This is a genomic window from Variovorax sp. GW460-12-1-14-LB1 (assembly GCF_059423605.1).
The window spans coordinates 35,955-92,750 of sequence record NZ_JBWKYF010000013.1 but is presented as its reverse complement, the minus strand read 5'-3'; the positions used below and the strand labels follow the sequence as shown (position 1 = coordinate 92,750).

51 protein-coding genes and 1 pseudogene (1 of these 52 cut by a window edge) are annotated in these 56,796 nt (G+C 65.9%); 15 read left to right on the top strand and 37 right to left on the bottom strand.

The window, feature by feature from the left end:
* The 11 genes in view from secY to rplN are tightly spaced (at most 35 nt apart) and all read right to left on the bottom strand, a layout consistent with a single transcriptional unit that may run on beyond the window.
* Window positions 1-1,157, bottom strand: partial view of a preprotein translocase subunit SecY gene (gene secY / locus AC07Y4_RS09555; protein ID WP_056576979.1) — the 5' portion only. The gene continues 157 nt to the left of window position 1, outside the view; 1,157 of the gene's 1,314 nt are visible here — the first part of the coding sequence; the start codon lies at window positions 1,155-1,157; its stop codon lies off the left edge, out of view.
* A 27-nt stretch (window positions 1,158-1,184) separates the two neighbouring features.
* Window positions 1,185-1,616, bottom strand: a complete 432-nt coding sequence (rplO, locus tag AC07Y4_RS09550) for a 50S ribosomal protein L15 (protein WP_487847558.1) — start codon at window positions 1,614-1,616, stop codon at window positions 1,185-1,187.
* Between the two features lie 11 nt (window positions 1,617-1,627).
* Entirely contained in the window at window positions 1,628-1,810 is a 183-nt protein-coding gene (gene rpmD / locus AC07Y4_RS09545; protein ID WP_019653974.1) for a 50S ribosomal protein L30, read from the bottom strand.
* 35 nt (window positions 1,811-1,845) lie between these two features.
* Window positions 1,846-2,364, bottom strand: a complete 519-nt coding sequence (gene rpsE / locus AC07Y4_RS09540; protein ID WP_056576983.1) for a 30S ribosomal protein S5 — start codon at window positions 2,362-2,364, stop codon at window positions 1,846-1,848.
* A gap of 18 nt (window positions 2,365-2,382) precedes the next feature.
* Entirely contained in the window at window positions 2,383-2,748 is a 366-nt protein-coding gene (rplR, locus tag AC07Y4_RS09535; RefSeq protein WP_056577252.1) for a 50S ribosomal protein L18, read from the bottom strand.
* Window positions 2,749-2,762: 14 nt separating this feature from the next.
* Entirely contained in the window at window positions 2,763-3,296 is a 534-nt protein-coding gene (gene rplF, locus AC07Y4_RS09530) for a 50S ribosomal protein L6 (RefSeq protein ID WP_062474819.1), read from the bottom strand.
* A 24-nt stretch (window positions 3,297-3,320) separates the two neighbouring features.
* On the bottom strand, window positions 3,321-3,716 hold the full coding sequence (gene rpsH / locus AC07Y4_RS09525; RefSeq protein ID WP_062474816.1) for a 30S ribosomal protein S8: 396 nt from the start codon (window positions 3,714-3,716) through the stop codon (window positions 3,321-3,323).
* A 20-nt stretch (window positions 3,717-3,736) separates the two neighbouring features.
* Window positions 3,737-4,042, bottom strand: a complete 306-nt coding sequence (gene rpsN / locus AC07Y4_RS09520) for a 30S ribosomal protein S14 (protein ID WP_056576989.1) — start codon at window positions 4,040-4,042, stop codon at window positions 3,737-3,739.
* An 8-nt stretch (window positions 4,043-4,050) separates the two neighbouring features.
* Window positions 4,051-4,590, bottom strand: coding sequence for a 50S ribosomal protein L5 (gene rplE, locus AC07Y4_RS09515; RefSeq protein WP_056576993.1), 540 nt, complete (start codon window positions 4,588-4,590; stop codon window positions 4,051-4,053).
* An 11-nt stretch (window positions 4,591-4,601) separates the two neighbouring features.
* On the bottom strand, window positions 4,602-4,934 hold the full coding sequence (gene rplX, locus AC07Y4_RS09510) for a 50S ribosomal protein L24 (RefSeq protein WP_062474813.1): 333 nt from the start codon (window positions 4,932-4,934) through the stop codon (window positions 4,602-4,604).
* 12 nt (window positions 4,935-4,946) lie between these two features.
* Entirely contained in the window at window positions 4,947-5,315 is a 369-nt protein-coding gene (gene rplN, locus AC07Y4_RS09505) for a 50S ribosomal protein L14 (protein ID WP_009124801.1), read from the bottom strand.
* Between the two features lie 215 nt (window positions 5,316-5,530).
* On the opposite strand from rplN, the gene AC07Y4_RS09500 reads away from it, so the two are divergent.
* The gene (locus AC07Y4_RS09500) at window positions 5,531-6,709 is read left to right on the top strand and encodes an esterase-like activity of phytase family protein (protein WP_495274428.1); all 1,179 of its coding nucleotides are present in this window, start codon (window positions 5,531-5,533) and stop codon (window positions 6,707-6,709) included.
* Entirely contained in the window at window positions 6,706-7,563 is an 858-nt protein-coding gene (gene proC / locus AC07Y4_RS09495; RefSeq protein ID WP_487847560.1) for a pyrroline-5-carboxylate reductase, read from the top strand. Before AC07Y4_RS09500 ends, proC begins: the two co-directional genes overlap by 4 nt.
* Before the next feature lie 15 nt (window positions 7,564-7,578).
* Here the strand turns inward: proC and ubiA are convergent, their stop codons facing one another.
* The 20 genes from ubiA to AC07Y4_RS09395 form a co-directional block, all read right to left on the bottom strand.
* Window positions 7,579-8,442, bottom strand: a complete 864-nt coding sequence (gene ubiA, locus AC07Y4_RS09490; protein ID WP_487847561.1) for a 4-hydroxybenzoate octaprenyltransferase — start codon at window positions 8,440-8,442, stop codon at window positions 7,579-7,581.
* A gap of 86 nt (window positions 8,443-8,528) precedes the next feature.
* Window positions 8,529-9,113: a Dps family protein gene (locus AC07Y4_RS09485; RefSeq protein ID WP_139700624.1), complete on the bottom strand. Its 585-nt coding sequence runs from the start codon at window positions 9,111-9,113 to the stop codon at window positions 8,529-8,531.
* A gap of 136 nt (window positions 9,114-9,249) precedes the next feature.
* Window positions 9,250-10,215 (bottom strand): LysR substrate-binding domain-containing protein, encoded by a 966-nt coding sequence (locus AC07Y4_RS09480; protein WP_062474802.1) that lies wholly within the window; start codon window positions 10,213-10,215, stop codon window positions 9,250-9,252.
* 73 nt (window positions 10,216-10,288) lie between these two features.
* Entirely contained in the window at window positions 10,289-11,032 is a 744-nt protein-coding gene (locus AC07Y4_RS09475) for a hypothetical protein (RefSeq protein WP_487847562.1), read from the bottom strand.
* 4 nt (window positions 11,033-11,036) lie between these two features.
* Window positions 11,037-12,173 carry a hypothetical protein gene (locus tag AC07Y4_RS09470; protein WP_099793822.1) on the bottom strand — a complete coding sequence of 379 codons (1,137 nt, stop codon included), beginning with the start codon at window positions 12,171-12,173 and terminating at the stop codon, window positions 11,037-11,039.
* A complete protein-coding gene (locus AC07Y4_RS09465) occupies window positions 12,170-15,052 on the bottom strand; it encodes a type VI secretion system Vgr family protein (protein WP_487847563.1) in 2,883 nt (960 codons plus the stop codon). Before AC07Y4_RS09465 ends, AC07Y4_RS09470 begins: the two co-directional genes overlap by 4 nt.
* 153 nt (window positions 15,053-15,205) lie before the next feature.
* Window positions 15,206-15,724: a hypothetical protein gene (locus AC07Y4_RS09460; protein ID WP_487847564.1), complete on the bottom strand. Its 519-nt coding sequence runs from the start codon at window positions 15,722-15,724 to the stop codon at window positions 15,206-15,208.
* Window positions 15,721-16,635, bottom strand: a complete 915-nt coding sequence (locus AC07Y4_RS09455; protein ID WP_487847565.1) for a DUF6708 domain-containing protein — start codon at window positions 16,633-16,635, stop codon at window positions 15,721-15,723. The genes AC07Y4_RS09460 and AC07Y4_RS09455 overlap by 4 nt, the downstream gene beginning before the upstream one ends.
* A gap of 95 nt (window positions 16,636-16,730) precedes the next feature.
* Entirely contained in the window at window positions 16,731-17,609 is an 879-nt protein-coding gene (locus AC07Y4_RS09450) for a DUF6708 domain-containing protein (RefSeq protein ID WP_447748052.1), read from the bottom strand.
* Between the two features lies 1 nt (window position 17,610).
* Complete coding sequence (locus AC07Y4_RS09445; RefSeq protein WP_487847566.1) at window positions 17,611-21,036, bottom strand: T6SS effector BTH_I2691 family protein; 3,426 nt, start codon at window positions 21,034-21,036, stop codon at window positions 17,611-17,613.
* A complete protein-coding gene (locus AC07Y4_RS09440) occupies window positions 21,029-21,973 on the bottom strand; it encodes a DUF4123 domain-containing protein (RefSeq protein WP_369630572.1) in 945 nt (314 codons plus the stop codon). Before AC07Y4_RS09440 ends, AC07Y4_RS09445 begins: the two co-directional genes overlap by 8 nt.
* 12 nt (window positions 21,974-21,985) lie before the next feature.
* Window positions 21,986-24,817, bottom strand: coding sequence for a type VI secretion system Vgr family protein (locus tag AC07Y4_RS09435; RefSeq protein ID WP_487847567.1), 2,832 nt, complete (start codon window positions 24,815-24,817; stop codon window positions 21,986-21,988).
* 38 nt (window positions 24,818-24,855) lie between these two features.
* Complete coding sequence (gene tssH / locus AC07Y4_RS09430) at window positions 24,856-27,579, bottom strand: type VI secretion system ATPase TssH (protein WP_487847568.1); 2,724 nt, start codon at window positions 27,577-27,579, stop codon at window positions 24,856-24,858.
* 40 nt (window positions 27,580-27,619) lie between these two features.
* Window positions 27,620-28,741 (bottom strand): type VI secretion system baseplate subunit TssG, encoded by a 1,122-nt coding sequence (gene tssG, locus AC07Y4_RS09425; RefSeq protein WP_062474776.1) that lies wholly within the window; start codon window positions 28,739-28,741, stop codon window positions 27,620-27,622.
* Entirely contained in the window at window positions 28,705-30,555 is a 1,851-nt protein-coding gene (gene tssF, locus AC07Y4_RS09420) for a type VI secretion system baseplate subunit TssF (RefSeq protein ID WP_487847569.1), read from the bottom strand. The genes tssG and tssF overlap by 37 nt, the downstream gene beginning before the upstream one ends.
* Window positions 30,556-30,581: 26 nt before the next feature.
* Window positions 30,582-31,073: a type VI secretion system baseplate subunit TssE gene (gene tssE / locus AC07Y4_RS09415; RefSeq protein WP_495274427.1), complete on the bottom strand. Its 492-nt coding sequence runs from the start codon at window positions 31,071-31,073 to the stop codon at window positions 30,582-30,584.
* A gap of 109 nt (window positions 31,074-31,182) precedes the next feature.
* A complete protein-coding gene (locus AC07Y4_RS09410) occupies window positions 31,183-31,695 on the bottom strand; it encodes an Hcp family type VI secretion system effector (RefSeq protein WP_062474768.1) in 513 nt (170 codons plus the stop codon).
* Window positions 31,696-31,779: 84 nt separating this feature from the next.
* Complete coding sequence (gene tssC / locus AC07Y4_RS09405) at window positions 31,780-33,282, bottom strand: type VI secretion system contractile sheath large subunit (RefSeq protein ID WP_369630576.1); 1,503 nt, start codon at window positions 33,280-33,282, stop codon at window positions 31,780-31,782.
* A gap of 2 nt (window positions 33,283-33,284) precedes the next feature.
* Window positions 33,285-33,800 carry a type VI secretion system contractile sheath small subunit gene (tssB, locus tag AC07Y4_RS09400; RefSeq protein WP_070062960.1) on the bottom strand — a complete coding sequence of 172 codons (516 nt, stop codon included), beginning with the start codon at window positions 33,798-33,800 and terminating at the stop codon, window positions 33,285-33,287.
* 120 nt (window positions 33,801-33,920) lie between these two features.
* Window positions 33,921-34,589, bottom strand: coding sequence for a tetratricopeptide repeat protein (locus AC07Y4_RS09395; RefSeq protein ID WP_307695158.1), 669 nt, complete (start codon window positions 34,587-34,589; stop codon window positions 33,921-33,923).
* Window positions 34,590-34,806: 217 nt separating this feature from the next.
* Between AC07Y4_RS09395 and tssJ the strand changes: the two genes are divergently transcribed.
* From tssJ to tssA, 4 genes are all read left to right on the top strand, one after another.
* Complete coding sequence (gene tssJ / locus AC07Y4_RS09390; protein ID WP_487847570.1) at window positions 34,807-35,427, top strand: type VI secretion system lipoprotein TssJ; 621 nt, start codon at window positions 34,807-34,809, stop codon at window positions 35,425-35,427.
* Window positions 35,428-35,506: 79 nt separating this feature from the next.
* On the top strand, window positions 35,507-36,853 hold the full coding sequence (tssK, locus tag AC07Y4_RS09385) for a type VI secretion system baseplate subunit TssK (protein ID WP_062481129.1): 1,347 nt from the start codon (window positions 35,507-35,509) through the stop codon (window positions 36,851-36,853).
* A 16-nt stretch (window positions 36,854-36,869) separates the two neighbouring features.
* Window positions 36,870-37,667, top strand: a complete 798-nt coding sequence (icmH, locus tag AC07Y4_RS09380; RefSeq protein ID WP_062481127.1) for a type IVB secretion system protein IcmH/DotU — start codon at window positions 36,870-36,872, stop codon at window positions 37,665-37,667.
* Window positions 37,664-38,824: a type VI secretion system protein TssA gene (tssA, locus tag AC07Y4_RS09375; RefSeq protein ID WP_487847571.1), complete on the top strand. Its 1,161-nt coding sequence runs from the start codon at window positions 37,664-37,666 to the stop codon at window positions 38,822-38,824. Before icmH ends, tssA begins: the two co-directional genes overlap by 4 nt.
* Window positions 38,825-38,867: 43 nt before the next feature.
* On the opposite strand, the gene AC07Y4_RS09370 is transcribed toward tssA, so the two are convergent.
* The 6 genes from AC07Y4_RS09370 to AC07Y4_RS09345 all read right to left on the bottom strand — a co-directional run bounded on the left by AC07Y4_RS09370 (window position 38,868) and on the right by AC07Y4_RS09345 (window position 47,363).
* Entirely contained in the window at window positions 38,868-39,713 is an 846-nt protein-coding gene (locus AC07Y4_RS09370; protein ID WP_487847572.1) for an OmpA family protein, read from the bottom strand.
* 7 nt (window positions 39,714-39,720) lie between these two features.
* Entirely contained in the window at window positions 39,721-40,704 is a 984-nt protein-coding gene (tagF, locus tag AC07Y4_RS09365) for a type VI secretion system-associated protein TagF (protein WP_487847573.1), read from the bottom strand.
* The gene (gene tssM, locus AC07Y4_RS09360; protein WP_487847574.1) at window positions 40,701-44,567 is read right to left on the bottom strand and encodes a type VI secretion system membrane subunit TssM; all 3,867 of its coding nucleotides are present in this window, start codon (window positions 44,565-44,567) and stop codon (window positions 40,701-40,703) included. The genes tagF and tssM overlap by 4 nt, the downstream gene beginning before the upstream one ends.
* Window positions 44,568-44,591: 24 nt before the next feature.
* On the bottom strand, window positions 44,592-46,064 hold the full coding sequence (locus tag AC07Y4_RS09355) for a hypothetical protein (protein ID WP_487847575.1): 1,473 nt from the start codon (window positions 46,062-46,064) through the stop codon (window positions 44,592-44,594).
* 102 nt (window positions 46,065-46,166) lie between these two features.
* Window positions 46,167-46,460, bottom strand: coding sequence for a PAAR domain-containing protein (locus AC07Y4_RS09350; protein WP_062481115.1), 294 nt, complete (start codon window positions 46,458-46,460; stop codon window positions 46,167-46,169).
* Between the two features lie 60 nt (window positions 46,461-46,520).
* Window positions 46,521-47,363: a M15 family metallopeptidase gene (locus AC07Y4_RS09345; protein ID WP_487847576.1), complete on the bottom strand. Its 843-nt coding sequence runs from the start codon at window positions 47,361-47,363 to the stop codon at window positions 46,521-46,523.
* A 160-nt stretch (window positions 47,364-47,523) separates the two neighbouring features.
* Between AC07Y4_RS09345 and AC07Y4_RS09340 the strand changes: the two genes are divergently transcribed.
* The 9 genes and pseudogenes from AC07Y4_RS09340 to AC07Y4_RS09300 form a co-directional block, all read left to right on the top strand.
* Window positions 47,524-48,354 (top strand): NADH-quinone oxidoreductase subunit E, encoded by an 831-nt coding sequence (locus AC07Y4_RS09340; RefSeq protein WP_487847577.1) that lies wholly within the window; start codon window positions 47,524-47,526, stop codon window positions 48,352-48,354.
* A 25-nt stretch (window positions 48,355-48,379) separates the two neighbouring features.
* On the top strand, window positions 48,380-51,394 hold the full coding sequence (locus AC07Y4_RS09335; RefSeq protein ID WP_487847578.1) for a type VI secretion system Vgr family protein: 3,015 nt from the start codon (window positions 48,380-48,382) through the stop codon (window positions 51,392-51,394).
* An 8-nt stretch (window positions 51,395-51,402) separates the two neighbouring features.
* Window positions 51,403-52,320, top strand: coding sequence for a DUF4123 domain-containing protein (locus AC07Y4_RS09330; protein ID WP_487847579.1), 918 nt, complete (start codon window positions 51,403-51,405; stop codon window positions 52,318-52,320).
* Window positions 52,317-52,790, top strand: coding sequence for a DUF3304 domain-containing protein (locus tag AC07Y4_RS09325; protein ID WP_159279248.1), 474 nt, complete (start codon window positions 52,317-52,319; stop codon window positions 52,788-52,790). Before AC07Y4_RS09330 ends, AC07Y4_RS09325 begins: the two co-directional genes overlap by 4 nt.
* A gap of 44 nt (window positions 52,791-52,834) precedes the next feature.
* Complete coding sequence (locus tag AC07Y4_RS09320; protein ID WP_159279247.1) at window positions 52,835-53,317, top strand: DUF3304 domain-containing protein; 483 nt, start codon at window positions 52,835-52,837, stop codon at window positions 53,315-53,317.
* A gap of 68 nt (window positions 53,318-53,385) precedes the next feature.
* Entirely contained in the window at window positions 53,386-53,871 is a 486-nt protein-coding gene (locus AC07Y4_RS09315) for a DUF3304 domain-containing protein (protein WP_159279246.1), read from the top strand.
* A 45-nt stretch (window positions 53,872-53,916) separates the two neighbouring features.
* Window positions 53,917-56,028 (top strand): T6SS phospholipase effector Tle1-like catalytic domain-containing protein, encoded by a 2,112-nt coding sequence (locus AC07Y4_RS09310; protein ID WP_487847580.1) that lies wholly within the window; start codon window positions 53,917-53,919, stop codon window positions 56,026-56,028.
* 92 nt (window positions 56,029-56,120) lie between these two features.
* Window positions 56,121-56,408 (top strand): hypothetical protein, encoded by a 288-nt coding sequence (locus AC07Y4_RS09305; RefSeq protein WP_487847581.1) that lies wholly within the window; start codon window positions 56,121-56,123, stop codon window positions 56,406-56,408.
* Window positions 56,409-56,553: 145 nt separating this feature from the next.
* Window positions 56,554-56,796: pseudogene (locus tag AC07Y4_RS09300) on the top strand (hypothetical protein); the annotation flags it as partial.

Below are 56,796 nucleotides of genomic sequence, written 5' to 3'. Positions count from 1 at the left end.
AACTCGGGCAGCAGGCAGACGAAGGTGATGTACACCGCGCCAGCCAACGTCAGGCGAACCAGAATCTTGTCGATATAGCGAGCGGTCTGGTCACCCGGGCGAATGCCAGGAATGAACGCACCACTCTTCTTCAGGTTGTCGGCCGTTTCCTTGCTGTTGAACACGAGTGCCGTGTAGAAGAAGCAGAAGAAAACGATCGCAGCGGCGTACAGCAGCACGTAGATCGGCTCGCCCGGGCGCAGTGCGCTGGCGATGTCCTTGATCCAGCGGAAGCCACCGTCACCGGCGCTGAACCAGCCCACCACCGTTGCCGGCAGCAGAATGATCGACGACGCGAAGATCGGAGGAATCACACCGGCCATGTTCAGCTTCAGGGGCAGGTGCGACGACTGACCGCCGTAGACCTTGTTGCCAACCTGGCGCCGCGCATAGTTCACGAGGATCTTGCGCTGACCACGTTCCACGAACACCACGAAGTAGGTGACCAGCACCACGACCGCGATGATGAAGAGCGCAACGATGGGGTTCATCGCACCGGTCGTCACCAGCGAAGCCAGGCCGCCGATCGCACCGGGCAGACCGGCCGCGATACCTGCAAAGATCAGGATCGAGATGCCGTTGCCCAGGCCGCGTTCGGTGATCTGCTCGCCGAGCCACATCAGGAACATCGAACCTGCCGTCAGGCTCACCATGGCGGTCAGGCGGAAGCCGAAACCGGGGGCGATCACCAGACCGGCCGACGATTCGAGGGCCACTGCGATGCTGAACGACTGGAACAGAGCCAGGCCGAGCGCGCCATAGCGCGTGTACTGCGTGATCTTGCGGCGACCGGCCTCGCCTTCCTTCTTCAATTGCTCGAAGGTCGGAAGCACGTAGGTCATCAGCTGCATGATGATCGACGCCGAGATGTACGGCATGATCCCCAACGCGAACACGGTGAAACGCGACAGCGCCCCGCCCGAGAACATGTTGAACAGGCTCAGAATGCCGCCCTGCTGGCCCTGGAACAACGCTGCCAGCTGGTCCGGGTTGATACCCGGCACAGGAATGTGCGCGCCAATCCGGTAGACCACGAGCGCGAGCAGCAAAAAGACGAGCCGACGACGGAGGTCGCCGAACTTGCCTGTTTTTGCGATCGTTGCCGCGTTAGTTGCCACGAAGAACTTCTTTCAGTCCGAAGGTGATCAGGCGAGGCTGCCGCCGGCTGCTTCGATCGCAGCCTTGGCACCAGCGGTCGCACCCACGCCCGTCAGCTTGACGGCCTTGGTGAGTTCGCCGGTCTTGATGATCTTGACGACCTTGGCGAGCTGGCCCACGAGGCCGGCTTGCTTCAGTGCCAGGACATCGACTTCGACCAGGCCGAGCTGCTCGAGAGCAGTCAGCGTGACTTCGGCGTTGTACTTCAGCAGGTGCGACTTGAAGCCGCGCTTGGGCAGGCGACGCTGCAGCGGCATTTGACCGCCTTCGAAGCCGACCTTGTGGAAACCGCCTGCGCGCGACTTCTGGCCCTTGTGACCGCGACCTGCGGTCTTGCCGATGCCCGAGCCGATACCGCGGCCAACGCGACGCTTGGCGTGCTTGGCGCCAGCTGCCGGCTTGATGCCATTGAGTTCCATATCAGTCTCTCTTACAGAACTTTGACCAGATAACTGATCTTGTTGATCATGCCGCGCACTGCGGGCGTGTCTTGCAGCTCGCTCACGCTGTTGAGCTTGCGCAGGCCGAGGCCACGCACGGTCGCGCGATGCGATTCCTTGGTGCCGATCGGGCTCTTCACCAGCTGCACCTTGAGGGTTTGTTGTTGCGTCATTTGAATGCTTCCTTCAGCCTTGCGAGAGCTTGCGCTCAGGCGAAGATTTCTTCGACGGTGAGACCGCGCTTGGCAGCCACTTGGCCGGCCGTCGTCGAGTTCTTCAACCCGTCGAGCGTGGCGCGAACCATGTTGTAGGGGTTCGACGAACCATGGCTCTTGGCCACGATGTCGGTGATGCCCATGACTTCGAACACGGCGCGCATCGGGCCGCCGGCGATGATGCCGGTACCCTTGGGGGCCGGGTACATCACGACGGTGGCAGCACCGTGGTGACCTTGCACCTGGTGGTGCAGCGTACCGTTCTTGATCGGAGCCTTGAACAGGTTGCGACGGGCTTCTTCCATTGCCTTCTGCACGGCAGCAGGCACTTCCTTGGACTTGCCCTTGCCCATGCCGACGCGGCCATCGCCGTCACCGACCACGGTCAGCGCTGCGAAACCGAGGATACGACCACCCTTCACCACCTTGGTGACGCGGTTGATCGCGATCATCTTCTCGCGCAGACCGTCCTCAGGACCTTCGTTCTGCGTTCTTGCTTGAATCTTTGCCATTTTGAATCTCGTGTCCGATTAGAACTGCAGACCGGCTTCGCGGGCTGCCTCGGCCAGCGCCTTGACGCGGCCGTGGTAGGCGAAACCTGCGCGATCGAAAGCGACCTTCTCGACGCCGGCAGCCTTCGCCTTTTCAGCGATGCGCTTGCCGATGGCGGTGGCAGCGGCGGCATTGCCACCCTTGCCCGAGGCACCGAGTGCTGCGCGCACTTCGGCTTCGGCGGTCGATGCGGTTGCGATCACCTTGGTGCCGTCGTCGGAGATGACGGTGGCATAGATGTGCAGGTTGGTGCGGTTCACCGTGAGGCGAGCCACGCCCTGCGTCGCAATGCGGATGCGGGTCTGGCGCGAGCGGCGAAGACGCTGTGCTTTTTTGGTCAACATCATTTTGCTGCCCCTTACTTCTTCTTGGTCTCTTTGATCACGATCTTCTCGTCCGCATAGCGGATGCCCTTGCCCTTGTAGGGCTCTGGCGGACGAACAGCGCGGATCTCAGCGGCGATCTGGCCGACGCGTTGACGGTCAGCGCCCTTGATCACCACTTCGGTCGGGGTCGCGGTGGTCACCGTGATGCCTTGCGGCATGTCGATGTTGACCGGGTGCGAGTAACCGACTTGCAGGTTCAGCTTGGCGCCAGACGCTGCAGCCTTGTAGCCGACGCCGACCAGGTTGAGCTTCTTCTCGAAGCCCTTGGTCACGCCAACCACCATGTTGTTCACCAGCTGGCGAATCGTGCCGCTCATCGCATTCGCTTCACGCGAATCGTTGGCGGGCTCGAAGCTCAGCTTGCCGTCCTTGTTGACGACATTCACCAGCGCGTTGCGAGCCAGGCTGAGCGTGCCGCCCGTGCCCTTGACGCTGATCTGGTCTTCCTTGATCGACACATCCACGCCTGCGGGGATGGCGACCGGCATTTTTCCTACTCGGGACATTTCAGTAACTCCTCGATGTCTCGGTTAGGCGACGTAGCACAGAACTTCGCCGCCGACACCGGTGGCGCGCGCCTTGCGGTCGGTCATCACGCCCTTGGGGGTCGTGACGATCGCAACGCCGAGGCCGTTCTGGACTTGCGGAATGGAAGTGCTGGCCTTGTAGACGCGCAGGCCGGGGCGGCTCACGCGCTCAATGCGCTCGATGACCGGACGGCCAGCGTAGTACTTCAGCGAGATTTCAAGTTCGCTCTTGCCGGCTTCGGTCTTGACCTGGAAGCCGTCGATGTAGCCCTCGTCCTTCAGGACTTGTGCGATCGCGATCTTCACCTTGGAAGACGGGACCGACACGGTGGGCTTCGCCACCATCTGCGCGTTACGGATACGCGTCAGCAGGTCGGCAATGGGATCACTCATGCTCATGTTGTTTGCTCCTGCCTGGCTTACCAGCTGGCCTTGGTGACACCGGGGATGTCGCCGTTGAAAGCCAGTTCGCGGATCTTGGCGCGGGCCAGACCGAATTGACGGAAGGTGCCACGGGGGCGACCGGTGATTTCGCAACGGTTGCGCTGGCGCGTGGGGTTCGCGTTGCGCGGGAGCTTCTGCAGGGCCAGGCGGGCCGCTGCGCGCTCTTCGTCGCTCTTCTTCGCGTCGTTGGAAGTTGCCTTCAGTTCTGCGTGCTTCGCAGCGAACTTGGCAACCAGCTTGTCGCGCTTGAGTTCGCGCTGGATCAAAGATGCTTTAGCCACAGATCACCTCAGTTCTTGAACGGGAAACGGAAGCCAGCGAGAAGCGCCTTGGCTTCTTCGTCGGTCTTGGCCGTCGTCGTGATGCTGATATTGAGACCGCGCAGGGCGTCGACCTTGTCGTACTCGATCTCAGGGAAAATGATCTGCTCTTTGACGCCGATGTTGTAGTTGCCACGGCCGTCGAATGCACGACCCGAGATACCACGGAAGTCACGCACGCGGGGCAGGGCCACGGTGACGAAACGGTCCAGGAACTCGTACATGTGCACGCCACGCAGCGTGACCATGCAGCCGATCGGCTGGTTTTCACGGATCTTGAAGCCGGCAATGGCCTTCTTCGACTTGGTAACCACGGGCTTCTGGCCAGCGATCTTGGTCAGGTCGGCGACGGCGTTGTCGAGGACCTTCTTGTCGGCGACTGCTTCACCCACACCCATGTTCAGGGTGATCTTGGTGAGACGCGGAACTTGCATCGGCGACTTGTAGCCGAACTTTTCCGTCAGGTCTTTCGCGATCTTTTCGCGATAGTGTTGTTGGAGACGTGCCATGTGAGTACCTCTTAGGCGAACTTGATTTCGTCGCCGCTCGACTTGAAGACGCGAACAGCCACGCGCTTGCCGTCGGCACCTTGGGTGACCTTGATGCCCACGCGATCGGCCTTGCCGGTCGCGGCATTGAAGATCGCCACGTTGGATTGGTGAATCGGCATGGTCTTCTCGACGATGCCACCGGTCGTACCCTTGAGGGGGTTCGGCTTGGTGTGCTTCTTGACGAGGTTGATGCCGTCGACGATCACATGCGAATCGTCTGCGCGCAGCGACACGACGCCGCGCTTGCCCTTGTCACGACCGGCCAACACGATGACCTGGTCGCCTTTGCGAATCTTGTTCATGGCGTTGTGTCCTTAGAGAACTTCGGGTGCCAGCGACACGATCTTCATGAACTTCTCGGTGCGCAGTTCGCGCGTGACCGGTCCGAAGATGCGGGTGCCGATGGGCTCCAGCTTGGCGTTGAGCAGCACGGCGGCATTGCCGTCGAACTTGACGAGCGAACCGTCAGCACGACGGATGCCCTTGGCGGTGCGGACCACCACTGCGCTGTAGATCTCGCCCTTCTTGACGCGACCACGCGGAGCGGCTTCCTTGATGCTGACCTTGATGACGTCGCCCACGCTGGCGTAACGCCGCTTGGAGCCACCGAGCACCTTGATACACAGGACGGATTTCGCGCCCGTGTTGTCGGCCACTTCGAGCCGGGATTCAGTTTGGATCATTTCTTGATATTCCCAACTTGTACCGATGAGCCTCCAGGAGGGAGACACCGCGGTCAGTCTTGGGCCCGTCGTCCACACCTCGAACCACTCGAGGCATTTCCGCTTTGGGCTGAAAGCTTCGCCTTTTGAAAGCGAAGCCCGCGATTGTGGCACCCATGTCTGAGGATGTCAACCGCCTCATTACACGAACTTCGACAGCCGCTAGACTTTATGGCGTGCGCGCCCCCATCCACCCCTTCATTTCGCCGCCTTCCGTGCTACGCCGGCGCCTGCTGGCGGGCGGCGCGGGCCTGCTGGGGCTGGGATCACTGGGGCTTGCGGGTTGCCGCAGCGCAACACCGGCGTCGGACACCAGCCGGCTGCAGCGCCTGGGGGAAGCCCGCTGGGCACACCGCCGCTCTATAGAGAACACCACGGCAGGCGGCCTGTCCGGCATCGACTACGACCCCGCCAAAGGTGAGTACCTGCTTCTCAGCGATGACCGGTCAGACTTGGCCCCCGTGCGCTACTACACCGCGCGCTGGCCCCAGCCGGCCGACGCCACTCCCGAGCCCACCGGCGTTGTCCAGCTGCAACGCCCCGGCGGCGGCCCCTGGCCCGGCCGGCGCTACGCGGTCGACGGCCTGCCCGTTCCCGACCCTGAAGCCCTGCGCCTGCGCCCCTCGGCCGGCACCCTGCTCTGGACCAGCGAAGGCGACCTCGCCCGCGGCTTCGGCCCCGCCCTGTACGAATCGGCGCGCGATGGCCGCTTCCTGCGCGAATTCGCCCTGCCGGCGATGTTCGCCCCGGACCCGACCCAGCGCCGCGGTCCGCGCGACAACCTGACGTTCGAAGGCTTGGCCCTCACGCCGGACGACCGTTCGGCCTGGCTCGCGATGGAAAACGCCCTGGTCCAGGACGGCCCCGTCCCGACCACCACCGCCCCCGGCGGCCCCTGCCGCTTCACCCAGGTCGACCTCGCGACCGGCCGCGCCGTGCGCCAGATCGCCTACGTGCCCGACACCATCCCGCTGCGCCCGCTGGTGCCGGGCACTTACGCCGACAACGGCGTGAGCGAGGTGCTCGTGCTCGACGCCCACCGCATGCTGGTGCTGGAGCGGGCCTACGCCACCGGCGCCGGCAATTCGCTGCGCCTGTATGAAATAGACACCCGGGCCGCCGACGACGTGCTCGCCATCGACGCCCTCGCCCCCGGCAACCACCGCCCGGCCGCCAAGACGCTCGTGGCCGACTTCGCCACCCTCGGCCTCTCGCGCCTCGACAACACCGAGGGCATGTGCTGGGGCCCACCGCTGCCCGACGGCCGCCGCCTGCTGGTGGTCGTGATCGACGACAATTTCAACCCGCTGCAAGTGACGCAGTTCGCCGCCTTCGCCTACACCGACCGACCATGACCATCGCCGTGACCTTCCTGCCCCGCACCGCGCCGGGCCCCCTGCCCCCCATCGCCTTCATCGGCGGCGGCAACATGGCCAGCGCCATCATCGGCGGCCTGATCCAGCAAGGCGTCGCGGCCGAGAACTTCGAAGTGGTCGAGCCCTTCGAGGAAGCCCGTACCAGGCTGGCCCAGTCCTACGGCATCGTCGCCAGGGCCGAGGCCAGCGAGGCCCTCGCGCGCTGCGCCGTGGTGGTGTGGGCAGTCAAGCCCCAGACCTTTGCCGAAGCCGCCCGTCCGGTGCGCGCCTTTGCCGCCGACGCCCTGCACCTGAGCGTGGCGGCGGGCATCCCGTCCGACAGCATCGCCCGCTGGCTCGGCACCGAGCGCGTGGTGCGCGCCATGCCCAACACGCCGGCGCTGGTCGGCAAGGGCATGACCGGCCTGTTCGCGCGGCCCGGCGTCGAAAGCGCGGACCGCGCACGCGTCGGCCAGCTGCTGGCGCCGACCGGCGAGCTGATCTGGGTCGACGCCGAACCCGCGCTCGACGCGGTGACCGCCATGTCGGGCTCCGGCCCGGCCTACGTGTTCTATTTCATCGAGGCGATGACCGAGGCCGGCGTCGAGATGGGCCTCACGCCCGACCAGGCCCAGCGGCTGGCCATCGGCACCTTCACCGGCGCCTCGGCGCTGGCGCACAGTGCGACCGAGCCGCCGTCGGTGCTGCGCGAACGCGTGACCTCCAAGGGCGGCACGACCTACGCGGCCCTGAGCGCGCTCGAAGCCTCGGATGTGAAGGGCCAGTTCAAGACCGCCATCCGCGCGGCGCAGAAGCGCGCGGCCGAGCTGGGCGAGGAATTTGGGCGCGGCTGACCCGCCCGGCGGGGGCTATCGGAGGGCGTAGCCCGCCACGATGCCGACGAACACCGCGAAGCCCAGCCAGTGGTTTTCGCGGAAGGCCTTGAAGCAGCCCTCGCGCGTGCGGTCATGGATCAGCCGCCAGTGCCAGAACGCCTGCGCCGCCGCCACCGCAATGCCCAGATAGAAGAGCACCCCCAGCGATCGGCTGGCACCGGCCCAGATCCAGACCGCCAGGAAGATCGCGTAGCTGGCCATCACCGCCGCCACGTCGAAGCGGCCGAAGGTGATCGCCGAGGTCTTCATGCCGATCTTCAGGTCGTCGTCGCGGTCCACCATCGCGTACTCGGTGTCGTAGGCCAGCACCCAGAACAGGTTGCCCGCCAGCAGCCACCAGGCAAAGGCCGGCACCGTCGACTGCACCGCGGCAAAGGCCATCGGGATGCCGAAGCTGAAGGCGATGCCCAGCACCGCCTGCGGGATCGACACGAAGCGCTTGGCGAACGGATAGATCAGCGTGATCGCCAGCGCCGCGAACGACCACAGCACCGTCGTGCGGTTGGTGGTGAGCACCAGCCCGAAGGACAGCAGCGCCAGCACCGCGCCCAGCCCCAGCGCCTCCTTGACCGACATGGCGCCGCTCGTCACCGGCCGCTGGGCTGTGCGCTTCACATGACGGTCGAACTCGCGGTCGGCCACGTCGTTGACGCAGCAGCCCGCGCTGCGCATCAGGAAGGTGCCGAGCGTGAACACCACAAGCAGGTGCCAGCCGGGCCAGCCGTCGGCCGCGAACCAGAGTGCGCCCAGCGTGGGCCACAGCAACAACAGCCAGCCGGCCGGCCGGTTCCAGCGGATCAGATCGAGGTAGAGCGCGAAACGGCGGGCGAGAGGCATGCGGCGGACGGGCAGACGAAAAAAGAGCGGCCATTGTGCCGCTCTTGCAGGGACTCCCGGCGCACCGGGAAATCAGGAGGCCGCCGTCAGTCCTCGAGCAGCGAGCGCAGCATCCAGGCCGTCTGGTCGTGCACCGTGCAGCGCGCGGTCAGCATGTCGGCGGTCGGATCGTCGCCGGCCTCTTCGGCCACCGGGATGAACTCGCGCGCGATGCGCGACACCGTTTCGTGGCCCTTCACGAGGATGCGCACCATCTCCATCGCCTTGGGCGGGGTCTGCGGCACGTCGGGCACGGTGGCGATCTTGCTGAATTCGGCGTACGAGCCCGGCGCGTAGTGGCCCAGCGCGCGGATGCGCTCGGCGAGCACGTCCGTCGAGCCCCACAGCTCGGTGTACTGCGTCATGAACATCGCATGCAGCGAGTTGAAGTGCGGCCCCGTCACGTTCCAGTGGAAGTTGTGCGTCGTGAGGTACAGCGTGTAGGTGTCGGCCAGCACGCGGCTCAGGCCTTCGGCAATGGCCGCGCGATCCTGGCGTTCGATGCCGATGTTGATGATCGGCGCGTTGCGGCTGCCCGACTCCTGCGCGACGACGGCGCCGCCCTTCTTGGGCACCTTGCCGGCAGAGGAGGCAGGCGACGGGGACTTGGTCTTTTTCGGGGGTTTGGCCATGGCGGAGGGGTCTTTCTTGAAGTTGGGTGACAACACCGAAATTCTGAAAGCCGGCAGGCGGCTTCGCAACAGCTTCACTCTATCCCAGCGATCAGCGATCCCAAACAGCCCGCGCGTAGGCGAAGGCCCCGAATCGCTAGGAGAGTCGTTTGACACCCGGCAGCTCGCACGCGTAGATCGCGTTGCGCAGCGCCGCAATGGCCTCGTAGCGCGTAAAGGTGCGGCGCCAGGCCAGCACCACGCGGCGCATCGGCGGGTCGCGGTCCTGCGCGTCGCGCACGGGCAGGTAGCGCACCATCTGCTCGGGCTCCTTGCGGCCCTTGACCTTCGGCTTGAGCGCCTCGGCCGGCACCGACAGGCGTGGCACCAGCGTCACGCCCATGCCCGAGGCCACCATGTGCTTGATGGTCTCCAGCGACGAGCCCTCGAAGCTCTTGCGGATGCCCTCGGCGTTGCTCGAGAAGCGCGCGAACTCGGGACACACTTCGAGCACGTGGTCGCGAAAGCAGTGGCCTGTGCCCAGCAGCAGCATCGTCTCGCTCTGCAGTTCTTCCGAGGTGATCGACTCGCGGTCGGCCAGCTTGTGCTTCACGGGCAGCGCCGCCATGAAGGGCTCGTCGTACAGCGGCGCCATCGCCAGGCCCGTGTCGGGAAAGGGCTCGGCCATGATCGCGCAGTCGATCTCGCCGGCGCGCAGCATCTCGAGCAGCTTGACCGTGAAGTTCTCCTGCAGCACCAGCGGCATCTGCGGCGTGCGCGCGATCACCTGGCGTACGAGGTCGGGCAGCAGGTACGGGCCGATCGTGTAGATCACGCCCAGGTTCAGCGGGCCGGCCAGCGGGTCTTTTCCGCGCTTGGCGATCTCCTTGATGCTCGCGGCCTGGTCGAGCACGCTCTGCGCCTGCTGGACGATCTGCTCGCCGAGCGGCGTCACGGTCACTTCACCGGCGCTGCGCTCGAAGAGCTTGACCTCGAGTTCGTCCTCGAGTTTCTTGATGGCCACCGAAAGCGTCGGCTGGGACACATAGCAGGCCTCGGCCGCCTTGCCGAAGTGCCGCTCGCGGGCGACTGCGACGATGTATTTGAGTTCGGTAAGAGTCATAGCTTGCGTCAATTATGCGCAAGGGTCTGTGACCCGGCTGGGGCGGGGTTAAAAGCCGCGGGCTGCGCTGCGCTCAGCCCGCGCGGCTCCAGACCCATTGCACTGGCTGCCCAGCGTTCGAGGGCATCGGCTCACCCTGCGTGACCGCCGCGCTCACGCGCAGGTCGGTCAGGCAGGCCCAGACGCCCGAGCGGGGGCAGGTCTGGCCCGTGTCCGCAAACAGCAGCTCATCGCGGCGCATGCGGTGCCCCTGGACCTGCGCCGAGCCATCGTCCTGCACGGAGAAAGCGACGCGGCCGGACGCGGCACGCTCTTCGAAAATCTCGATGGCGCCTTGCAAGGCGACGAAGAAATCCCAGTCGGACAGATCCTGCTCCGCCGCCGCGGCGGTGAAGTCGGCCTGGTACAGGCGTTGATAGCGCTCGGCGTTGTAGTCCAGCTCGAAGACGACATTGGCTGTCGCGGCGTCCATCAGCCGGAACTGGCTGAAGCCCTGCCGCAAACGCCCATCGCCATACCGCGAAGGCGCGATCTCGCTCCGCAAGACGGGCGGGAGCATGACCACGGAGCCGTCGTCGCGCTTCTGGCAGATCTCGAACACAGCGCCGTCGTCGCTGCGAAAAACGAACTTCTCATCGTCCGTCCAATAGCTGTAGTAGCGCTTGTCGTTCTCGATCGTGTAGCCGCCTTTGACGGGGAGGTCGGCGAGTACCGACGCGCCTGGGGGTTTCTCGGCGTCGTCGACTGGGCGCCAGCGGCCGGTTGTGGGGTCCAGGTCGATGAGGTCGGAGGCGGTGTGATGCAGGTAGAGCCACATGGGACTATTTCTTTGCTCGGTTGACGATCGCGTCGATTTCACGGAGAAGCTTGGCCGCCTTCTCAGGGTCACCGGTTTTCTTCTGGCGATAGAACTCCATGATCAGGTCCCACGGCATGTCGTCGCCCCCTGCATTCTGGGCGCCTTCGATGATCTGGGCGTCGGTCTTGGGATTGCCCTTGCCGACATTCACGCGCTCACGTGTCTTGGGGTGAATGACATAGCCCCGCTTCAGGTCTTCGTACTTCGGCCCCAGCGGATCGCCATACAGCGCCTGGTTGCGCTTGTAGATGACCTCCCGGAGCTCCGGATCGGTCTTGTCCTTGAATTCCTTGCCGAGTGCACGGCGCTCGGCGTTCGCGGCCTTTGCGATCTCTTCTTCGCTCTTGCCTGCGGCGCGCATGCTTTGCACCTTGCCGCCGACGCGACGCTTGACCGCCACCTCATAGTCGAGCCGAAGCAGCGGCTTGGCGCTGTGCGCCAAGGTATTGGCCGTGTCGGTTGCGCCATCCAGCTTCGCGGGCTTGGCCCGCTCCAGCAGCTTGTCGAGCTCGGACTTGAGGAAGCGCATGACTTCGGGGATCTTGGCCTGCCCCATGCCCCGCAGCTTTGCAATCTGCTGCTCGACCAACTCCAGGCGCTTGACGTTGTCGCCCAGCAGCTTCCGGGTCAGCCACCGGTGCCGCACATCGGATATCCCAAGAATGATCTTCTGTGTGATCTCGTCGAACCGCTTGACGGCATTCTTTGCATATTGATCCATCGGCAGGCTCTTGAGCCACTTGACGGGATCTCCCTTGCCAGCGCCACGGATGATCGCAAGGATCGTTTCGAGCGCCTCATCGGCGTACTTGCCACCCTGCTTGAGAAACTTCACCAACGACTTGAAAACGCCCTTCAGCAGGCTCCCCAGAACCGGAATGAGGCCGATGAGCGTGATGGCGAGCGCGATCCATTTCCACTTGTCGCTCGAGTCCTTCGAGAGCTGGTGCAAATTGGCAATCACGTCGCGAATGTCCGCGAGCTGATCGAGGATGGGAATCGCAGTGATGATGCTGCCGACGACTGTTTGCGACAGGCTGGCATCCTCGTTGAAGTCGCCCTGCAGGACGCCCCAGAACCAATCGAGCGCGTCGTTCATTTGTCCTCCGAACCGAAAACCAGCGCGTAGAGCGCCATGGCCTGCTCAGGCGTCACGTCCTTCCCGTAGGCGGGGTTGGACGGAGACTCCTCGACGGGGTCGATTTGCCATTCCCTGGCGTCTTCGCCGATCTCGATGTCTGCGGCACCGGCCGGCACGCCGTCGAAGCGCAGTTGTCCATTCGATCCCAGCTTTCCCCTGCGAACGCTCTTGTCCGAGAACGTCACCTTGACGTCCGCGCCCTGAACCGCATCCGTGTCGTAGTAGCGACGTTCGACTTCGATGAAATGCTTGGGCTCGCTGGTCAACCCCATCGGCAGCCCCATCAGCTCTGCCGGATTCCCTTTCGGCCCCACGAAACTCTTGCTCGTCCCCTTGATGTCCAGCAGCCCTGGCATCTTCAAGGTGATGTTCATCCCATCCAGCTCGATGCTCGTCTGCCCGCCCTTGAGCGTGACCTTCTTCTGCGCCAGCACGTGGATCTCGTCATTGCTGCTGGTGACCGTGAAGCCTTCCTTGGCCAGCCATTCGAGTTCGTCGGTGTGCGCCTGCACGCTCACCGGCCCGTCTTGCGCGATGACCTGGATGCCGCCCTTGTGGCTGTACAGCCCCACGGATTTGGCGGCCGCAAAGCTCACGGTCTTGCCCGCTGCGATGTGGGCCTGCGCCTGCGCAGTCCAATGGATCGCCTCGCCTGCGTACACAGTCGCGCTGGCGGGCGTGGCCATGTTCAGGCTCATGGCCGCATCGAGCACCATGAGCGGCCGGGCGAAGGCGGGCACGGGGTCTTGCCCTTCACGTGAACCTGCGCCCTCTCCACCCTTGGGCTCGCGCGCGTCCTGTCCGTTGACGCTGCCGGGATAGTGCCCGTTCTTCTGGGGATCGATGTCGTCGATCAGCGGCTGCAGCAGCGCCGTGGCGCTCAGCGCCAGCGCCTTGGCGCCGCCGGCCGCATCAGACAGCTTCTGCGCCTCGCGCAGCGCGCCCGCGAGCTGGCCGCGCACGCTGGTGGTGTCCTGCACGCTGCCTGCCGCGCGTTCCTGGGCCAGCGTAGAGATCAACAAACCCTCGCCGGCGCGCGTGGCGACCCAGGCGTCGGAGCGCAGCTCGGCGCCGCTGCCGCGCCAGGCGCCGCGGCTGCTCTCGTCGGGCGACTGGGCGTTGAGGTGGCCCAGATTGAGCTGGCTCGCGGCGTGCGAGCTGGCCAGGCGGGTGCGCACCTGGCCGGGCGCGTCGTCGGCGATCCACTGGTTGTAGCCACTGCCGTCGAGCGCGCGGCTGTGCCAGCCCGAGAGCACGCCCGCATGGTTGGCCGACGAAGCGGTGCCGGCCGACCAGGGCGGCAGGTCCTGTCCGTTGTAGAGCTGCTGGGCCACCACCGGTCGGTCGATGTCGCCTTCGATGAAGGACACGAGCACCTCGGAGCCCACGCGCGGCAGGTGGTGTGCGCCCCAGTTCGGACCGGCAACGGGTGCAGCCACGCGCAGCCAGACGGACTGGCGATTGCTCGCGTGGCGACCGGCGGCGACGAGGCTGCCTTGTCCGCTGCCCGTCGATTGCGGCTGGCCCGCCCGCTGGGCCTGCCAATGGAAGCGCACCTGCACACGATGATCGCGCTGCGTGTGGACAGCGGTCGGTGCCTCGTCGTCATCGCCGCCGACCACCAGCGCGACCATGGCCTCGGGGGCCGTGGGCTTGGGTCGCCACAGCGGCACGACCTGCGCCTCGGCCGGCTGGGCCTCGAAGCTGTTGCGGTAGCTGCCCCTCTCGAGTTCGCCGGCCTCGAGCACCTGCGCTGCCTGTGCGCCGAGGTTGTTGGCCGCTTCGTGGCGCACGCGCAGTGCGAGGAATTTGCGGCCGCCGTAGCGGTCGTGCTGCGTGAGCGTGAAGCGCTCGCCGGCACCGAGCTGTCGCACGCTGCCCGCGGCGCCGTAGCACTTGATGCGCGACTCGAAGGCCACCAGCTGCTGCTCGGCGCGGCGGGCGGCGGTGGCGCTGTCGGCATAGCGCTGCGCGCCGGTGCCGTCGTAGTGCTCCAGCACGGGCACCTCGCCCATGGCCAGCGCGCTCTGCACCGCGCCGGTGGGGGCCTGCAGCACGCTGGCGTCCCAGGCGTTGCGCATGACGGCGTTGGTGGTGACCTGGCGCCGGCTGCTCCAGGCGGTGATGGCGTCGGTCGCTTCGGTGGCGTCGACGCGGTGGAAGCGGATCTGCGACAAGGCGCAGTCGGGCGGGGTTGCCGCGCGGTCGAAGATCACCAGGCGGTGGTGCGAGGGCGTGGTGTTGCCGCTTCCACTGCCCGTCGACTGTTGCTGCTCATGCTCGAAGCGAAAGCTCAGGCCCTCTTCCGCCAGCAGGCGCAGCACGAAGGCCAGGTCCGACTCGCGGTACTGCACGCAGGTGGGCCGCACGGGCATCTCCTGCGTGACTTCGAAGCTGAAGCTGGCGGTCGTGTGGTCGGCGAACACTTCACTGACGATGTCCTGCACGTGCTTGGCGGCGTACACGAAGCTGTCGCGGCGCAGGCCGAGCGCGGCGAGCCAGGGTTGCAGGTGCAGCCGGTAGCGCGCCAGGCCGCCGTCACCGCCCAGCGCATCGACGGCCGTGAGGTAACCGTGCCAGGTGCGAAAGCTGCCGTTGGCCAACAGCAGGCGCAGGCTCAACTCTTCGCCGATCAGCGCGAACGGGTCGAACTCGCTCGAGGTGGCGAGGGTGTCGATGGTGAACTCGAAGAGCTCGTTGAGGCCTTCGGTGCCGGTGAAGCGCTCGACGACGACGGCGTTCTGCGGCGCCGACGTGGGCAGCTGCAGCTTGATGAGCCGCGCCTGCTCCGACAGCCGCGCGACGTTCAGGCCTTCGAGCTTCCATGGCGTCGGCATGAAGCTGCTTGATGTGTCTGATGACATGGATATCCACCTCCCTGGTGTCAGTGCCGGTCGTGCCGGTCTTCGTTCGATGCATGGCCGCGCGCGATCTTCCCGCCCTGTCGGTTCAGGGGCTGGCCGATCGACATCGCGTGGACCGGAAAAATCCTAGTTCGCCAACGTTGCATGTGCGTTTGCTGTGCCACAGCTGAATGTCATGACCGCAGGCGGCGGAAACACGGTGTTCGATCCGAACAGCCAGTAGCGCCTTGCATTGATCGTGACGGTCTGAGTGAACGAGCCTGTCAGCCCCAGGTCGGAAGCGGTCGGGTTCGTCTCGTCGAAGCTCAGGCTTTGCGCAAACAGGAACGGCTCTTTGGGCATGTCGAGGACCACATGGATGGCGGCTGTCGGAATGGTTTCATTTCCAAGACGGATTCCGAACCAGCTGCGCGTCACGAACGTGGCGGACTTTTCCAGCCACGCGTCATGGACCGAGCAATCGCCAAAGGACGGCGCATCGAAACGAAGCTTCGCCAACAGCCTTCCCTGGGCCCGGCTCTCGTCGCTCGATACCGCGGTTGAAGTGTCGGAAGTGCTCGTGTTCACCCGATAGCCGCGGTACGCCACAGCCGATGCGATGAGGACTGCAACAACAACTGCGGCAAGTAGAGCGAATCGCTTCATAGGGCAAAAGAACGGCTGTGCAGCGCACAGGCCACACCGGCCACACCCGCCAGCCGGGCAACCTCTTCCACACTCAACGCCGGCCCGCCAGCCGCAGCAATGACCTGCGGCGGCAACTCGGGCAACTTGCCCGCACCACTGGTGCGCAAGGTCTCGCCCGGTTGGATGGCCGGGCCGCCCTCTTCCATGTAGCGCCGGATGTGTTCCCACAGACGCCAGAGTGCTGCGTCTTCGTACCAGCCGAGGTAGCCGATCAAGGCGATGCCTTCCAGCTTGCGCGGATTCCGGGCCTCGCCCCACAGCAGGCGCAGCACATGGGTGTCGCGGGCCGCCTCGCCGGTGAGTTGCATGATCTTGTAGCTGCGGGCCTGCAAATCGTCCCACGAGGTGGTGATCACTTTGTCGATGCCCACGCGCTCCCAGAAGCGCCAGAAGCGCAAGCGCCCCAGCACGCAAATACTGACCTCGCGGGTCTTGCGGTTGAAGACCACGGGAATGTCGCGAGGGGCTAGGTGGGACATCCTCAGGGCGAAGGAGAAGGGGAAGAAGCCAGTCGCAAGAATGATGCTCCCGCTAACAAGAAAAAAAATACTCCGAGACATCAATCCTTCCCAGAGAAACCAGGCCCCGAATCCCATGAATCCCAAAAAGAAAGCCGCATAGGTATTCCCATTCCCCACTGTCTCCCCGGTTCCAAAGGGCGCGCCAATCTCAATCGCATGCGGATGTACAGCCAACAGCGAATCGCAGGTGCTGGCGCTCTCGTGCACGGGCTGCTTCTTGTCCCCGGGCGCCACACGCGTGATCGTTCCATTGAGCATCGGCCGCAGCACCTCGCCGATCTCGTCAAACTGCGTCTCCGCCCCTTGCCAATCCGGCAGCAGCACGTTGTATTCGGGTAGCTTTTTCATGTCACGCCGTCATCCCGTCACCGTCGGCATCGATTGATTTCTTGACAGCCGCTTGCGCCTGACTGGTGAAGATCGAGTGCACGTCAGCTTGCACCCTAAGCCGCCGCATCGGCCGCACCCGCCAGCCGGGTAACCTCTTCCACACTCAACGCCGGACCACCGGCCGCTGCAATGACCTGCGGCGGCAACTCCGGCAGCTTGCCCGCACCGCTGGTGCGCAAGGTCTCGCCCGGTTGGATGGCCGGGCCGCCCTCTTCCATGTAGCGCCGGATGTGTTCCCACAGACGCCAGAGTGCAGCGTCTTCGTACCAACCGAGATAGCCGATCAAGGCGATGCCTTCCAGCTTGCGCGGGTTCCGGGCCTCGCCCCACAGCAGGCGCAGCACATGGGTGTCGCGGGCCGCCTCGCCGGTGAGTTGCATGACCTTGTAGCTGCGGGCCTGCAAATCGTCCCACGAGGTGGTGATCACTTTGTCGATGCCAACGCGCTCCCAGAAGCGCCAGAAGCGCAAGCGCCCCAGCATGCAGATGCTGACTTCTCGGGTCTTGCGATTGAAGACGATGGGGATATCTCGGGGAGCAAGGTGAGACATGCGAAGGGCAAAAGAAAACGCATAAAAACCAAGCAAGAACATTGCCGCGCTCAGCGCCCAGCCCAAGACATCAGCACCTCTTGGTGTCATCCATCCCCCCAAACCCATAAGTCCCACCGAAAAGAGAATGTATGTATTTCCCGTCCCGATCACCTCTCCCGTACCCATGGGCGCACCGATCTGAATCGCATCCGGATGCACTGCCAGCAACGAATCGCAGGTGCTCGCACTCTCGTGCACCGGCTTCCGCTTATCGTCAGGCGCCACGCGCGTGATCGTTCCATTGAGCATCGGACGCAGCGCTTCGTCGATCTCGTCAAACTGCGTCTCCGGCCCTTGCCAATCCGGCAGCAGCACGTTGTATTCAGGTAGTTTCTTCATGTCAGTCAGTCATCGTCTGATCCACCACATAGTCTCCGCTGGTGGCGTCGACCAGCACCTGGACCTGGACCTGGGCTCGCGGGTAGAGCAACCCATCGGTGTCGATGGTGATGCGGGTGAAGTCGCCCTCATCACTGCGTTGCGGACGCTCCAGGCCCTTCAAGCTCAGCGCTGGCGCAGGCGGCACGCTGCGACCCAGCATGTAGACCAAAGTCGAGATGCCGTCGCGGCCGCCCAGCGTGATGCCGATGGTCCATTCAAGGCTGTCGCGCAATGCCTTGGGCATCCACAGCTTCAGTTCGACGGTCTTGTACAGACCGCTGTGACCTTCGAACGGGTCTTTCATGAACAGCGCTCCCAGCCCGCCATTGGCACGCGACATACCGGCCCCGGTCGTGGCCATGGTGTTCATGCCGTACTCGAACTCGACGCGGATGCCCATGAGCAGCTTGTTGAGTTCCTGCTGCTCAACTTCCAGGCTGCCCCATTTGGTATCGGCTCGGCCCCAAATGGTTTTAGCAGCCCATTCTTCAGTGGGCGTGTCTTGTAGCAGCATGGCGATGTAGCCGACACCGATGGCCAGGCCGATCAGAATCAGGCCCCAGCCGGTCCACGACAGGCCCAGCAGGCCGGCGCTGACCACCGAGCCGCTGATCTGCCCAGCAGCCATCAGCCCTGCGACCCCGGCGAGTCCGAAAAGAGCTGCGGAGACTCTGTATGCATTTGCGGCATCCTTGTCCGCCACCTCCGACCTTCGCACTGAATTAACCGCAGCCAAACCCGCATCGACAAACAATCCCATTGCCGACAACCTGCTCGCCATCAGCTTCAGCATGTTCGCCTTCGAAGCCCATGCACCGTTCGCCTTGGCAATCTGCTCGGCAACTTCAAGGCTCGCGCCCGTGATGCCCAGGCCCGAGCCGGCCAGCCCAAACCACGCAGCTGTGCGCTGGTCTTGCGTGCCGTTCTCCAGCATCTTGATGGACTTGGCAATCGAGAACCCATGCAACACCGCGCCGGCTGCCGAGAAGGACGCTGCGCCGCCGCTCATGACGGCTGCCGAGCCCTTGGCAAAACCGGAGAGCTGTGCGGCGGTCCAGCCGGCCGCACGGGTGGCCGCTTGCGTTGCCGGCCCGGTGGCGCTGCCGATCGCCCGCCCCGCCGCAGTGGCGACGTTGCCGGCAGAGCGGCCCGCCTGAGCTGCAGCGTTGGCGGCGGAGCGCCCTGCGACGGTGGCCTTTTTGGTGAGGTCGTCTGCAGATTCAGCCGTGAAGATCCACACATCGATCAGCGTGTTGAGACCGCGCGAATGCCCCGCCAGTGCCAAGCTCAGACCACCCGCCAGCGCCACGTTCTTGAGCTTGCCTGTGGCGGCGGTACCGGCCTTGTTGGCCGCGCCCGTTACGGCGCCCGCGCCCTGCGCCGCGCGGCGACCCAACTCGCCGCGCAGGCTCTCCCAGTACTTCACAGCCTCCGACAGGGTCATCTTGACCGTTTGCGCCATCGCGCCTGAAGGCCCTGCCGTGCCGGCGGTAATGCATTGCATGACGGCCGTGAGGAATTGCCGTGTCTTGACCGATGCCGGGTCCGTGCCTGTCGTGGCCATGCTGATCCCGCCCACGATGGTGATGAGCGGATGCGCCAGACCCGAGGCGGCGTTTTTCAGCAACGGCAAGCTGCTGACGACCTTGTCGTAGAACGGATACTTGGCAAGGAGGACCTGGCTGGCCAAGGGAGTTCCCTTGCCCGCGCTTGCATCTTTCAGAGCCTGTGCCGTTTCCTCGAACAACTTGAAGATGTTCTTGGTTTCCTTGTGGATCTTGGTGGGCTTGAATGCGTCGAAGAATGCCACCTGATTCCCAAGCAGCGCCCGAGTGAGCAGCGCCTGGCTGTCATGTGGGTTGTCAGAAGCAAAGGGCTTGTACCACTCGAGTCCCGTGGTGCTCATGTGCCCTCCCAACGTGATCTGTGCGACAGCATTGGCGTAGTGCAGGCCGTCGATGCGTTCGTTGAGGCCAAAGTCATGCTCGGTCACGAGCTTGCGCGCTGCCGAATTGAGCCACGCCCCGTGATCGGGCTCGATCTTCGAAAGAAGATTCTTGTCGGCCTTTGAAAGCCTGTCGAATTGCTCCAGAAAACTCCGGAAGGTGTACCTGCCACTCGATCCGAGCTTCTCAAGAACGTCATCCTTGAGGCCCGCGGTGTCGTGGTCGATCTCCCCCTCGTTGGGAAGCTCGATTTTTCCATTGATCGGGTCGGGGTAGGCGTCTACCCTCGACATCGGCCTTGCCTTGCGATTGCCTACCCAACGAGCTTCCGGCGGCAAGCTGCCGGCTGCTTTCTGCTTGCGGAAATCCTCGCTCGTGATGGCCTTGCCATTCAGGTGCCCCATGCCTGCGATGCGTCTCTTGGTCGCATCGCCTTGTGCATCGATTTCTTTCAGCAAGCCCTCGATGGTCAACGCCGTTTGAAGTCGCCACTGCCCCTGCTTTTTACCTTCCGAATCCTTGTACTCGTTCAGCCACCGGGCTGCGCTGTTGCACTTGACCAGACGCATGTAGGCCGACTCGGAGGTCACCCCAACGGCATCGGGAACGCTGACCATGTGCACATGGTCCATGGTGTATTGCCCCTGTGAAGCCCTCACCAGACGCTCGGCTGCTTGAAAAACGTCCAGTGCGATTTCCGGCCGCACGCCGGCTTTGCCCGCCGCCCCCTTCTGCATGTTCAACGGGGGGAACGGCGTACCCAGCAAATCGTTGGGCTGCAGCTTCTCGTCGTAGTCCGCGACAAGCGTCAGGATGGCGCCCGTGGTCAGTGGCATCGACCGCTTGGCCGTTCCCTTCGAAGCCTCGATGAGAGTCATGCGTCTTTTCCGCAAGTCCTCTTTGGACGCGTACAGGTCTCGCACAGGCTGGGACCAGGGATGGTCGCTGTAGCCCACCCACACGGAACCCGCGAGCTTGGCCTCTGGAATCACGAGCAGCATCGCATTGGCATACGCTTCGGAGCGCTGGCACACAAAGCCACCTTCGCTGCTGGCACTGTTCGTGTAGGACACGGCCTGCAGCGGGAAAGGACTGAGATACCCACCATCGCTGACACGAAAAATCTGCCAGCCTTTGTCGGCCTTCAATTGCGGCGTATGGGGCTTCTCATAGAAAACGACAACGAATCCCGCACGCAGCGTACGCATTGCGTAGCGGCTGTAGCTCAACGCCGCCTCCGCGGTGTGCCTGTCGAGCAGCGGCCGCGCCGCTTCCTGTTTGGGCTGCGCGTAACTACTTTCCGCGAGGCCGGGCCGTACGAGCAACACCGGCAATCCGGCTTTGGCGCACGCCGGGCAGCCGCCGGCAGTGCATCCGGGCGTGCCGGCAGCCGCCTTTTGCGCGCCCGCCGAATAGCTGGGGGCAGGTGTATCAGCCAAGTCGTTCTCCCTGTGTGGCCGGTTGAAGCTGCGACAGTCCGGCGTGGCGCTCCAACTCGGTCCGAATGGTGTTCCATCCCTCGGGGTCAGGCACGCCTTCGAGCGCCTGCGCCAGCGTGGCGTCACCGCGCAAGGCGCGAGCGATCAACGAGTGCACGGTCGGATGGGTGGTCAATTGCGGGTGGACCTGCAGGATGTAAGCCCCCAGCAAGACCCGGTCTTGCCGGTTCGACAATCCCGCGGAGATGGTCGCGGCAGTCGCCTCGGAGGCCTTCTGCAAGTAATCGGAGGGCAAGACGCCTGCGAACCGCTGCCACCCGCGCAGCAAATCCTGAACCGCTTCGTTGCGGGTTGCATGGGCCCACTGCTCGGCACTGAAGCCCACGCCCTCCTGCTTGGCATCGGAGGGGGCCTCGTAGCGCACAAGTTCGCCGCATCGGTCCAGGCTGTACCAGCAATGCACGGGCCCCAAAAGACCCGCTTGCTGGTCCGGTGTCAGTACAGGCCACATCCACTCGATGACCCGCCGATCGGCCCAGCGTATGAACTTGGGGTTGGTCTCACCGGCGAAGCTGCCCTGCATGCACCGGGCGAAATGTCGAGCCAATGCGTCTGCCGGTGCGTCAGCCAACAACCAGCCGCCCAAGACGAACCCTTGTTCGCCCTCCGCATCCGGGTCTGCCTGCTCGCTCAACGCCAAGGCCAGGCTCGCCTTCAGCAGATGCGTGTCGTGCGGATGCAGGCGAATCAATCGAGGGCGCTGTTCGGGCTTCAACAACGGGTGACGAACAGGAACGGTCCAGGTTTCGCGCGGCTCCGCCTGCAACAGGTCCTCGGAGAAGGGCTCGCGCAACATGGGGTCGACCAGCAGGTAGGCGGACAAGGCATCGTCCGCCTGCAGCGCCTCCCCCAATTGCCGAACAAGGTTTTCGAACATCTGTCCCTGGCCTCAGAGGGTGACGGCGCCGCTGGCTGCGGCATCGTTTTGCTTGGGGCATGGCTGTGCTTCCGCCTTGCCCACGCTGTTGCTCGCACTGTCCCCCATCGGCCCCACAAAGTTATGCATCCCCCTGAACGTCACCTTCCCCGGCGCATGGATCTTGATGCTCGATCCTTCCAGCCTGATGTACGCCCCCGCACTCGTCAGCAGCACGTGCTTGGGCGCCTCCACGGCCACGTCCTTCGCCGTGCTGGCGATCGTCACCTTCTTGTCCGCCGCGATCTTCGTGGCGCCGGTCTGGCTCTGCAGGCTCACCTTGCCGCTGGCCGCGTGCAGCGCGATGCCACGCTCCTGGTTCGGCTCGCCGCCTTCACCGGCCTTCGCGCCCACCGTGTACAGGCTCACGCCGCTGGCCACGCTCAGGGCGATCTGCCCTTGCGCGGGCAGGTCAACATCCTGGCTCGCGACGATCGCGGTGTGCTGCCCGCTCACGGCGATCACTTCCTTCGGCGTGACGAAGCCGATGCCCATCGGCGCGCTGAACTGCAGATGAGGCTCGCTGTACGCGGTGACGCTGCCGTGGCCGCCTTCGGTGGCCTTGATGTCGCCGCCGCCTGAACCAGCGTTGCTGCCCGATGCCGCAGCACCACCCTCCTGCTTCGCCTCCAGCACCTCGGCCACATGCTTCAGCGCGGCGATCGCCGGCAGCTCGGCCGGAGCACCTTCACCCTTGATCTGCGCCTTCTGCGTCTGCGCACTCTGGGCGAGTGAAGTGGCGAGCTCTTCCGCCTGTTTCGTCTGCTGCTGCGCTTCGCGACTCGCCATGAACGCGCCCTTGGCGTTCGGCTGCGCATACGCGCTCACGAGCAGGCCCGCGCCGGCGCGGATGGCGCCTTGCGCGGTGGTGGCCAGTTCGGCGCCGTGGCCGCGGCCCTTGCCGCGGGCGTTGTCGTCCTGCTGCTTGTGGTGGCCCAGGTGCAGGCGGCTGCTGGCCTGGGTGGTGGCAAGGCTGGTGCTGCCCTGGCCGGGGGTGTCATCGAAGACGAGCTGGTTGTAACCCCCGTCGCCGCTCTGGCTGGCGCTCAGTTCCTGAGTCTTGATGCCGCTGAAGACGGCGTTGTGCGCGTGCTCCTTGGCGCCCTTGCCTTCGCCGGCGAACCACGCGGGCGCGTTGCCGGTGGACTGGGCGGCGCCCGCAGGTTTCTGGTTGTGCTGGGCGTCGACCTGGCCGGCGCCGTTGTACAGCGCGGCGACGACCACGGGGCGGTCGATGTCGCCGTGGTGGAATTCCACCAGCACTTCCTGGCCCACGCGCGGCAGGCTCATCTGGCCCCAGTTGTCGCCGGCGGCGCTGGCGGCCACGCGCACCCACGCGCCCAGGCGGTCGGCGGCGGGCGCGTTGTCCTGGCCGTCGGTGCGCGACTGGCGCGCGCTCGACGCACTGCCGCGCTGCCAGTGGAACTGCACCTTGATGCGGTGGTCGCGGTCGGTGTGCACCGGCGCATCGGCACCGCCCACGCCGATGACGATGGCGCTCTGGCTGCCGTGCACGCTGGGCTTGGGATGGATGCGCTGGCCGTGGCCGTCCAGGCTCAGCGGCCGGTAGGGGATGGCCGCGCGCACGGTGGTGAATTCGTTGCGGTAGTGGGTGACGGCGTCTGCGGTCGTATCGCCGTTGCCGCTGTCGAACACGGTCGCGATGTCCGGCAGGCCCAGTCGCTCGCAGATGCCGGTCTTCAGGTCTTCATCGAAGTTGTTGCGTGCGATGTGGCGCACGGCAAGCACGGCGAAGCGGCGGTCCTGCTCGCTGTCCTTGTCGTGCTGCTCGTGTCCGCTCAGGGTGAAGGTGGTGGCCGGGGCCAGGGTGCGCACGGCGCTGCGGCCTTCGAAGCGCTTGTTGCGCAGCTCCAGCGCCTGCAGAGCGTTGGCGAGCAGGCGCTCGCCTTGCGCGGAGGTCTCCCAGCCGTAGGCGCCGGGGTCGTCGCTCCAGTGCAGGGTGCGCTGGCCCGCGGCGCGGCTTTGCTGTTGCACGGGGCGTGCGTTCACGCTCTTGTAGTCCCAGCTCTGCTGCGCGAGGCTGTTGGTCTGCAGCTGGCGATGGCCGCGCCACTGCTGGATGGTGTCTTCGCGCTCGCTGGCATCGGCGCGGTGGAAACGAATGGTGGCTTGCGCGTTGGCGCGGAAGGCGCCGTTGTGGTCGGCGATGACGAGGGTGTGACTGCCCAGCGCACCGTCCTTGCCCGTGGCGTGTTCGAACCAGTAGCACAGGCCCTCTTCAACGAGCAGGCGCGCGACGAAGTCGAAGTCGCTTTCCTGGTACTGGGTGGTGATGCCGCGCACGGGGTAGATGTCGCGCTGCGCGATCTCCCAGCGCCAATGCGGCGCGAGCTGGCCCTGGCTCTGGTAACGCCCGAACACGGCGTCGACGATGTCGAACACGTTCTGGTGCTGGAACAGGCAGCTGTCCTGGCGGTACCTCAGGAAGGCGATCCACGGCTCGATGACGAGCCGGTAGCGCGCCATGCCGCCGTTGCTCGACACGCACTCGGCCTCGCTCACATGGCCGTGGAAGGGGCGCAGCTCCGTGCGGCTTTGCGCGGTCTGCAGGTCCAGGCGCACGCCCTGGCCGATGAGGGTCTTGAGTTCGATGTGCGCGTCGTCGCTCAGCGCGGTGAGTTCGAAGCGAAAGCCGCCGCCGTCGATGCACTCCACGCCCTCCAGGCGCTCGGCCAGCAACTTGTTCTCGCCCAGCGGCGTGTGCAGCACCAGCAGGCGATCGCGCTGCGTGGTGCCCGCGCGCATGAGCCCGCCGAGCGAGGCCGATGTGAAGGTCGTCGTCATTGTTCTGGTTCTCCCGTGGGCACGCGCGGCTGCTGCGCCTAGGTGATCCGGTAGCGGAACTCGCCGCCCTTGCCGCAGCTGGCCTTGATCTTGGCCAGCGGCGTCTCGTCGGCCATGCGCGTGAGCACGGCCTCGGCGATCTCGGGCAGCAGGGTGCCGTTGAGGATGTGGTCGACGTTGCGCGCGCCCGAGTCGACCTCGGTGCAGCGTGCGAGCACGGCCTCGACCAGCGCGTCGTCCCACTCGAACACGGCCTTGTGGTTGGTCGCGATGCGGTCGCGGATGCGCCCGAGCTTGAGCGCAATGATCTGCTCGAGCACCGCGTCGGTGATCGGATAGAACGGCGCCACCTTCATGCGGCCGAGAAAGGCCGGCTTGAAGGCCTTCATGAGCACGGGGCGCAGCGCCTCGGCCAGCGCGTCGGGCGCGGGGCGCTCCTCGTCGGCCTTGTTCAGGCACGCCTGCATGATCTGCGACGAACCGATGTTCGAGGTGAGGATGATCAGCGTGTTGCGGAAGTCGATCTCGCGGCCCTCGGCGTCGTCCATCATGCCCTTGTCGAACACCTGGAAGAACATCTCGAGCACGTCGGGGTGGGCCTTCTCGACCTCGTCGAGCAGCACCACGCTGTAGGGCTGGCGGCGCACGGCCTCGGTGAGCACGCCGCCTTCGCCATAGCCCACGTAGCCGGGCGGCGAACCCTTGAGGCCCGAGACACTGTGCGCCTCCTGGTACTCGCTCATGTTGATGGTGATGAGCTTCTTCTCGCCGCCGTACAGGATGTCGGCCAGCGCGAGCGCGGTCTCGGTCTTGCCGACGCCCGAGGGGCCGACGAACATGAACACGCCGCGCGGCTTGTTGGGGTCTTCCAGGCGCGCGCTCGCGGTGCGCACGCGCTGGGCCACGGCGGCGAGTGCGTGGTCCTGGCCGATGACGCGTTCGGCCAGCAGCGTATCGAGGGCACGCACGGTCTTGATCTCGTCCTTGACCATGCGCCCCAGCGGTACGCCGGTCCAGGCCGAGACGATCTCGGCGACGACATGGCCATCGACTTGCAGCGGCACCATCGGCGTGGTGCCTTGCAGTGCGCGCAGTTCGGCCAGCAGGGCATCGAGTTCGTCGCGCGCGGGGTCTGCGGCGGTTGCGGCCTTCTTGCGGCTCGCGGCGCGGGCCGGTGCTTTCTCCGCCACGGCGGGTGCGGCCTCGGGCTGCGCGGCCGACTCGTCGCGTTGCGCACGCAGCGCGCGGATGCGTTCGACCAGCGCGTTCTCTTCGGCCAGGCGCTGCTGGCTCGCGGCCAGCTCGGCCTGCAGCGCGCTCTTCTTTTCCGCCAGTTCGGCCAGGCGCGCTTCATGGCGCCCGCCGGCCGCGGTGTCGCGCACCAGCGCGGCGCTCTCGGCCTCGATGCGTTCGAGGCCGCGGTTCGCTTCCTCGATCAGCGCCGGCGTTGCGCTCTGGCCCAGCGCGACTTTCGCGCAGGCCGTGTCGAGCACGCTCACCGCCTTGTCGGGCAGTTGCCGTCCGCTGATGTAGCGGTGCGACAGGCGCACGGCCTCGGTGATGGCTTCGTCGAGCACGCGGATGTTGAAGTGCTTCTCCATCAGCGGCACCATGCCGCGCAGCATGGCGGCGGCGAGCGTCTCGCTGGGCTCCTCGACCTTCACGACCTGGAAGCGCCGCGCGAGCGCCGCGTCCTTCTCGAAGTATTTCTTGTACTCGCCCCAGGTGGTGGCGGCGATGGTGCGCAGCTCGCCGCGCGCCAGCGCGGGCTTGAGCAGGTTGGCCGCATCGCTCTGTCCGGCCTGGCCGCCCGCGCCGATCATGGTGTGGGCCTCGTCGATGAAGAGCACGATCGGGTGCGGGCTCTTCTTGACTTCGGCGATCACGTTCTTCAGGCGGTTCTCGAACTCGCCCTTCACGCTCGCGCCGGCCTGCAGCAGGCCCATGTCCAGCGTGTGCAGCGCCACGGCGCGCAGCGACTCGGGCACATCCTGCGCCGCGATGCGCAGTGCCAGCCCTTCGACCACGGCCGTCTTGCCGACGCCGGCCTCGCCCGTGAGGATGGGGTTGTTCTGGCGACGGCGCATCAGGATGTCGATGACCTGGCGGATCTCGGTGTCGCGGCCGATCACCGGGTCGAGCGCGCCGTCCTTCGCACGCTGCGTGAGGTTGGTGGTGAACTGGTCGAGCGCGGGCGTTTTGCCGGGCACGCCCGCGGCCAACGGGTCGGCCGGCGCTTGCTGCGCGTCGCCTTCGGCGGCCGCGCCCGAGGCGCCGGCTTCCGCCGCTTCGCTCGACCCGTCGGTGAGCTTGTCGAAGTCGTGCTTCAGGTCTTCGAGGCGGATCTTCGCGAACAGCGGCGAGCCGCGCTGCGCGAGCTGTGCGAGGTCGGGCTGTGTCAGCAACGCGAGCAGCAGGTGGCCCGAGCGGATCTGCGCCGCGTGCGCGTCGAGCGAGGCCAGCAGCCAGGCCTGCTGGAACAGCTGCTGCAGGTGCTGCGAGAACACCGGTGTGCGCGTGTTGCCGTTCTTGAAGGTCTGGATCTCGCGCTCCAGGTCCGACTGGATCGCGGTGGCGCTGATGCGGTTGGCGTGCAGCACGCGCGCAAGGTCGTTGTCGGTCTGCTCGAGCAGCGCCAGGAACAGGTGCTCCAGGTCGACCTCGTAGTGGCCGTGGCCCAGGCACAGGTTGGCGGCGCGCTGCGTGGCCATGCGGGCGCTGGCGTTGAGCTTGGTGATCAGTGTCTTCAGCGAGGTGCTCATGAACGGTGGTTTTCTTCTGTCGGTCGTGTTCGTTGAAAGGTCACTGCAGCGGCTGAAGCTCGTACTGCGTGTCGCTGCGGTCGCCCTCGGCCTCGCGGGTGGTGATGAAGCTGTCCCAGCCGAGGTGGCTGCCGCCGCTGTCGCTGAGCTGCACGGCGGCCACTTCCTCGCGCGCCAGGATCAGGCGCACTTCGTATTCGCAGGTCACGCCGGCCAGCAGCGCCAGCATTTTTTCGAGCGCCTTCGCATGCGCGCGGCCCGGAAAGAACTCGCGCAGCGCGCTGCGCTTGAGCGGGCCGATCCACAGGCGGATGCGCAGGTCGCGCTGCCAGATGCGCTCGCCCGCCATCGCGTTCTGGCCCAGGCTCACGTTGCCCTCGCCCAGCCTGGAGCGCTGCTGCACGGGCATGTCGTACCACTTGCCCAGGAACTGCTCGATGCGGATGTGGCTGCGGAAGTAATCGGACAGCACGCGCTGCAGGTACGCCGCCGACATCGGCCGGTGGCGCACCGCGGCGGCGTAGCCGGCCACGGTCTCGTCGAACACGGTGCCCGTGCCGTCGGTCAGCGGGTCGCGCTGGGCCGTGTGCTCCAGCCCGGCCATCGACAGCAGCACCGGCAGGTAGGCGCGGCTGCGCTCGTGCTCGTAGTGCAGCGGCAGGCGGTACTTGCGCCAGGCCGCATAGAAGAGCGCGGCGGCGCGGTTGCTGAACACGTCCAGAAAGGCGCGCGCCGAGCTGTCGCGCAGATGCTGCTCGCGGCGCATCAGCATCTCGGTGTAGACGATGGGCAAGGCACCCGACACGCCCAGCATGCCGAAAGACGCGGGCGTGAGCTCGATGCGGCCCAGGCCGTGCTCGTCCTCATGCGGCAGTGGCGGCTCGCACAGCTGCGCGCCCGACATCAGCTCGCCCACGGCGTCGCGCACCGCCAGCGCCTCGATCTCGCTGGGCGGGAAGTTCAGGCTCGTGGAGCTGCGAAAGCGCACCCAGCGCGGCACCATGCGCTCGCCGGGCACCAGGCGCTGGTGCACGTCGCGCTCCTGCCGCTTGAGCAGCATGAGCTCGATCAACCGCACCGCCTGGAAAAACTCGAAGCGGTAGGGTTCGCGCAGCAGCCTTTCGGCTACAGGAGGATCGATTCGCCGCTGCGGGGCTTGCATCGCACCAGCTCCTCCTTGTCGCGCGCCGAAACGATCACCAGCTGGGTGAAGCTGTTCAGGTGCACATAGAGACCGAAGAAATGGTCCATCACGCGGGCAAAGGCCTGCAGGCTGCTGCCCACGAAGCCGGTCTCGTCGACCGTGAGCTTGAGCTCGATGCCGCGCACGAAAGTCGCGAAGGGCTTGCCGGGCAGCCACTGGGTGGTGGCCTGCTGCTCGATCGCGGTGATGGCCTCGATCTGCCGCGCCGACACGGCCGAGCGGCCCAGGTCGTACAGCCGCAGCATTTCCTTCAACGCCGGCAGCCCGCTGGTGGCCAGCGACAAATGGTTGAGCGACAGGTGCGACACCAGCCGCCACTGCACGCCCTTGCCGCGCGGCATGCGCAGCGTCTGCGTCGGGCGGCGCAGCATGCGGATCGAGCGCGCCACCGAGTTGCCCTCGATGAACAGGTCGCCGCCGGGCAGGCCGAAGGCCAGCGAATGCGGCAGGTCGCGGTTGGTGCAGGTGAGGTCGATGCTCAGCGTTTCGGTCTGCGGCAGCGAGGGCTGGAAGTCGATGTCGACGATCGAAAGCTCGGTCTCGTAGCCCGGGCTGCGCTGCGCCACGAGCTCGTTGCGCCGCGCGAACCAGTAGTGCTCGGCCTCCTTCGGATGCTCGCCGTGGTGCAGCGAGTAGAAGGGCCGGAACTCGATGTAGGCGTCGCCCTCGGCGGTCTGCTTCACGAGCTTGACCGAGTCGATGCTGTAGACCTCGAAGCCGAAGGCGCGGCGCGCATCGGCCACCACCGGGTAGGCGGCGGCGGCGTGCGTGACGCGGATCGGGTCGCTGCGCTGCTTGAAGAGGTTGATGACGGGCGTGCAGCCCAGGCGCAGGTTGCGGCTGGACACGCCCTCGAGCAGCCGCGCCGTGGGCGAATCGGCGCGCACGCCGGTCATCACGAGGTGCAGCGTGATCGAGCGGCACGAGCCGATGTGGCGCAGCGCGTTCGTCAGGTCGATGTCGACGAAGTTGAACTTCTCGGGGAACGCGAAGTACTCGCTGAGCAGGCGGTAGGCCGGGTGCGAGCGCGCCGGCAGTTCGATGAGCGCGTCGGCCTCCTCGAAGCCGACCGGGTGCAGCGCCTCGCCCTGCACCAGCGTCCACTTGCCGCTGCGCTCGGGCTCCACGAAGACGGCGGCCGTCTTCAAAAAGATGGCGTCGGCCAGCGCCGTGGCCAGCGAGGGCTCGGCGTCGATGAAGGTGCGCAGCCGCGCCAGCGTGAGCGCCAGGGTGCCGAGCGACTTCTGCTCGCCGGTGGCCTCGAGCGTGACCGACAGGCAGCCCGTGGCGTTGCGCGGCAGCGAGGCCTGCGCGGGCGCATTGACCACCGAGTGGTAGACCACGTTCGACACCTGCACCGCCGCCAGCGTGACGTCGTACACGCTGCGAAAGCGGCAGGCGCCGCCGCGCACCGGCTGCGAGGTCAGCTCGGTGCCGCGCGCGATGGTGACGGGCTTGCTGAGCTTGGCGAGCGCCGCGCCGCCGGCGTCGAACTGCGCGATGGAGCACGACGGAAAGGGCCGCAGGTAGTGCGGGTACATCACCTCGAGCAGCGCTTCGGTGAGCTCGGGGTAGTCGTCGTCGAGCTTCTTGCTGATGCGGGCCGTGAGCAGCGCGAACGACTGGATCATGCGTTCGACGTGCGGGTCTTCGCTGGCGTCCGCCGAGATGGCCAGGCGCGCGGCGATCTTCGGGTAGCCCTTGGCGAACTCCTGCGAGTAGCCGCGCAGGAAGGCCAGCTCGCGTTCGTAGAAGGGCAGCAACTCGTCCATGGTGGGCGTCGGGGTCCGGCGTGGCGCTAGGCGTACCGGCTCTTGCCGGTGCCGCGGGTGATGGAGTACTGCAGCGTCGTGGGCTGCAGCATGGCGTCGAAGTTCACCGGCTCGGCCAGCTCCGGCAGCACGAGCAGGGCGGTGATTCCAAAATAGAGCATGTGGGTGCTGGCCTGGCCGTCGACCTCGAGCGACACCGAGACATCGCACAGGCGCGACTCGTGGCGCGCGATGGCCTGCTCCAGCGAGCGGCAGATGAACGAACGGTCGTAGTGGCTGGCCAGGCTCAGGCCCGAGAAATCGCTCAGGCCGTAGGTCATGACGGAACGCCGGCACTCGGGGTAGGCCTGGAGCTTGGCGTCGTCGAAGACCATGCGCGTGTTGAGCAGGGATTCGAGATCGCGTGCGACCACGTTCTTGACCTCGTCAAGCGACAAATGCCGCAGCACCGGCGAAGCCGGCCCGCGCCAGTCGTCATCGAACAGCTTGTCGAGCAGGCCCGGTTCGAATCCTGTCATGGGTCACTCCCTGTCTCTCGCGTCGGACAACGGGCACGGCGCCGCGCGAGGGGCGCGGCGCCAAAAAGAAACCGCGGCCTGCGCCGCGGTCGTCATTGCCCGACTGGCGTCAGACCGAGTAGGTCTTGTCGTTCTTCGTGAGGCTCCAGGCGCCTTGCGAGTTGCCGCCCTGGTTGCCGCCGATCTTCTGCTGCGTGTACTTCCACTGCACGGCGGCGTACTTCAGCGAGAAGGTCTCGCTCGGCACGCTGGCCACGTCGGTGCTCACGACCTTCGGGTTCACGCTGGCGATCAGCACGTACTTGAGCTTGATCTCCATGTACTGCACGCGCTTGCCTTCGCCGTCGGCACGGTAGAACTGCACCGTGACTTCGTCGAAGGTGGTGCCGCCCGACGCGTGCTGGTACAGCAGCGGGCTGACGACGTCCATGTCCTTCGTGAAGATCATCTCGCCGTGCTCGCAGCGCTCGGCGGTGTGGCCGCCGGCGGTCGACGCGGTGGCCGAGCGCGGTTGCACGATGCTGTGCTGCCACGAGCTGACTTCGATCCAGTCCTTGTGGTCCTTGTCCTGCGACTCGCCGTTGATGGCCGGGCTGCCGAACTTGACGTAGATATCTTTCATGTTTCTTCCCCTTCTTGATTGATTGATTACTGACAGTTAACGTGTTGCAGCACGGCCCCTCGGCCGCGCACCCGATCTGCCTCCTTACTTATTCACTGACTTCGGCAGATCGGCGACCAAGCGCAGTGAAATAGACAGTTCATCCAGCTGGAAGTGCGGGCGCAGGAACGCGACCGCGCGGTACACGCCGGGCCGGCCGGGCACTTCGCCGACCTGGATGGCGGCTTCGCGCAGCGGGAACTGGGCCTTCTGTTCCTGCGTCGCGTTGTCGTCGAGCAGCACGTACTGCGCGATCCAGCGGTTCAGGAACTGTTCCACGTTGTGCGCCGAGGCAAAGCTGCCGATCTTGTCGCGCATCATGGCCTTGAGGTAGTGCGCGATGCGCGACACCGAGAAGATGTACTGCAGCTGCGCCGAGAGCACCGCGTTGGCGTTGGCGCTGTCGGTGTTGTACTTCTTGGCCTTCTGCAGCGACTGCGCGCCGAAGAACGCCGCGTAGTCGGAGTTCTTGCAGTGCACGAGCGGAATGAAGCCCAGGTCGCTGAGCTCTTTTTCGCGCCGGTCGGTGATGGCGATCTCGGTCGGGCACTTCAGGGCGATCTCGCCTTCGTCGGTCTTGAAGGTGTGCGTGGGCAGGTCTTCGACCAGGCCACCGCCTTCGACACCGCGGATGGCCGCGCACCAGCCGAAGTCGTCGAACGCGGCCGTCAGGCGCGTGGCGAAGGCCCAGGCGGCGTTGCACCAGAGGTACTTGGCGTGGTCGGTGCCGTCGACGTCTTCGACGAAGTTGAAGCTGTCGACCACCGTGCCCTCGCGCGGGTGGTAGGGCAGGCGCCCGAGGAAGCGCGGCAGCGTGAGGCCCACGTAGCGCGAGTCTTCCGAATCGCGGAACGACTTCCACTTGGCGTACTCGACGGTGTCGAACACCTTGGCCATGTCGCGCGGCTTGCCCAGGTCGGCAAAGCTTTCCAGGCCCAGCAGCTCGGGCGAGGCCGCGCCGATGAAGGGCGCGTGGGCGGCGGCCGCCACGTGCGCCATCTGGTCCAGGAAGTACATGTCTTCGGGCTGGCGCGTGACGTCGAAGTCGCCCACCAGCGCGCCGAACGGCGCACCGCCGAAGGTGCCGAACTCTTCTTCGTAGACCTTCTTGAACATCGCGCTCTGGTCGAACTCGACGGCGGCCTTGAAGTCGCGGATCAGGTCGCGCTTGGTGGCGTTGATGACCTTGATCTTGAGCATGGTGCCGGTCGGCGTTTCCTTGACCAGGTACTCCAGGCCGCGCCAGGTGCTCTCCAGCTTCTGGAACTCGGGCGCGTGCATCACGGCGCTGAGCTGGGCGGAGATGAGCGCGTCCAGGTCGGCCACGCGCGCATCGATCATGGCCGACACGTTGTCGGAGACGATCACCGAGCCTTCGAGGACCTGGCTGACGAGTTCGCCGATGAGGTCCTTGGTGCGCGTGTGTTCCACGTCGGACTTGGCGACCTTGCTCTTCTCGACGATCTGGTCGAGCAGGTCGACGGAGGCTTCAGACGAAACCTGGGACGAGGAGGCACCGCCCGATGCCGAAAGTGCTTGCGCGGTCATGTTCAGCTTTCGTCCTTCTTGCCGGCGCTCTGTCCCAGGCGCTGGAGTTGCTCGGTGTTGTTCAGCACGTCGGCCAGCAGGTCTTCGAGCTTGCTGTTGCCGGCCATCTTGTTGCGCAGGTCGGCCAGCTTGGTGCGCGCGTCGAGCAGGCGCTTGAGCGGCTCGATCTGCTCGACGACGGCTTCGGGCGAGAAGGCATCCATCGAGTTGAAGGTGAGGTCGACACCGAAGCTGCCACCGCGCCCGTCCAGCTTGTTCGGCACCTGGAAGGCGGCACGCGGGGCCACGCCCTTCATGACGTCGTCCATGTTGTCGCGGTCGATGTTGACGAACTTGCGGTCCTTGAGCTTGGGCTGCTCGACCTCGGACTGGCCCGCCAGGTCGGCGATCACGCCGACGACGAAAGGCAATTCCTTTTTCTCGATGGCGTCACCGAGTTCCACGTCGTACGTGAGTTGCACGCGCGGCGGGCGCACTTTTTGGAGACGCTTCTGCACGCTCTGTCTTTTGGTCGCCATAAGCTTCAATACCTTCGCAATAGGACTGAGAAACGAATTAAAAAGTTGTACGACCCATTTCCGGATCGCACGCTCATTCGTTAATACATTGGTTTAAAAACCAATTCAAAAACCGGACAATTACTTGAGCGCATCAAATGGATTGCCGCCACCCGCGCGCGGGGCGGGCGCGGCAGGTGCCGGGCGCGGCGCGGCGACCGGGGCGGGCCGTGCGGCGGCGACCGGGGTCGGCGCGGCAGCCGATGACGACGAGGGCGCGGGTGCCGGGCTGGGGGCCGCGGCGCGGCGCGTGGGTGCCGGCCTGGCTTCGGGGCCGGCGGGCACAAGGACCGACAGGCCCAGGGTTTCGCGCAGCAGGGCGGCCAGGCGGTAGGCGTCGGCGTTGGCGTCGCCGCTCAGGCTGCTGTCCTTGCCCAGGTCCTCGATGGAGCGGGCCGCCAGGCGCAGACCGCCTACGGCGGTGATGCTCTTGGCCTGCCGGCTGGAGGGGTCGCGGCGCAGCGACTCCTCGGCGGCCGAGATGGCCAGGCTGTAGCGGCCTTCGTTGAAGTAGATCTGCGCGATGCGCGACCACGGCTCACCGCGGGTCGGGTTGTCGGTGGCGAGTTGCTGGTACTGGCGGATGACGGGCGCCTTGTCGCCGGTGGCGGCTGCCGCGGCGGCATCGACCTCGGCCAGGCTCTTGTTGTAGGCCGCGGTGGCCTGGGCAACGGCCGCGTCCGGCGTGGTGGTACAGGCCGACAAAAAGACGGTGCTCGCAATGGCACCGGCAATCATCGTGCGCGACATGATTTTTCGAATCGACACATTCCCCCCTGATCTGACTTTTTAGCAGGCCGCAATCATTCATTAAATTGCGACCGTTGACAATAACAATACACGATACTACAGCCGCGTGGATGGCAAATGACGGGGGCGGATTAATGCTAATTTCCTAATCGAAAGTCATTTTCGAAATCGGTTAATCCTATTTGGTCCATCGAAATATTGTTACGACTCGCTTTTAATGAAAATATTAATTACATCTGGCGCGCTGCTGGTCGCGTTGATGCTCGGCGGGTGCAGCTCGCCGGCGCTCACGATCGCCAACATCGCGCTCGAGGCGAGCGGACTGAAGAAGCCCGAGCTGCCCGAGTCGCAAAAGCCCCCGCGCAAGGTGACGATGTCGATCGCCGCGGGCAAGAACCTCAACGCCGACGGCCGCAACCGCCCGCTGTCCGTGGTGATGCGCATCTACAAGCTGAAGGAAACGACGGGCTTCTACCAGTCGTCCTTCGACGCCTTCGTCACGCCGGGACGCGACAAGACGCAGCTGGGCGACGACCTCGTCGAGAGCCGCGAGATCACGCTCATTCCCGACCAGCAATACACCTGGACCGAGATGGTTCCGCGCAGCGCCAACGCGGTGGCCGTGGTGGTGCTGTTCCACTCGCCCGATGCACAGCGCTGGCGCTTCGCCTTCAACGCCGCGGACGCCGAAAAAACCGGCATCGTGATGGGCGCGCATGCCTGCGCGCTCACGGTCACGACAGGCGCGGTGGTGGGCCAGCAGAACGCACAAGGCGCCGCCCCCACGGGCGCGCTCAACCTGTTGGGGCCGGTAACTTGCCGGCCCTCGCCCGCCTGATCTGCAGCGACGGCGGGGCCGTTCAAGTCGACACGACGATGCGATACATTCAAAAAAAATTGTGGGGAGTTGATCCGACGTGAGCTATGCAGCCAAGGTCCTCTGGGGAGAGGGCTTGTTTCTACGCCCCCAGCATTTCCAGCGCCAAGACGCGTACCACGAGGCGCGCCTGCGCGCCACGGCGCAGACGCTGCATCCGTACTTCTGGGGCGTGCGCTCCATCAGCTTCGACCTCGATGCGCTGGCCAGCGGCATGCTGCGCGCCTCGCAGCTGTCGCTGGTGTTCCCCGACGGCGAGCCCTACGCGGCGCCGCAGGCCGATGCGCTGCCCCCGCCCATCTCGCTGGACACGCTGAGCCCGGGCCAGAACGAGATCACCTTCTACCTCGTGCTGCACCCGGTGAAGGAGCTCGGCAAGAACTACACCGACCCCAACGAAGAAGGCTTTGCCGCGCGCTACACCAGCGACGCGACGCAGTCGCTCGACCTGTACACCAACGCCGTGAGCGCCGAGGTGGTGTTCCTGCGCAAGAGCGTGAAGCTCCTGGCCGACACCGAGCCGCGCGAGCAGTTCGTGTCGATCCCGGTGATCCGCATCCGCCGCACCGCCGCGGGCGGCTTCGAGATCGACCGCAGCTTCGTGCCGCCGTGCACCAGCATCGACGCCTCGCCCACCGTGTTCCAGCAGCTGCGCCGGCTGCTCGACGTGCTGCAGGCCAAGGTCAATTCGCTGTACGGCATCCACCGCGAGCCGAGCAAGAACATCATCGAGTTCCGCTCGGGCGACATCGCCTCGTTCTGGCTGCTGCACACGGCCAACTCGGCGTTCGCCTCGCTCTCGCACCTGTTCCATCACCCGTCGCTGCATCCGGAGCGGTTGTTCCAGGAACTGCTGAGCCTGGCCGGCGCGCTGATGACCTTCGCCAAGACCTACTCGTTGAACGACCTGCCGGTGTACGACCACGAGAAACCGGGCCCGGCCTTCGCCGAGCTCGACCGCATCGTGCGCGACCTGCTCGACACCGTCATCTCCACGCGCTACTTCGCCATTGCGCTCACCGAGACGCGCAACGCCTTCTACCTGGGGCGGCTCGATTCCGGAAAGATCGACGAGAAGACCGTGTTCTACATGTCGGTCACCGCCAGCATGCCGGCCGCCGAGCTGGCCGAGGTGGTGCCGCAGCGTTTCAAGATCGGCGCGCCCGAAGACGTCGACAAGCTGGTGCTCTCGGCCATGCCGGGCGTGCGCATCGTCTACGCGCCGCAGGTGCCGCCGGCCATTCCGATCCGCGCGGGCGCCTGCTACTTCTCCATCGACAGCAAGAGCCAGCTGTACGACCGCATGCTGCAGGCGCAGAGCGTCACCATCTATGCGCCGGCCGGCATCCCCGACATGCAACTCGAACTGATCGCCGTGACCGGCTGATCACCCGCCCGATCGTATGAACACCACCACCCTCAACAAGGCCCCTTCCCTGCTGGGCGCCGACGCGCCGCCGGCCTCGTTCACGCCGGCCGGCGTGGCACCCGATGCCGACTCCAGCCTGCTCGACCTGCTGTACGACGGCTTCGTGATGCTGTTCCTTCTGAAGAAGAAGCAGCAGCCGGCCACCACCGAGCAGTTCCTCACGGGCATCCGCAACTACCTGGGCGAGTTCGAGCGCAACGCGCGCAAGCTCGACGCCACGGCCGAGCAAATCCACGCAGCCAAGTACGCGTTCTGCGCCACGGTCGACGAGTTCGTGCTCTCGGCGCCCGAGTTCGCCATCCGCTCCGAGTGGGAGCGCCGGCCGCTGCAGCTCACGCTGTTCGGCGACCAGCTGGCGGGCGAGAACTTCTTCAACATGCTCGAAGTCGAGCGAGCGCACGGCGCCGCGCGCATCCAGACGCTCGAGGTGTTCTACATGTGCCTGCTGCTGGGCTTCCAGGGCAAGTACGCCATCGACGGCACCGAGAAGCTGGCCTACCTCACGGCGCGCGTGGGCGACGAGATCGCCAATGCGCGCGGCAAGCGCACGCCCTTCGCGCCGCACTGGCCGCTGCCCGACCTGATTTCGCACTCGCTCAAGCGCGAGGCGCCGCAGTGGGTGGTGGCCGCGCTGTTCGCGCTCATCGGGCTGCTGGGCTTCATCGGCCTGTCGGCGCACCTGGGCAGCACCACGCAGGGCGCGCTCGCGAGCTACCAGGACATCGTGAAGCTCGGCCCGCGCCAGGCCAACCTGACGATCTCGCTGCCATGACCACGGCCGCGACGAACCGCCTCGACCTCGCGGCCCTGCTGGCCCCGATCTCGGAGGCCAAGCCCTGCGGCGAGGACATGCTGTTCTCGCGCGAGTTCGACGCCATCCAGGAAGCGCGCAAGCACGACGACCCCTCGCTCGAACAGGGCGAATGGGTCATCGAACTGAAGGAGGCCAACTGGCCCTTCGTGATTGCCGAGTGCGAGAAGCTGCTGCGCGCGTCCACCAAGGACCTGCGCCTGGGCGTGTGGCTCACCGATGCGCTGGCCAGCCAGCGCGGCTTCGAGGGGCTGGCCGACGGCTACCGCCTGCTCAGCGGCCTGTGCCGCCAGTACTGGGACGAACTGCATCCGCAGCCCGAGGGCGGCGACATCGAGATGCGCATCGGCACCGTCACCTGGCTGATCTCGCGCTCGGTCGAGCTGCTGCAGCGCGCGCCCATCGTGAGCGACGGCCACACCGGCCACAGCGCGCTGGTCTGGGAGACCGCACTGGCGCTCGACCAGGCCATCCGCCGCACGCCGGCGCAGGCCGACGAGCTGCAGCGCAACAAGGTGACGCTCGAGCAGTTCGACCGCCTGCGCCGCGCCACGCCCGCGAAGTTCTTGCAGAAGACGCACCGCGACGTGCAGGCCTGCGAGCAGGCGCTGGCCGAGTTCGAGGCCGTGTTCGACGAACGCACCGCCTCCAACGGCCCGAGCTTTCGCGCCGCGAAGGACGCGGCCGCGGCCATCCGCCAGGCCGTCGAGCGCTTTGCGCGCGAGGCCGGCGTGCCGATCGACAACGGCGCGGCGCCGCAAGCCACCGCCGCTGCACCGGCCGCCAGCGCACCGGCTGCCCCGACCCGCATCGAACCCGTCTTCGACGCCGCCATGCCCCATTCATCTCCCACCTACCACGCGGCGGCGCATGTGCCCGCCGCGCTGCCGCCCGGCATCCACAGCCGCGCGCAGGCCATCGCGCAGCTCAAGGAAGTGGCGGCGTATTTCGAGCAGACCGAGCCCTCGAGCCCGGCCGCCTACATGGCGAACAAGGCCGCGCGCTGGGCCGACATGCCGCTGCATGCGTGGCTGCGCAACGTGATCAAGAACGAGCAGGAGCTGGCCCAGCTGGTGGACCTGCTCGATCTGCCCAAGGGCGACGACGAGTCGCGCTGACTTTGCGCTGAAAGAAAAAGGCCCGCGTTGCGGGCCTCTTTCTTTAGCGTCCCACCCGGAACTCGATGCGCCGGTTGCGCGAGCGCCCCTCGTCGGTCGCGTTGCTCGCCACCGGCTGGTCCGGGCCCACGCCCGAGGTCGTGAGCGTCATCGGGTCGATGCCCTTGCCCACCAGGTAGCCCTTGACCGATTCGGCACGCGACTGGCTCAGCGCCAGGTTCGACGTGCGGTTGCCGGCGTTGTCGGTGTGGCCCACCACCGCCACCGACTTGTTCGTGAGCTTCTGCAGGATGGGCACCATCTCGTCGAGGATGGCGCGGCCCTTGCCCGTGAGCGTGGCGCTGCCCAGCTCGAACTCGATGGTGCGGTTGCCCAGCACCTGGTCGACCGCGATCTGCTCCGACACGGGCACGCGCAGGCTGTTCTTGATGGTGTAGGTCGGGTTGAGCGAATTCGCCATGTCGCTCACGATCTTCTGGCGCAGCGCCTCGTTGCCGACCTCGCCGCTCAGCGCCATCTGCGTGCCCTCGATCTGGAGCTGGCCGCGGTGGATGTCCTTGAGCGAGGGCGTGATCAGCCGCTGCACGTTGGCGCTCCAGTTGGCCGGCATGCTGACGGTGTTCACCACCTCGATCTTGTCGATCACGCCGCTGGGGCCGTAGACGCGGCGCAGCGCCTCGATGACGGCGATGCGCGTGGCTTCGTCGGGCACCTGCCCGCCGGCCACGACCGGCTCGCCCTTGCCGACGGCCGCGGGCGTGGTCTCGACGCGGGCGGCGGTGGCGCCCGCCGCGGGCGGTTGTTGCTGTGGTTGCTGGGCCTGCACGGCCGGCACGAGCGCGAGCCCGCAGGCCATGGACAGCACGAGAACGCGCAAAGAACAATTCATGACCGTGTCATTCCCCGATGAAGACTTCGCGAAAGGCGGTGAGCACGATGTCCAGCGGCAGCTGCGGCTGGTCGAGGTAGCTCACCAGCTTGAACATCGCGTAGTTGCTGTGGATGGTGTCCTCGACCCACTCCGGGTTGTCGATGTCGATGTTGTGCTCGGTGTAGACCTGCGGATGCAGCACGCTTTGCAGGCTGCGCGGCGACAGGCCGTTGAAGCCGACCACCAGCCGCGAGCGGCCGTCGATCTCGGTGACCAGCAGCACCAGCTCGAAGTCGGCCTTGGCCAGGAACTGCGACACCATCTCGAGCCAGAAGGTGGCGATCAGCGAGCGGTCGACCGGGTCGCGCGGCAGCGGCAGCGTGAGCCCCTTTTCGAGGTGCGACACGGCGCTGGCCATCACCGGCTGCAGCAGCAGGCCCAGCGCCAGGATGGCGCGGCGCAGCGACACCTTGTGGCCGTCGAAGTTGAGCATCTGCTCGATGCGCAGCAGGCTGGTGTCGCGCGTGAACGCGGCATAGGTGGCGCGCGAGGCCGACTTCTTGAAGCCGGTCTCGATGGCCGGGTCGATGGCCTCGAACTTCTTCAGTTCGTTGTCCAGGTCGGTGCCGGCCGCCAGCGACTGCACCTGCACCGCCATGCGGTCCCAGTAGGGGCCGATGAGCATCGGCGCGCCGCGCATGAAGTCGAGCGCCTCGTCCACGTCCACCGAGGTGGCCGCCAGGAACGGGTAGCGGCGCGACGACTCGTCGCGGCTGGGGCGCACGTGCCCCGCAATGGCGACGCGGCTGCGTGAGCCCAGGCACACGAAGTGCATCGGCGCGGCGTTGTCGTAGATCAGCTTCCAGCGCGGGTCTTCCGACAGCATCTCCATGGTCTGCGACAGCCAGTGGTCGAACACCTTGATGAGCTGCGGGTTGTACAGGCCCTTCACGAAGTCGCCGCGTCCGGGCAACTTGCCGAAGTAGCACAGCTGTTGTGGCGCGCTCATTTGCCTGCTCCCCCTGCCTGCACCGGCGCCTGGGCCGGTGCCTGAACCGCTGCGGGTGCTGCTGCGCGCGGCACACCGATCTCCGCGACCGTCGACGGCAGCACCGTGCCGCGCAGGCCCTTGCCCTGCGGCGAATCGCCGCCCGAACCGGCCGACTGCGTGTTCTGGATCACGCGCAGCTTGACGGTCACGCTCGCGTTGTCGCGCGCCCATGTGAGCTCGAAGCTGCCGTCGGGCAACTTGGTGCGCTGCGCCGTGCTCAGCAGGCGCTCCAGGCCGAAGTTGCCCGGCTCGTTGATCAGCTCGACCGTGCGCCCGTCGAAGGTCACGGCGGTGATCTTCGCGCCCGGCGTGCCCTGTGCGTTGGGCCAGACGAAGTTGGACCACTGCGGCGGCGTGTTGCGGTAGCGCAGCTGCTGGCCGTCGATCTCGACCATGTATTCCGTCAGGCCCGACACGGGCTGCGGCAGGATCTGGAACAGCGTCTGCGGCTGCGCGCTGCCGCCGGCACCGGCCGCGGCACCGCCCGACAGCGGCGCCACCCACTGCGCAAAACCGTTCACGAAGTCGGGGCTCAGCGTGAGGCCCTGGTCGCCCCAGGCGCGCGGCGACAAGAGGTCGCCGCGGCGGATCACCAGCGAGCCCAGCGTGGTCGTCACGAACTTGCCGATGGCGCCTTCAGGCCCGAAGAACTGCGCGATTTCCGCCGGCGAGGCCTCGATCTTCGCGCTCGCCGAGAACGGGTACTTGGTGGCCAGCGACTGCTGGAACGGCTGGTGCACCTGCGCGCTCCAGATCTTGTTGACCTCCACCGCCGTCGGCTGCACCGTCACTGCATAGGCCTGCAGGAGCGGGCGCACCAGCAGCGGGCGCAGCGCCTGGCGCTGCGCGGCGTCCATGCCGGTGAGCATCTGCTCGTCGACGTACTTGAGCGCATCGGCCAGCTCGGAGCCGTTGCCCTCCAGCGTCTGCTGCATGAGCTGGCGCGCGCCCGGTCCGGGGTCGCCCTGGTTCTTGATCTGGTTGAAGCGCCCGCGCAGCTTGGACAGCGTGCCCAGGTAGCCGCGCAGCAGCGAGGTGTTGTCGCGCTCGACCACCAGGCGCGCCACGCCCGCGAACTCGCGCCCGATCGGGCCCATCGGGATTTCCGTGGCGCCGCCGTTGAGGTCGACGTTCACGTTCACCTGCGACGGCGTGGCGCGGCTGAAGAGGCGCTTGAACCAGTTGAAGGCGCCGGTGCGCGCCTGCTGCAGGCCGGCGTTGACCAGGGAGGGGTTGTCCCACGAGGTCTGGTCGTACACCGTGTCGAAGACCTTGCGGATCGGCGAGTTCTGCGGATCGCCCAGCTGGTTCATCGCCACCACGGCCTGCTCGAAGCTGCCCATGTCCTTCACCGCGATGCCCTGCAGGAAGCGCTGCCACTCCTTGGCGTACTCCAGCTTGTACATGGTGGCCAGCGTCTTGCGGATCTGCTCCGGGCTGCCTTCGAGCGTCAGGTCGTCGTTGCCGGCGACGTTGAGCACCCAGTCCTTGCTGGAGGTTTCCTTGTTCGCGGCGTCGCGGATCGCGTCGTCCACGTACTGCTGCCAGGCCTCGCGCGTGAACGCGCCCGAGATGGCGACGCTGCCGGCGAGGGTGCCTTCGGCTTCGGCGCTGCTGGCCGTGGCCCCGAGGATGCGCGCCACGGTCATCGGCGCGAAGCGCGTGGAGGCGCGCGCCTTGATCTCGGCGTACACACGTTCGCGCGCCGGCATGCCGCGCACCACGCGGCGCAGGTTGTCGCGCGTCTGCTCGACCAGCGCCAGGTTGGTGTCGGCCAGCGCGGGCCAGTTGTCGTCGCCCACGCGGCGCAGGTAGAAGGTGATCATGCGCTCGGCATCGCGGATGACCGCTGCGCGCGGCATGTCGCCGCGGTTGCTCTCGAGCCAGCCGCGCCAGAAGCGCGAGATCTGGTCGGTGAGGTGCGCCGTTTCCACCTGCCGCTTGTCGGACAGCATGAGGTAGGTCTTGAGCGCGTTGTAGGCGTCCTGCACGTCGGCCGGCGAGGAGCCGGCATACAGGCCGCCACCCTCCGGCGCTGCGGCGGGTGCCGTGGTGGTCGTGGCACCGGCGACCGGCAGCGGCGCGGGCGCTGCGCCGCCCGTCAGTGCGGCCACGGCGTCCGCGCGCTTCAGGCGGTCGGGGTGCGCGTTCACCTCGCGCAGGAAGGCCTGCAGGTTGTCGGACACCGGCGCGAGCATCAGCTGCTTCACGCCGCCGTAGTACTCGGCCACCAGCTTGTCTTCGAGCTGGTTGCCCTGGTACAGGCCCAGCGACAGCGACAGCGGCCGGTCGTTGCGGAATTTCTCGAGCTGCTCGATGCGGTCCTGCAGGATGCCCAGCGCCTCGAAGCGCGTGCGCAGGCCGTTGTCGCTGGCCTGCAGCTTGACCACCTTGTCGAGGTCGGCCTGCACGTTCTCCACCAGCTGGCGGTTGCCGAGGTACGACCAGGTCCAGCCGCCCAGCAGCAGGCCCAGCACGGCGACGAAGGCGAAGAAGCTCACGTAGCGCACGCGCGCCTTCACGGGACTGGAGAACTGCCGCACCGTCTTCTTGTCGGCAAAGATCACCTTGGAGAACAGGTCGCGCAGGAAGAACCCGTTCTGCGAATAGATTTCCTTCGACTTGGTGGCCGCGTTGCTCAGCGTGAGCCCGAAGCGCTTGGCGATGCGCTCGGTCGACAGGCTGCGCATCGTGCCCTCTTGCAAGGCGCTGGTGAAGTAGAAGCCGCGGAACACCGGCTTGTGCTGGAACGGGTTGCTCTCGAACAGCGTGGCCAGGAAGGCGCGCAGCGCGGGCTTGATGGCCGCGAACTCGAGCGGGAAGATCAACAGCTCGGGCGACGGGTCGCTGCTGCGGTGGTTCGCGAAGTGCGAGACGCTGATTTCCTTCAGGCCCATGTAGAGCTCGTCGAAGCGCTTGTCGAACAGCGCCACGGCGTCCTGCTTCTCGTCGCCGTCGTAGGGCAGCGAGGCGCCCCACACACGGTCGCGCTCCATCTTGTCGCTGTCGCCGAAGAATTCTGCAAAGCCGGTGATCAGGTCGGCCTTGGTGAACATCACGTAGACCGGCGCGAACACCTCGAGTCGCTCGGTGAGTTCCTGCATGCGCTGGCGCAGGTTCTTCGCGAGTTGAATGGCGAAGTCGGGCCGGCTGCCGATCAGCTCGGGAATGCTGGCCGTGATGATGATCCCGTTGATGGGCGCCTTCGGCCGGTACTTCTTGAGCAGGTCGAGGAAGCCGAACCACTCCTTGCGGTCTTCCTGGTGGATGGAATAGCGCCCCGCCGTGTCGAGCACGATGCCTTCGGTGGTGAAGAACCAGTCGCAGTTGCGCGTGCCGCCGATGCCCTGGATCACCGCGTTGCCCTTGTCGGCGAACGGGAACTGCAGGCCCGAGTTCAGGATGGCGCTGCTCTTGCCCGCCGCCGGGTTGCCGATGACCATGTACCAGGGCAGCTCGTACAGTGCCTCGCTGCCCGACATCTGGCCGATCTTCGAGGTCTTGATGGTCTTGACCGCCTCGACCATGCGCCCGCGCAGCTCGTCGATCTCGGCCTTGCGCTCGGGGTCGCTGTCGCGCACGGCCGCGTCGGCCTGGTCCTCGAGCATGTCGCCGAGCTTGCGGTTGGCCGCGCGCGTGCGCATGCGCCGCACGAACCACACCAGCAGCCACAACAGCAGCAGCACCACGAAGATGCCGACGGCCCAGATCGCGCCGACTTCGAGCGTCTGCGCCCCGAGCAGCAGGAACGCGCCGAGCGCGATGGCGCCGATCACCGACAAGGTGCGCGGATCGGCCAGGAAACTGAAGAATCGCCGCATAGAAGTTTCTGGAATCGGTCCTGTTTAAGTAGCGGATGACGCGGGGCTCGCCGGGCCGGCCAGGAGGGCCGTTCGGGCGTGCGCGTCCTGCACGGAAATCGCGAGCACATGCCGTACCTCGCGCGCGGCCAGATGGCACGCGAGCACGACGGCGCTCATGTCGGCCGCGGCCCCGAGGTGACCCAGGGTGGCGCAGACAGAAAGGTTGTTTTCGAAGGGCACGTGCGGCAGCCGCTCCTGCACGAGCTTGGCCACTTCGGTGACGCGGCTGGTGCGGTGGTCGGCGTCGCTCACGACCCAGTCGACCTGGGCGGTCTCGAGAGCCGACGTAGCCATCAGATGTTGGGCAAAGCGATCGAGCAAGCTCGCATCGGGCGTGCGCGCGGTGTCGGCCGAGGCCTCGCGCTGGCCGCTTGCGCTGCGCGACAGGCGCACGGCGTCGGGCGGCGCCAGCAGCGCATCGCCGGCACGCACGAGCAGCAGGCCCGCGGCGGCTTCGCCGGGCACGCGGCCCTTGCGGCGCGTGGTGGTGTACAGCAGGCCGTCGGCCTCCCAGCGCGCGATGCTGGCTTCGGACACCGAGGAGTCGGCCGCCAGCGCGATCCACAGCGCAGGCCGCTGCTCGCGATGCAGCGACAGGCTGATGCGGTCGAGCAGCGCCATGGCCGACACGCCGTCTTCGCTCTTGAAGCAGTCGACGAGCCAGCGCTGCGACGCATCGCCCTCGCGCACGCGCTGCTGCACCCACTGCGTGGCGATCGCGCGTTCGCTCTCGCTCCATGCACCCGGCAACAGCAGCGAGAGGTTCAGCTGCGGCGCCGCCGCCGGCCCCGGGATGACGCCGCCGCTGGACACGAAGCGCCCGGGCGCGCGCACCGCGAGCGCATCGCCCGCGTTGGCGATGGCTTCGGCCGCGGACGCCAGCAGCTCCTGCAGCACGTCGGACATGAGGTGGATGGCACGCAGCCGGTCGTCGGGCAGCGCATCGATATCGAAAGCTTCGCCGGCCGGTTGCAGGCTTTCGCGCAGGTGCTCGCGCAACTCGTTCTCGTCGATGCCATCGACGCGGCCCGCGATGACGGGGAAGCCTTCGCCGTCACGCAGCTCCGGGACCAGCTCGGGCGTCTGCGCCTGGCCGATCGCGGTGGCCACCGTGTCGGCATCGCTGCCGCGCGGCGTGCGAAGGGCGAAGGCCAGCACGGCCATCTGCAGGCGCTCCTGCGAAGCCTCGGTTGCTACGGCGTTCGATGAGGCCGCGGCGCCTGCGGCCACTGTCGCCCCAGCTGCGGGCAACGCAGCAGCGGGGGCGGCTGTGAAGATGCGGCGCAGCACCACATAGAAGAGCATCAATGCCAGCGGCAGCACCACGAGGTAGAGCGCGATGTCGCTCGTGCTCGGCATGCGCGCCGTGTACTGCCAGTAGACGATCACGAGCACCCACACCGTGATGAACACGGCGCAGGCCAAAAGAACGGGCTTGATCAGTCGCGACAGCATCCGGAGTTTTCGAACGCCTGGGTCACGCGATGGCGATGGCAGCGGCCCACGCGGTCGCGTGACCGCATGCCATGCCTGCAGCCGAAGAAGGAGACACCGCCGTCATTCGGACGCGGAAGCGATCTGGCTGGACAGCAGCCGGCAACCGCAGGCCGCCCGGTCGCCGTGGCGCGCCACGCGGCGGCCATCGATCGACACGCAGTCGCTGCCCGTCACGATGGGGTTGATGCCATGGCCGGGCCGCGGGCACGACACCATGTCGCCGATGCGCGCCACGCGCCGTTCGTCGATGTGCGTGTTTTCGGATGCGGTGATCACGAAGCCACCGTGGTCGGTCTTGTCATGCAGAACGATCCACGGGCGGTCGTTGTCCGCCTCGGGTTGATCCTCACCCATTTGAACTCTCCCCCTTGATTGCCTCGTGGTGTGCCGGTGCGACAGATGTCGTCTCGGCATTCAGTTGCGTGACAATTTAAATCCCGGCTTGCGGTACTCCACGTGACCGTAATCCCTGAAGGACCATCGACCACCCCACACCAAGCCCACGGACTCGGCCGCTTCACCATAGAGGCGATAGCCTTCCATGGCCCATGGATCTTTTTCAGAGATCACCAGCTTGCCATTGCGATAGAACGCGTTGTCTGCCGCAAGTCCATACTGATGATAGCTTTGATTGGCCTTCGCCATGGTCACTGTATTGCCCAATGCAGCGAGTTTGGCTTGTCGTTCGGGGCTGCGATAACCCTCGAGCAATGCGAGGTCGTAGCCGTGCTTTTCTTTCATGATCTTGTAGACGAGCAGCAAACGATTACGAAAGTCCACATCGAGAACAGCCCAGTCCCGACTGCCTTCTTTCGTGAGCGGACGAATCTGCTCGACCTCTGCCGTCGCAAACACCTCGGGCGGCAACGGCTGCGGCGGCACCAGCTGCTCGCCCTTGAGCAAGGCCTCGATCTTCGGGTCGCTTGTGGCGGTCCAGTCATCGAAGAACAGAACCCGGCCACTTCCGAAAGTCACACTTAACAACACCGGCACGATAAGCAGCCCCATGCCCGACAGCAACAAGTAGCGATGCCTTACGGCAAAAGTACGCACTCCCGAGCCGCTGTCACGCATCAACTGAAAACTTGCTTCGGACACAAAACCAAGACGGCGTCCTATTCCAATAAAAAAGAATGCAATAGCAGTAGAAATGGAGACCGTCGCTCGCAACACACGGTCACGAAAAGAAGGGAACAAGAAGATGGCAAGTGCTGCCACCATCAAGGCAAAATAACAAAAGAGAGTGAAGAAGATCAACGGTGTTCAATGAGAGCCACTCAATTGTATGAGTCGCTTAAAAATTTGAACCCATCGCACGCAGCACCTTGTTGCATCCCAATTGCGATATCGCGTTGATCACGCCACATAAAGCCGAGGGGAGAAATCACATGCCCGCAGCCAGCCGGACCACCCATCCATGATGGGCGCGTCAGACGCCCACAAGGACCGCCCGAGCCTGCTCGGTTCGAGCGCACCCACCGCGGCCACGTCGACCGCCGCACCCGGAGGCGAATCCACGCGGGTGCTCGCACAGTTCGGTGGCCGCGAGAGCGGCGCGCGCTCCTTCTTCGCACGGCCCAGCGTGTGGGCTTCGCTCGCGGTGCTGATCGGTGTGGGGGGCGCCACGACCTACCACCTGCAATCGAAGCGCGCGGATGCGGCAGCGACGACCGTGGCGGCAATAGCGCCTGCGCCGGTTGCAGCGCCTGTCGCCAAGGAACCACCGAAGCCCGACGCGCCCGTTGCAGCCGCGGCACCGGAGCCCACGCCCGCGCGCATCATCGAAGGCGACAGCACGCCGCCGCCGACACCACAGCAGCAACAGCAACAACCACAGGCCTCCACGCCGTTCGCAGCCATCGGTGCGCAGCCCATGGCCGTGCCGCCGGCCGCGAAGCCTGCGCGCGTTTCGGCGGCAACATCCCCTGCGAAGAAGGCAGGCGCCGACAGCAAGGCCAGCGCCGTTGCTGCAAAGAAACCGGAGCGCATCGCGTCGGGCTCGAAGAAGCCCGTGCGCACGGCCGCGAACGGCAAGCCGGTCAAGACCGCTGCCAACACCAGCAAGGCAGCAAAGCCCGCCGCGCGCACCGACCTCGCGCAGACGGCGGCACGGCCGAAGGGGCCCGATCCTGACACCGACCTGCTGACCGCGCTGCTCAAGCGCAGCAAGACCTCCGACCCCGCACCGTCAGCGCAGGCCACTGCCGCGACGGCAGACTGCAAGCCGGGCGCACCTTGCAAGCCTTGAGCATCCGAACCTGAGCGAATTCCCGATGCCTTCCGCTGACCGCAGCGCCCTGTGGGCCGAGCTGAGCCAGACGGCGCGGCTGTACCGCCTCGAAGCGCCGAGTGCTTCGTCGTCCTCCAACAGCGCCGCGCGCGAGAGCATCGATGCCTTGCGCGTGGAAGGCTGGGTGCAGCGCGAGGCGGTGTCGCAGCTGTTCGAGCTGCGCATCGTGTGCCTGAGCCTGCGTGCGGACCTGGCGCTGTCATCGCTGATCGACCAGCCCCTGACGTTGGTCACCGTGCTGGCCGACAGCTCCGTAGGCCGACGCACCGGCCTGATCCGCGCCGTCGAATCGCTGGGCGCCGACGGCGGCCTGGCGCGCTACCGCCTCACGCTCGTGCCCTGGCTCTGGCTGGCCACCCAGCAAGGGCGCAGCCAAGTCTTCCAGCAGCGCAGCGTGGCAGACATCATCGAACGCGTGCTGGCCCCGTACGCCGACGCCGGTAGCTGGGCCTTCTCCTCCGAAGTGAACAGCTTCCTGGCCGACGCTCCCGTTCGCACCTACTGCACCCAGTACCGAGAGAGCGACTACGACTTCTTCTCGCGCCTGCTGGCCGAAGAAGGCCTGGCCTGGCGCATCGAGGAAGACGCCCAGGCCCCGACGGGCCACAAGCTCATCATCTTCTCGTCGAACGACACCCAGCCCGCCGATGCAGGCTCGCCCGTTCGCTTTCACCGCAAGAGCTCCCAGGAGCTCAGCGACGCCGTGCAAGCGCTGGTGCGCCGCATGCGCCAGTCGGTGGCCCAGGTGCACCTGAGCGCCTGGAACGTCGACGGCAAGCGCCAGCTCACAGGCAGCGCCCCGGCGCGCTTTCCGGTCGGCGGCAAGAACGCGCCGCGCCTGGAGTACGACGACGTGCTCGGCCTGAACGACCGCAGCCGCGGCTGGGACACCAACCGCACCGTCGAGCGCTACGCCGCATTGATGATGGAAGCGGCCGAATGCCGCGCCGACCTGATGCTGGGCCACAGCACCGTGCGCACCTTGCGCGCGGGCACGCGCCTCGAGATCGACGACGCGCCTGCATTGGGTTTGCAGGCCAGGCCCGCACTGCTGCTGGACACCGTCGAACACGTGGGCATCAACAACCTGCCCAAGGACACGGCCGCGTCGATTGCGGCGCAGCTGGGCGCGCTGACGGAGCACCTCGTGTTCGACCAGCCCTGCGCCCCCGTGACGGCCGAAGCCGACGTGTTCGGGCTGGTGTCTGCAGCAACGGGCACGAACAACGACAACACCATCTACCCGCAGCCCCAGAGCCTGGTCACCGCGCAAGCCCAGGGCTACGCCAACAGCTTCTCCGGCGTGCACGCCCCACGCCCCTGGCGCCCGGCACTGGCCGCGGCCGACGGTGCCCGCCTGCACGCCAGGCCCACGGCCAGCGGCGTGCACAGCGCCATCGTGGTCGGCCCTTCGGGCGAGACCACGCCCAACGGCGCCGATGAGCTGTACTGCAACGACCGAGGCGACGTGCGCGTGCGCTTCCACTGGCAGAACGGATCGAGCGACAACGGCAACAGCAGCAGCAATGGCGACAGCGCCCAGGACAACCGCAGCACCCGCTGGATCCGCGTGGCCCAGCGCCAGGCCGGCCCCGGCATGGGCTGGCAGTGGCTGCCGCGCATCGGGCAGGAAGTGCTGGTCAAGTTCGTCGACCTCGATGTGGACCAACCCGTCATCGTCGGTGCGCTGTACAACGGCCGCGGCGACGGCGGCATCGCCCCCACACCCGGCGGTGCATCGCGTGCCGGTGAGAACAGCGAACAGGACAACAACGACAGCAACGACGTCTTCGCCCAAGCCGGCAACGCCTCGCCCAGCGCCCAGGCCAATCTGGCGGCCGGCCATGCCCCGCCCTGGCACGGCGCCAGCGCCGACGACAAGGGCCACCGCAACGCGGCCGCCCTGAGCGGCTTCAAGACCAAGGAGTTCGGCGGCGAGGGCTTCAGCCAGCTGGTGTTCGACGATTCGAACCAGCAGCTGCGCGTGCAGCTGCACGCAAGCACCGCCCACAGCCAGTTGAACCTGGGCCACCTGATCCACCAGGCCGACAACTTCCGAGGCAGCTTCCGAGGCCAGGGCCTGGAGCTGCGCACCGACGGCTATGCCGCCCTGCGCGGCGGCAAGGGTGTGCTGCTGAGCACCTACCACGGCGCAGGCGGCCAGAAGCTCGAACCTGTGGGCGACTTCGCCGCCGGCATGGCGCTGCTCAAGCAGGTGCAGCAACTGGGCCAGGCGCTGAGCGATGCGGCCAAGACCCACGAGACCGTGCAGATGGCAGGGCACATCGGGGCCGGCAAGGCCAACGCATCGCAGCTCGACAAGGAACGCGCCCCGTACGCCGCGATGGAGCGCACCGCCAGCGGCATGGTGACGGCCGATGCGCTCGACACTGCCTACGCCGATGCAGCAGACAAGGCCATCGCCACCGGCGAAGGCAAGGTGCCGCACACCAGCGATGCCGTGATCGCGCTGGCCGCACGCGGCGGCCTGGCGATGGTGGCGGGTCAGCAGCTGCAGGTCGTCAGCGGCGAGACCGCCACGCTGGCCAGCGGCGGCGACATCAACCTGGCGCTGGCCGACGTGCTGCGCGTGCACAGCGGCCAGGCCATCGGGGTGCTGGCCGGGGCGCAGAAGGCCGATGCAGACACAGGCCTGTCGATCATCGCGGGCAACGACGACCTGGACTTCCAGGCGCAGCACGACGAGTTGCGCGTGCAGGCCAAGGAGGCCCTGAAGATCGCCAGCACCGACCAGACGGTGGAGTTCGCGGCCAAGAAGAAGATCCGCATCGCGACCGCGCAGGGCGCGTCGATCACGCTGCAGGATGGGGATATCACCTTCGAGTGCCCGGGGAAGATCACTTATCACTCGGTGCAGCGGAAGTTGGCCGGGCCGACAAGCTCGCCGTATGGGCTGCCGCTGTTCCCGCAGAGCATCTGCATCGAGTGCATGCTGAAGGCGGCACAAAGCGGAGCCCCCTTCTCCGCCTTGCAGTGAGCGTGGCGTTGGAATTCGCGACCGATCCGATCGACCCCCTCCACCTTGCCCAAGCCGTGCAAGCGATGGCCGACGCCCAACCGTCATCCGCCGGCCTCTGGTTGCTGGTCGATGCAGCCTTGCTCGACCCGGCGCGCCTCGCATCGGTGCTGCGCCGCAACGGGTGGTCGCACGTCAATGCGCTGGCCAACACACCGTTGGAGGCCTATGGCGCAAGGGGACCGCAGCTGCTGGAACTGCCACTGGACGACGAGGTGCGCGCCGAGGGCTTGCGGCGCCTCGCCACGATCGACCCGGCAGCACCCGCATTCAGCTGGATCGCATCCAGCCACGCCGCTGCGGATTTGCAGGCCTGCTTCGGCTACCTGGCCCAGGCGCGGCACGACGGCCTGAAGCTGCATTGCCGCATGGGCGATGTGCGCGTGCTTCCGACGCTGCTTTCCACGCTGGCCGAGCCACAGGCACGGCGCGTGGCGCAAGCCATCTCGCAATGGCAATGGTTCGATCGCAGTGGTGCCGTGGTCGACAACTGGCTTGCTGCTGATGGGAAGGACGATGTGGCCGATGCCCGCGACCATCTCGAACTCGATGCATCGCAATTCGCAACGCTGCTGGATGCCTCGGAAGCCGACGGCATCTTTGCGCAGTTGCTCGAGACGGTGTCGCAGCTGGTGCCGCAGACCGGCCGGGCGGCGTTTCATCAGCGGCTCCAGCGCGCCCTCGCGGTTGCCACGCGCCTGCACGTGGCAGGCAACCCCGACCGGCTGCAGTTCGTGGTGCTCTCGCTGACCTGCGGCGATGACTTTTATCAGCATCCCGATCTGTCGGACACATGGAAGGCCGTCGCACAAGGGACCAGCCTGTCGGGCCTGATGAAGGGCTGGAGCGACGCGCTGTGGAAGGCGTTGGAGGGCAAGGCTTCATGAAGCGTTTTGCTCTCCTGGTTCTTTGCGTGCTGGTGCTGGTAGCTTGCAGCAGCAAGAAGCCGGCGGCTGAAAGCTACAGCGCCAGTCTCAGCGCCTACAACCACACAGAGGACTACATCCATCAGTTCTATGTGGACGGAGCGGGTGGCGGCAACTCGAGTCCGTACGGAGGCGGCGGCAGTTTCGTGTGCTGCATCTCTGCTCCAGCTCAATGGCGTCCCGGGCTCAGCGCGACGGTGAAATGGACGACATCGAGCGGAATTCCTGGCGACAAGCGCCCCGAAGCCATCACGCCCCGCTGGCACGAGAGGGTCGTTCCGATCGATCGATACGACGTGCCGGGTGGTCTGATGAACGTGCACTTCTTGCCGAACAACGAAGTGCGGCTGGTCCTCTCCAACATGAGGGCCGGCGCCAAGGACTACCCTGGCCCCGCCTCTCCGGTGAAACCGCCGGATTGGAAATGGTGAGCATGAGGCAAACAATCCATGCGCGCATTGAAAGGCCACACGCCATGAAACGTACCGCGCTCCTGACGCTTTGCGCACTGGCAGTACTGCCGCTGGCAGCTTGCAGCAGCAAGAAGCCGGCAGCTGAAAGCTACAGCGCCAACCTCAGTGCCTATAACCACACAGAGGACTACATCCACGAGTTCTATGTGGATGGGGCAGGTGGCGGCAATTCGCGCCCCTACGGCGGTGGCGGCAGCTTTGTATGCTGCATCTCCTATCCGGCTCAATGGCGTCCCGGACTCAGCGCAACGGTGGAGTGGACAACCTCGAGCGGGATTCCAGGCGATACGCGTCCCGACGCAATCAAGCCGCACTGGCACAAGAAGATCGTCCCGATCGACAAATACGACATCCCAGGCAGCACGCTCAACGTGCACTTCCTGGCTGAAGGCGATGTTCGATTGGTCATCTCCAGCAAAGGCTCCGGCGCGAAAGGCTACCCCGGCCCCGACTACCCGGTGAAGCCGCCGAGCTGGAAGTGGTGACTCAAGGCGAGCAAGAATTTTCGGAAACCCGAGACACAACACGTGAACGCATTGAAAGGCCACACGTCATGAAACGCACGACCACCCTGACACTTTGCGCATTGGCACTGCTGGTGCTCCCGCTGGCTGCTTGCAGCAGCAAGGAGCGCACGTCAGAAAGCTACAGCGCCAACCTCAGCCCGTACAACCACACGGGCGACCACATCGAACCGTACGTCGATGGCATCTTCGCCGGGCACTCAAGCGCCTACGGTGGCGGCGGAAGCTTCGTCTGCTGCATCTCCTACCCCGCCAAATGGCGTCCGGGCCTCAGCGCGAAAGTGAGGTGGGCTACATCCAGCGGGATTCCCGGTGACAGGCGGCCGGAGGCGTATGTCCAGCAGTGGCACGAGAAAGTCGTCCCGATCGAAAAATATGACGTCCCGGGCAGCACGCTCAACATCCACTTCCTTTCCGGAGGTGAAGTTCGGCTGATCATTTCCAGCAAGGGGGCAGGGGCCAAGGACTACCCCGGCCCTGCGTACCCCGTGAAACCACCCAATTGGAAATGGTGAGCCAGGTCAGCCAAGAAACATCCCAAAGAACCCGGGGAGCGACACATGGACGAATTTCGCGAAGGCTGGTACGAGGTCAGCTTTGACGCCAACACCTACGACAAGCGCTGCTTCTACTTCAAGACCATCGAACTCTGTACAGCCGAGTGCATCCTCAAGGAAACAGGGCTGCAGATACTGGTGTGGTCGGACGGGGCAGGCAGGGCCGAAACATGGTCCTCGACCTATCGACCGCTACCCACAGCGCCCACAGGCGACTGGTGGGACAACGACCCGGGCGGCGCGAACTACCAGCCCGCACTGCCTGGCGACCACTCGCGCGCCGACCGGACACTGACCGCACGCGAACTGTGCCAACGCGCCGCCAGCGCCGACCCGAGCAAGGCCGATGCCCTGAGTTGCGCCAAAGAGATCCATGTGGGCCTGTTCTTCGACGGCACCAACAACAACCTGATTCGCGACACACGCGACCAAAGCCACACGAACGTGGTCAGTCTCTTCAACGCGCACAAGGACGACAAGGTCGAGAATTTTCGCTACTACATACCCGGCGTCGGCACGCACTTCCCCGAGATCGGCGAGGACAAGGAACTGGACAACGGCAAGCGTTTCGGCACCGGTGGTGAGGCACGCATCCATTGGGCCTTGATTCAGGTCTACAACGCATTGCATCGGGCGTATCACACGTCCGACCTCATCCAGCCGGACGAGATGAAGGAGCTCTGCACCGACCGGCTGAAGACCTGGTGGCGCTTGAGCGACAACAAGATGATCAGCATCTTCAGGGGCATTCAAGAGCGCCTGCTGAAAGCCATCAAGGACCAGCGGCCGCGGGTGACCAAGATGCATCTGTCGGTCTTCGGCTTTTCGCGTGGTGCAGCCGAAGCGCGCGCCTTTTGCCAGTGGATCCAGCTGGTCGCCGAGAACATGACGATCGGCGAAGCGGCGCTGGAACTTCACTTCCTGGGCATCTTCGACACCGTGGCGTCTGTCGGGCTGGCCGATTCGTCGCCCGTTGGCGAAGGCTTTCAGGACTGGGCTGACGGCACCATGGACATCCACGGTGTCAACCAGACCGTCCACTATGTGGCGGCGCATGAAATACGCCAGTCGTTTCCGCTGTCTACGGCGCGCATCAGGGCCACGAGCTACCCGCCGAACACCAAGGAGTTCGTCTATCCGGGGGCCCACTCTGACCTGGGCGGAGGCTACCCGTCGAAGTCCCAGGGAAAAGGCGTAGGCGGACGTACCTCATTGCTCTCGCAGATTCCCTTGATGGACATGTATTTCGAGGCAGTTTCGGCAGGCGTACGAGTCCGCCCATTGAACGAAATGGACGCGGTGATCGAGCGAGACTTCAAGGTCGACCCTGGGCTCGATAAAGCCTTCAGCGACTACGCAGCCTGGACCACGACGGAGGAAAAGCAGAACGTCGCCAACGGGGGCGAGCCCGTGCAAAACCGCATGCGTTATCACATGGAACTGTATTGGCGCTGGCGTGCGTCCAAGAGCGACGATGCCACCTTCAAGGCCATGGCGAGCTACAAGGCATCCAAAGAGCAAGACCAGCAAGATCTCTGGGAATCGGAACTCGACTGGCGTGAAGACATCAAGGCCGCCCAGGCGGCCAACCAGCCCCGACGGGTGTTCGTTCCCAGAGCGGGCGTCTACGTTGACCAGCCGCCCCGCGCCAACGAGGTGGAAAAGCGCCTGCTGCGCGCCGTGGCCGCTGCCAAGGATGTTCCGCAAACCGCCAACGACTTCTTCGACAAGTATGTCCACGACTCGCACGGTGGGTTCTGGATGCTCGGCCCCATCACGAAGGAGAACCGCGAGGACTTCGTGGCCGCCATCAAGCAGAAAAAAGCCACGCACGACCGGTTGCTGAAGGCGGCAGAAGAGGAGACCCTCCCCTCTCGGGCGACGAACCTGCGCAACTATGCCCGCGGCTATGAACTCAACAACTTCGAACGCCGCGTGATCGCACAGGATGCAAAAGAACCGGGAACACTGCCTCTGATGACGGATGCAGATGCGGAAGATCTGCGAGACAACGCAGGCACGATGGCGACGCTCGCATTGAAGCTCCTGGGCACCGCCAGCCGCCGCGAACCCCGCGGCCACGGGCGTTACCGGCGCGTGTTCGACAAGAGTTGAAGAAGCCGGCTGGCTGCAGGTTCCCTCATCACCTCGCAGAACCTGCAACAGCCAACTGCGTGTCCATCGCCGCCCGGTAACGCCGGATCCAGATGAATCCGATCGCGCTCATCCTAATCCTCGGCACCCTGTCATCGGTGGTGTGCACGCTCTTCCTGATCGGCCATCGCGCACGCCCCCGTCCGTCGTGGGCACCTCGCTTGAAGAAGGCCTGGCTGTTCGTGCTCGTACTGGCTGGCACGGCGTTGCTCTACCTCGGTGCGCGCCATCTGCTCATCGACGCGAAGGACACCGCGGCGCGTCTCGAAACCTGCATGGCAGCCGTGACGCTAGCGCCCTGCATTCTTCCGGGATTGGTCGCCTTGCTGCTCAAGCCTTGATGCAGCTTGCGCACAAGCCCGCCGCACTGGCGGCTGCAGGCCTGTTTTTTTGAGGCACATAGGACTTTGGTCCAATGCCGGCGCGAAGCGCCTTTCCTAGGATTGCGCGGTCCTTCCCGTCACACGACACGAAAGCCGCCCTTCCATGCCGATAGCCTCTGCGTCAACGATCGCCCGTCATGCAGCCGCCGCCCTGCTGCTCGCCTTCCTTGCGGCCTGTGGCGGTGGTGGAGGCAGCGGCGCAGGCAGCCCCGCTTTCATGCCGTTGCCACCGGCCGCCGAACCGGTCACACCGATCGTCCCCACCCACCGCATCGGCGGCACGGTCCGCGGACTCCTGGGGTCCGGGCTGGTGCTGCGGGGCGCGGATGGCGAAACGCTCGCCATC

Coding starts and splice junctions, on each gene's coding strand:
- rplF (WP_062474819.1), bottom strand. CDS start 3,296: ATGTCCCGAGTAGGAAAAATGCCGGTCGCCATCCCCGCAGGCGTGGAT.
- tssC (WP_369630576.1), bottom strand. CDS start 33,282: ATGACCGCGCAAGCACTTTCGGCATCGGGCGGTGCCTCCTCGTCCCAG.
- tssM (WP_487847574.1), bottom strand. CDS start 44,567: ATGCGGCGATTCTTCAGTTTCCTGGCCGATCCGCGCACCTTGTCGGTG.
- tssJ (WP_487847570.1), top strand. CDS start 34,807: ATGAAAATATTAATTACATCTGGCGCGCTGCTGGTCGCGTTGATGCTC.
- AC07Y4_RS09410 (WP_062474768.1), bottom strand. CDS start 31,695: ATGAAAGATATCTACGTCAAGTTCGGCAGCCCGGCCATCAACGGCGAG.
- AC07Y4_RS09325 (WP_159279248.1), top strand. CDS start 52,317: ATGAAGCGTTTTGCTCTCCTGGTTCTTTGCGTGCTGGTGCTGGTAGCT.
- rplE (WP_056576993.1), bottom strand. CDS start 4,590: ATGGCACGTCTCCAACAACACTATCGCGAAAAGATCGCGAAAGACCTG.
- tssG (WP_062474776.1), bottom strand. CDS start 28,741: ATGCAAGCCCCGCAGCGGCGAATCGATCCTCCTGTAGCCGAAAGGCTG.
- rplN (WP_009124801.1), bottom strand. CDS start 5,315: ATGATCCAAACTGAATCCCGGCTCGAAGTGGCCGACAACACGGGCGCG.
- tagF (WP_487847573.1), bottom strand. CDS start 40,704: ATGAGCGCGCCACAACAGCTGTGCTACTTCGGCAAGTTGCCCGGACGC.
- AC07Y4_RS09320 (WP_159279247.1), top strand. CDS start 52,835: ATGAAACGTACCGCGCTCCTGACGCTTTGCGCACTGGCAGTACTGCCG.
- tssA (WP_487847571.1), top strand. CDS start 37,664: ATGACCACGGCCGCGACGAACCGCCTCGACCTCGCGGCCCTGCTGGCC.
- rplR (WP_056577252.1), bottom strand. CDS start 2,748: ATGTTGACCAAAAAAGCACAGCGTCTTCGCCGCTCGCGCCAGACCCGC.
- AC07Y4_RS09350 (WP_062481115.1), bottom strand. CDS start 46,460: ATGGGTGAGGATCAACCCGAGGCGGACAACGACCGCCCGTGGATCGTT.
- proC (WP_487847560.1), top strand. CDS start 6,706: ATGACCATCGCCGTGACCTTCCTGCCCCGCACCGCGCCGGGCCCCCTG.
- AC07Y4_RS09370 (WP_487847572.1), bottom strand. CDS start 39,713: ATGAATTGTTCTTTGCGCGTTCTCGTGCTGTCCATGGCCTGCGGGCTC.
- tssE (WP_495274427.1), bottom strand. CDS start 31,073: ATGACAGGATTCGAACCGGGCCTGCTCGACAAGCTGTTCGATGACGAC.
- AC07Y4_RS09395 (WP_307695158.1), bottom strand. CDS start 34,589: ATGTCGCGCACGATGATTGCCGGTGCCATTGCGAGCACCGTCTTTTTG.
- AC07Y4_RS09475 (WP_487847562.1), bottom strand. CDS start 11,032: ATGTGGCTCTACCTGCATCACACCGCCTCCGACCTCATCGACCTGGAC.
- rplO (WP_487847558.1), bottom strand. CDS start 1,616: ATGGAACTCAATGGCATCAAGCCGGCAGCTGGCGCCAAGCACGCCAAG.
- rpsE (WP_056576983.1), bottom strand. CDS start 2,364: ATGGCAAAGATTCAAGCAAGAACGCAGAACGAAGGTCCTGAGGACGGT.
- AC07Y4_RS09335 (WP_487847578.1), top strand. CDS start 48,380: ATGCCTTCCGCTGACCGCAGCGCCCTGTGGGCCGAGCTGAGCCAGACG.
- AC07Y4_RS09435 (WP_487847567.1), bottom strand. CDS start 24,817: ATGACGACGACCTTCACATCGGCCTCGCTCGGCGGGCTCATGCGCGCG.
- AC07Y4_RS09450 (WP_447748052.1), bottom strand. CDS start 17,609: ATGAAGAAACTACCTGAATACAACGTGCTGCTGCCGGATTGGCAAGGG.
- AC07Y4_RS09485 (WP_139700624.1), bottom strand. CDS start 9,113: ATGGCCAAACCCCCGAAAAAGACCAAGTCCCCGTCGCCTGCCTCCTCT.
- AC07Y4_RS09440 (WP_369630572.1), bottom strand. CDS start 21,973: ATGTTCGAAAACCTTGTTCGGCAATTGGGGGAGGCGCTGCAGGCGGAC.
- AC07Y4_RS09460 (WP_487847564.1), bottom strand. CDS start 15,724: ATGAAGCGATTCGCTCTACTTGCCGCAGTTGTTGTTGCAGTCCTCATC.
- AC07Y4_RS09310 (WP_487847580.1), top strand. CDS start 53,917: ATGGACGAATTTCGCGAAGGCTGGTACGAGGTCAGCTTTGACGCCAAC.
- ubiA (WP_487847561.1), bottom strand. CDS start 8,442: ATGCCTCTCGCCCGCCGTTTCGCGCTCTACCTCGATCTGATCCGCTGG.
- AC07Y4_RS09305 (WP_487847581.1), top strand. CDS start 56,121: ATGAATCCGATCGCGCTCATCCTAATCCTCGGCACCCTGTCATCGGTG.
- tssH (WP_487847568.1), bottom strand. CDS start 27,579: ATGAGCACCTCGCTGAAGACACTGATCACCAAGCTCAACGCCAGCGCC.
- icmH (WP_062481127.1), top strand. CDS start 36,870: ATGAACACCACCACCCTCAACAAGGCCCCTTCCCTGCTGGGCGCCGAC.
- rplX (WP_062474813.1), bottom strand. CDS start 4,934: ATGAACAAGATTCGCAAAGGCGACCAGGTCATCGTGTTGGCCGGTCGT.
- AC07Y4_RS09355 (WP_487847575.1), bottom strand. CDS start 46,064: ATGCTGTCGCGACTGATCAAGCCCGTTCTTTTGGCCTGCGCCGTGTTC.
- AC07Y4_RS09455 (WP_487847565.1), bottom strand. CDS start 16,635: ATGAAAAAGCTACCCGAATACAACGTGCTGCTGCCGGATTGGCAAGGG.
- rpsH (WP_062474816.1), bottom strand. CDS start 3,716: ATGAGCATGAGTGATCCCATTGCCGACCTGCTGACGCGTATCCGTAAC.
- AC07Y4_RS09315 (WP_159279246.1), top strand. CDS start 53,386: ATGAAACGCACGACCACCCTGACACTTTGCGCATTGGCACTGCTGGTG.
- AC07Y4_RS09480 (WP_062474802.1), bottom strand. CDS start 10,215: ATGACTCTTACCGAACTCAAATACATCGTCGCAGTCGCCCGCGAGCGG.
- AC07Y4_RS09340 (WP_487847577.1), top strand. CDS start 47,524: ATGATGGGCGCGTCAGACGCCCACAAGGACCGCCCGAGCCTGCTCGGT.
- tssF (WP_487847569.1), bottom strand. CDS start 30,555: ATGGACGAGTTGCTGCCCTTCTACGAACGCGAGCTGGCCTTCCTGCGC.
- AC07Y4_RS09470 (WP_099793822.1), bottom strand. CDS start 12,173: ATGAACGACGCGCTCGATTGGTTCTGGGGCGTCCTGCAGGGCGACTTC.
- rpmD (WP_019653974.1), bottom strand. CDS start 1,810: ATGACGCAACAACAAACCCTCAAGGTGCAGCTGGTGAAGAGCCCGATC.
- AC07Y4_RS09465 (WP_487847563.1), bottom strand. CDS start 15,052: ATGCCGACGCCATGGAAGCTCGAAGGCCTGAACGTCGCGCGGCTGTCG.
- tssB (WP_070062960.1), bottom strand. CDS start 33,800: ATGGCGACCAAAAGACAGAGCGTGCAGAAGCGTCTCCAAAAAGTGCGC.